56 protein-coding genes, 1 tRNA gene and 1 pseudogene (2 of these 58 cut by a window edge) are annotated in these 55,793 nt (G+C 69.5%); 42 read left to right on the top strand and 16 right to left on the bottom strand.

What is annotated here, in order from left to right; genetic code table 11:
* From ACZ7HT_RS21725 to ACZ7HT_RS21685, 9 genes are all read left to right on the top strand, one after another.
* Nucleotides 1-211 carry the 3' end of an SIMPL domain-containing protein gene (locus ACZ7HT_RS21725; RefSeq protein WP_471168199.1) on the top strand. The gene continues 557 nt to the left of window position 1, outside the view, so 211 of the gene's 768 nt are visible here — the last part of the coding sequence; the start codon falls outside the window, past its left edge; its stop codon occupies nt 209-211.
* A gap of 257 nt (nt 212-468) precedes the next feature.
* On the top strand, nt 469-1,671 hold the full coding sequence (locus ACZ7HT_RS21720) for an MBL fold metallo-hydrolase (protein WP_471168197.1): 1,203 nt from the start codon (nt 469-471) through the stop codon (nt 1,669-1,671).
* 518 nt (nt 1,672-2,189) lie between these two features.
* Nucleotides 2,190-2,684: a hypothetical protein gene (locus ACZ7HT_RS21715; protein ID WP_471168195.1), complete on the top strand. Its 495-nt coding sequence runs from the start codon at nt 2,190-2,192 to the stop codon at nt 2,682-2,684.
* 355 nt (nt 2,685-3,039) lie between these two features.
* Nucleotides 3,040-4,884: a serine/threonine-protein kinase gene (locus tag ACZ7HT_RS21710; protein WP_471168312.1), complete on the top strand. Its 1,845-nt coding sequence runs from the start codon at nt 3,040-3,042 to the stop codon at nt 4,882-4,884.
* Between the two features lie 546 nt (nt 4,885-5,430).
* Complete coding sequence (locus ACZ7HT_RS21705; RefSeq protein ID WP_471168193.1) at nt 5,431-7,491, top strand: sensor histidine kinase; 2,061 nt, start codon at nt 5,431-5,433, stop codon at nt 7,489-7,491.
* Nucleotides 7,492-7,497: 6 nt separating this feature from the next.
* On the top strand, nt 7,498-7,932 hold the full coding sequence (locus ACZ7HT_RS21700; RefSeq protein WP_116157900.1) for a roadblock/LC7 domain-containing protein: 435 nt from the start codon (nt 7,498-7,500) through the stop codon (nt 7,930-7,932).
* Nucleotides 7,933-7,934: 2 nt separating this feature from the next.
* Entirely contained in the window at nt 7,935-8,306 is a 372-nt protein-coding gene (locus tag ACZ7HT_RS21695) for a DUF742 domain-containing protein (protein WP_041132186.1), read from the top strand.
* The gene (locus ACZ7HT_RS21690) at nt 8,284-8,907 is read left to right on the top strand and encodes a GTP-binding protein (RefSeq protein ID WP_471168190.1); all 624 of its coding nucleotides are present in this window, start codon (nt 8,284-8,286) and stop codon (nt 8,905-8,907) included. Before ACZ7HT_RS21695 ends, ACZ7HT_RS21690 begins: the two co-directional genes overlap by 23 nt.
* A complete protein-coding gene (locus tag ACZ7HT_RS21685; RefSeq protein ID WP_359519990.1) occupies nt 8,904-9,473 on the top strand; it encodes a GAF domain-containing protein in 570 nt (189 codons plus the stop codon). The genes ACZ7HT_RS21690 and ACZ7HT_RS21685 overlap by 4 nt, the downstream gene beginning before the upstream one ends.
* Nucleotides 9,474-9,552: 79 nt before the next feature.
* Here ACZ7HT_RS21685 and ACZ7HT_RS21680 read toward each other — a convergent pair whose 3' ends face one another.
* Entirely contained in the window at nt 9,553-10,761 is a 1,209-nt protein-coding gene (locus ACZ7HT_RS21680) for an acyl-CoA dehydrogenase family protein (protein ID WP_471168187.1), read from the bottom strand.
* 584 nt (nt 10,762-11,345) lie between these two features.
* Between ACZ7HT_RS21680 and ACZ7HT_RS21675 the strand changes: the two genes are divergently transcribed.
* Nucleotides 11,346-11,419: transfer RNA gene (locus ACZ7HT_RS21675), tRNA-Pro, on the top strand.
* A gap of 119 nt (nt 11,420-11,538) precedes the next feature.
* Here the strand turns inward: ACZ7HT_RS21675 and ACZ7HT_RS21670 are convergent.
* From ACZ7HT_RS21670 to ACZ7HT_RS21645, 6 genes are all read right to left on the bottom strand, one after another.
* On the bottom strand, nt 11,539-12,147 hold the full coding sequence (locus ACZ7HT_RS21670; RefSeq protein ID WP_471168184.1) for a tyrosine-type recombinase/integrase: 609 nt from the start codon (nt 12,145-12,147) through the stop codon (nt 11,539-11,541).
* Between the two features lie 181 nt (nt 12,148-12,328).
* Nucleotides 12,329-13,231, bottom strand: coding sequence for a JmjC domain-containing protein (locus ACZ7HT_RS21665; RefSeq protein WP_471168182.1), 903 nt, complete (start codon nt 13,229-13,231; stop codon nt 12,329-12,331).
* Between the two features lie 15 nt (nt 13,232-13,246).
* Complete coding sequence (locus tag ACZ7HT_RS21660; RefSeq protein ID WP_471168180.1) at nt 13,247-13,732, bottom strand: hypothetical protein; 486 nt, start codon at nt 13,730-13,732, stop codon at nt 13,247-13,249.
* Nucleotides 13,733-13,814: 82 nt separating this feature from the next.
* Entirely contained in the window at nt 13,815-14,057 is a 243-nt protein-coding gene (locus tag ACZ7HT_RS21655; protein WP_471168178.1) for a DUF397 domain-containing protein, read from the bottom strand.
* A gap of 166 nt (nt 14,058-14,223) precedes the next feature.
* Nucleotides 14,224-14,490, bottom strand: coding sequence for a hypothetical protein (locus ACZ7HT_RS21650; protein WP_471168176.1), 267 nt, complete (start codon nt 14,488-14,490; stop codon nt 14,224-14,226).
* Complete coding sequence (locus ACZ7HT_RS21645; protein ID WP_471168173.1) at nt 14,490-14,744, bottom strand: hypothetical protein; 255 nt, start codon at nt 14,742-14,744, stop codon at nt 14,490-14,492. Before ACZ7HT_RS21645 ends, ACZ7HT_RS21650 begins: the two co-directional genes overlap by 1 nt.
* 182 nt (nt 14,745-14,926) lie before the next feature.
* Here ACZ7HT_RS21645 and ACZ7HT_RS21640 point away from each other — a divergent pair, with 182 nt between their 5' ends.
* From ACZ7HT_RS21640 to ACZ7HT_RS21610, 7 genes are all read left to right on the top strand, one after another.
* A complete protein-coding gene (locus ACZ7HT_RS21640) occupies nt 14,927-15,346 on the top strand; it encodes a hypothetical protein (protein WP_471168171.1) in 420 nt (139 codons plus the stop codon).
* On the top strand, nt 15,306-15,827 hold the full coding sequence (locus ACZ7HT_RS21635; RefSeq protein WP_471168168.1) for a DUF6879 family protein: 522 nt from the start codon (nt 15,306-15,308) through the stop codon (nt 15,825-15,827). The genes ACZ7HT_RS21640 and ACZ7HT_RS21635 overlap by 41 nt, the downstream gene beginning before the upstream one ends.
* A gap of 7 nt (nt 15,828-15,834) precedes the next feature.
* On the top strand, nt 15,835-16,677 hold the full coding sequence (locus tag ACZ7HT_RS21630) for a helix-turn-helix domain-containing protein (RefSeq protein ID WP_471168165.1): 843 nt from the start codon (nt 15,835-15,837) through the stop codon (nt 16,675-16,677).
* Between the two features lie 10 nt (nt 16,678-16,687).
* Entirely contained in the window at nt 16,688-16,909 is a 222-nt protein-coding gene (locus tag ACZ7HT_RS21625) for a DUF397 domain-containing protein (RefSeq protein ID WP_471168163.1), read from the top strand.
* A gap of 455 nt (nt 16,910-17,364) precedes the next feature.
* Nucleotides 17,365-18,213 (top strand): hypothetical protein, encoded by an 849-nt coding sequence (locus ACZ7HT_RS21620; RefSeq protein ID WP_471168160.1) that lies wholly within the window; start codon nt 17,365-17,367, stop codon nt 18,211-18,213.
* Nucleotides 18,214-18,458: 245 nt separating this feature from the next.
* Nucleotides 18,459-18,587, top strand: a complete 129-nt coding sequence (locus ACZ7HT_RS21615; protein ID WP_471168158.1) for a hypothetical protein — start codon at nt 18,459-18,461, stop codon at nt 18,585-18,587.
* Between the two features lie 141 nt (nt 18,588-18,728).
* Nucleotides 18,729-19,151 carry an ATP-binding protein gene (locus ACZ7HT_RS21610; protein WP_471168155.1) on the top strand — a complete coding sequence of 141 codons (423 nt, stop codon included), beginning with the start codon at nt 18,729-18,731 and terminating at the stop codon, nt 19,149-19,151.
* Between the two features lie 376 nt (nt 19,152-19,527).
* On the opposite strand, the pseudogene ACZ7HT_RS21605 reads toward ACZ7HT_RS21610, so the two are convergent.
* A pseudogene (locus tag ACZ7HT_RS21605) lies at nt 19,528-19,878 on the bottom strand (tyrosine-type recombinase/integrase); the annotation flags it as partial.
* A 224-nt stretch (nt 19,879-20,102) separates the two neighbouring features.
* On the opposite strand from ACZ7HT_RS21605, the gene ACZ7HT_RS21600 reads away from it, so the two are divergent.
* The 3 genes from ACZ7HT_RS21600 to ACZ7HT_RS21590 are packed head-to-tail and all read left to right on the top strand — an operon-like array spanning nt 20,103 to nt 23,545.
* The gene (locus ACZ7HT_RS21600) at nt 20,103-21,053 is read left to right on the top strand and encodes a phosphate ABC transporter substrate-binding protein (RefSeq protein ID WP_471168153.1); all 951 of its coding nucleotides are present in this window, start codon (nt 20,103-20,105) and stop codon (nt 21,051-21,053) included.
* Between the two features lie 3 nt (nt 21,054-21,056).
* A complete protein-coding gene (gene pstC / locus ACZ7HT_RS21595; RefSeq protein ID WP_471168151.1) occupies nt 21,057-22,868 on the top strand; it encodes a phosphate ABC transporter permease subunit PstC in 1,812 nt (603 codons plus the stop codon).
* Nucleotides 22,856-23,545 (top strand): ATP-binding cassette domain-containing protein, encoded by a 690-nt coding sequence (locus ACZ7HT_RS21590; RefSeq protein ID WP_471168148.1) that lies wholly within the window; start codon nt 22,856-22,858, stop codon nt 23,543-23,545. The genes pstC and ACZ7HT_RS21590 overlap by 13 nt, the downstream gene beginning before the upstream one ends.
* Nucleotides 23,546-23,619: 74 nt before the next feature.
* Here ACZ7HT_RS21590 and arsB read toward each other — a convergent pair whose 3' ends face one another.
* Together arsB and ACZ7HT_RS21580 are read right to left on the bottom strand one after the other, a co-directional pair.
* Nucleotides 23,620-24,696 (bottom strand): ACR3 family arsenite efflux transporter, encoded by a 1,077-nt coding sequence (gene arsB, locus ACZ7HT_RS21585; RefSeq protein WP_471168146.1) that lies wholly within the window; start codon nt 24,694-24,696, stop codon nt 23,620-23,622.
* A gap of 127 nt (nt 24,697-24,823) precedes the next feature.
* Nucleotides 24,824-25,135: an ArsR/SmtB family transcription factor gene (locus ACZ7HT_RS21580; RefSeq protein ID WP_471168143.1), complete on the bottom strand. Its 312-nt coding sequence runs from the start codon at nt 25,133-25,135 to the stop codon at nt 24,824-24,826.
* 128 nt (nt 25,136-25,263) lie between these two features.
* Here ACZ7HT_RS21580 and ACZ7HT_RS21575 point away from each other — a divergent pair, with 128 nt between their 5' ends.
* The gene (locus ACZ7HT_RS21575) at nt 25,264-25,719 is read left to right on the top strand and encodes an arsenate reductase ArsC (RefSeq protein ID WP_471168141.1); all 456 of its coding nucleotides are present in this window, start codon (nt 25,264-25,266) and stop codon (nt 25,717-25,719) included.
* On the opposite strand, the gene ACZ7HT_RS21570 is transcribed toward ACZ7HT_RS21575, so the two are convergent.
* The 3 genes from ACZ7HT_RS21570 to ACZ7HT_RS21560 all read right to left on the bottom strand — a co-directional run bounded on the left by ACZ7HT_RS21570 (nt 25,688) and on the right by ACZ7HT_RS21560 (nt 28,696).
* The gene (locus ACZ7HT_RS21570; RefSeq protein ID WP_471168139.1) at nt 25,688-27,367 is read right to left on the bottom strand and encodes a copper resistance CopC/CopD family protein; all 1,680 of its coding nucleotides are present in this window, start codon (nt 27,365-27,367) and stop codon (nt 25,688-25,690) included. The two genes, ACZ7HT_RS21575 and ACZ7HT_RS21570, sit on opposite strands and share 32 nt — an antisense overlap.
* Before the next feature lie 15 nt (nt 27,368-27,382).
* Nucleotides 27,383-28,123: a YcnI family copper-binding membrane protein gene (locus tag ACZ7HT_RS21565; RefSeq protein ID WP_471168136.1), complete on the bottom strand. Its 741-nt coding sequence runs from the start codon at nt 28,121-28,123 to the stop codon at nt 27,383-27,385.
* A gap of 120 nt (nt 28,124-28,243) precedes the next feature.
* Entirely contained in the window at nt 28,244-28,696 is a 453-nt protein-coding gene (locus tag ACZ7HT_RS21560; protein ID WP_471168133.1) for a hypothetical protein, read from the bottom strand.
* Between the two features lie 390 nt (nt 28,697-29,086).
* On the opposite strand from ACZ7HT_RS21560, the gene ACZ7HT_RS21555 reads away from it, so the two are divergent.
* A complete protein-coding gene (locus ACZ7HT_RS21555) occupies nt 29,087-31,603 on the top strand; it encodes a molybdopterin-containing oxidoreductase family protein (RefSeq protein ID WP_471168131.1) in 2,517 nt (838 codons plus the stop codon).
* A 189-nt stretch (nt 31,604-31,792) separates the two neighbouring features.
* Entirely contained in the window at nt 31,793-32,167 is a 375-nt protein-coding gene (locus tag ACZ7HT_RS21550; RefSeq protein ID WP_467458333.1) for an ArsR/SmtB family transcription factor, read from the top strand.
* Nucleotides 32,168-32,196: 29 nt separating this feature from the next.
* On the opposite strand, the gene ACZ7HT_RS21545 is transcribed toward ACZ7HT_RS21550, so the two are convergent.
* Nucleotides 32,197-33,279, bottom strand: coding sequence for a helix-turn-helix transcriptional regulator (locus ACZ7HT_RS21545; RefSeq protein WP_471168127.1), 1,083 nt, complete (start codon nt 33,277-33,279; stop codon nt 32,197-32,199).
* Between the two features lie 250 nt (nt 33,280-33,529).
* Here ACZ7HT_RS21545 and aroA point away from each other — a divergent pair, with 250 nt between their 5' ends.
* The 18 genes from aroA (at nt 33,530) to ACZ7HT_RS21455 (ending at nt 53,480) form a co-directional block, all read left to right on the top strand.
* A complete protein-coding gene (gene aroA, locus ACZ7HT_RS21540) occupies nt 33,530-34,831 on the top strand; it encodes a 3-phosphoshikimate 1-carboxyvinyltransferase (protein WP_471168310.1) in 1,302 nt (433 codons plus the stop codon).
* A complete protein-coding gene (gpmI, locus tag ACZ7HT_RS21535; RefSeq protein ID WP_471168125.1) occupies nt 34,828-36,348 on the top strand; it encodes a 2,3-bisphosphoglycerate-independent phosphoglycerate mutase in 1,521 nt (506 codons plus the stop codon). Before aroA ends, gpmI begins: the two co-directional genes overlap by 4 nt.
* 70 nt (nt 36,349-36,418) lie before the next feature.
* A complete protein-coding gene (locus ACZ7HT_RS21530; RefSeq protein ID WP_471168122.1) occupies nt 36,419-37,111 on the top strand; it encodes a CTP synthase C-terminal region-related (seleno)protein in 693 nt (230 codons plus the stop codon).
* 75 nt (nt 37,112-37,186) lie between these two features.
* On the top strand, nt 37,187-37,366 hold the full coding sequence (locus ACZ7HT_RS21525; protein WP_467458323.1) for a hypothetical protein: 180 nt from the start codon (nt 37,187-37,189) through the stop codon (nt 37,364-37,366).
* A 14-nt stretch (nt 37,367-37,380) separates the two neighbouring features.
* The gene (locus ACZ7HT_RS21520; RefSeq protein ID WP_471168120.1) at nt 37,381-38,607 is read left to right on the top strand and encodes a M28 family metallopeptidase; all 1,227 of its coding nucleotides are present in this window, start codon (nt 37,381-37,383) and stop codon (nt 38,605-38,607) included.
* A gap of 37 nt (nt 38,608-38,644) precedes the next feature.
* On the top strand, nt 38,645-38,995 hold the full coding sequence (locus tag ACZ7HT_RS21515) for a carboxymuconolactone decarboxylase family protein (protein ID WP_467458319.1): 351 nt from the start codon (nt 38,645-38,647) through the stop codon (nt 38,993-38,995).
* Nucleotides 38,996-39,040: 45 nt separating this feature from the next.
* On the top strand, nt 39,041-40,315 hold the full coding sequence (locus ACZ7HT_RS21510; protein WP_471168117.1) for an ATP-grasp domain-containing protein: 1,275 nt from the start codon (nt 39,041-39,043) through the stop codon (nt 40,313-40,315).
* Between the two features lie 10 nt (nt 40,316-40,325).
* Complete coding sequence (locus tag ACZ7HT_RS21505) at nt 40,326-41,453, top strand: GNAT family N-acetyltransferase (protein ID WP_471168114.1); 1,128 nt, start codon at nt 40,326-40,328, stop codon at nt 41,451-41,453.
* The gene (locus tag ACZ7HT_RS21500) at nt 41,453-42,667 is read left to right on the top strand and encodes an ATP-grasp domain-containing protein (protein WP_471168307.1); all 1,215 of its coding nucleotides are present in this window, start codon (nt 41,453-41,455) and stop codon (nt 42,665-42,667) included. The genes ACZ7HT_RS21505 and ACZ7HT_RS21500 overlap by 1 nt, the downstream gene beginning before the upstream one ends.
* Entirely contained in the window at nt 42,664-43,911 is a 1,248-nt protein-coding gene (locus tag ACZ7HT_RS21495; protein WP_471168111.1) for an ATP-grasp domain-containing protein, read from the top strand. The genes ACZ7HT_RS21500 and ACZ7HT_RS21495 overlap by 4 nt, the downstream gene beginning before the upstream one ends.
* A 290-nt stretch (nt 43,912-44,201) precedes the next feature.
* Nucleotides 44,202-45,893, top strand: coding sequence for an ABC transporter ATP-binding protein (locus ACZ7HT_RS21490; RefSeq protein WP_471168109.1), 1,692 nt, complete (start codon nt 44,202-44,204; stop codon nt 45,891-45,893).
* The gene (locus tag ACZ7HT_RS21485) at nt 45,890-47,830 is read left to right on the top strand and encodes an ABC transporter ATP-binding protein (RefSeq protein ID WP_471168106.1); all 1,941 of its coding nucleotides are present in this window, start codon (nt 45,890-45,892) and stop codon (nt 47,828-47,830) included. The genes ACZ7HT_RS21490 and ACZ7HT_RS21485 overlap by 4 nt, the downstream gene beginning before the upstream one ends.
* On the top strand, nt 47,823-48,131 hold the full coding sequence (locus tag ACZ7HT_RS21480; protein ID WP_471168104.1) for a hypothetical protein: 309 nt from the start codon (nt 47,823-47,825) through the stop codon (nt 48,129-48,131). Before ACZ7HT_RS21485 ends, ACZ7HT_RS21480 begins: the two co-directional genes overlap by 8 nt.
* Nucleotides 48,132-48,162: 31 nt before the next feature.
* Nucleotides 48,163-48,651 (top strand): FixH family protein, encoded by a 489-nt coding sequence (locus ACZ7HT_RS21475; RefSeq protein WP_471168101.1) that lies wholly within the window; start codon nt 48,163-48,165, stop codon nt 48,649-48,651.
* A gap of 5 nt (nt 48,652-48,656) precedes the next feature.
* Entirely contained in the window at nt 48,657-49,865 is a 1,209-nt protein-coding gene (locus ACZ7HT_RS21470) for a pyridoxal phosphate-dependent aminotransferase (protein WP_471168099.1), read from the top strand.
* A complete protein-coding gene (locus ACZ7HT_RS21465; protein WP_471168097.1) occupies nt 49,862-50,089 on the top strand; it encodes a heavy-metal-associated domain-containing protein in 228 nt (75 codons plus the stop codon). The genes ACZ7HT_RS21470 and ACZ7HT_RS21465 overlap by 4 nt, the downstream gene beginning before the upstream one ends.
* A 125-nt stretch (nt 50,090-50,214) precedes the next feature.
* Nucleotides 50,215-52,548, top strand: coding sequence for a heavy metal translocating P-type ATPase (locus ACZ7HT_RS21460; RefSeq protein ID WP_471168095.1), 2,334 nt, complete (start codon nt 50,215-50,217; stop codon nt 52,546-52,548).
* Between the two features lie 11 nt (nt 52,549-52,559).
* A complete protein-coding gene (locus tag ACZ7HT_RS21455) occupies nt 52,560-53,480 on the top strand; it encodes a GNAT family N-acetyltransferase (protein ID WP_471168092.1) in 921 nt (306 codons plus the stop codon).
* Nucleotides 53,481-53,543: 63 nt separating this feature from the next.
* Here ACZ7HT_RS21455 and ACZ7HT_RS21450 read toward each other — a convergent pair whose 3' ends face one another.
* Together ACZ7HT_RS21450 and ACZ7HT_RS21445 are read right to left on the bottom strand one after the other, a co-directional pair.
* Nucleotides 53,544-53,915, bottom strand: coding sequence for an ArsR/SmtB family transcription factor (locus ACZ7HT_RS21450; protein ID WP_471168089.1), 372 nt, complete (start codon nt 53,913-53,915; stop codon nt 53,544-53,546).
* A gap of 71 nt (nt 53,916-53,986) precedes the next feature.
* Nucleotides 53,987-54,343, bottom strand: coding sequence for an ArsR/SmtB family transcription factor (locus tag ACZ7HT_RS21445; RefSeq protein ID WP_471168086.1), 357 nt, complete (start codon nt 54,341-54,343; stop codon nt 53,987-53,989).
* Between the two features lie 110 nt (nt 54,344-54,453).
* Here ACZ7HT_RS21445 and ACZ7HT_RS21440 point away from each other — a divergent pair, with 110 nt between their 5' ends.
* Nucleotides 54,454-55,793, top strand: partial view of an NAD(P)-binding domain-containing protein gene (locus ACZ7HT_RS21440; RefSeq protein ID WP_471168084.1) — the 5' portion only. The gene runs 31 nt beyond the window's last position; the window shows 1,340 of its 1,371 coding nt (coding positions 1-1,340); the start codon lies at nt 54,454-54,456; its stop codon lies off the right edge, out of view.

The following is a 55,793-nucleotide window of genomic DNA, read 5'->3' as shown; positions in this document are numbered from 1 at the left end:
CGCGTACAAGGACGCCTACGACAAGGCCTCGCAGCACGCCCAGCTCAGCGGCCACCGGCTCGGCCGGCTCGTCTCCCTGAGCGAGGGCGAGTCCGTGCGCCCCGGCCCCGGAGCGTCCCCCGCCGCCTCCACGGAGGAACCGGGCGTCCCGCTGGCACCGGGCGAGATCGAGGAGCAGGTGACGGTCTCGGCGGTCTACGAGCTGGTCTGAGGGAGCCCGAGGGGCACCGAAGGCTCCGGCGTGCGACCGGCCCGGCACCATCCGTAGCGCCCCGGGATCACCGGCAGCCGCTCGTCCACCAGCCCGTGCGCCCAGGCGTACGGGCTGGCGGCGTCCGTCACCGCCCGGTCGAGCGTCCCGCCGACGCGCGCCCGTACCGGACGCCCGCCCGGTACGGGCGGCCCGCCCCGGACCGTTCCGGCGCGGGCCGCCCATAATGGAACGACCCCCAGAGATCAGGAGGTCCTGTGACCGGAACCGGCTCCGACCGTTCGCCGCGGGCGCGGCTGCGCGCCCTGCGCCCCGAAGCTTTCGGCGCGGACCCCACGGGCGCCCGTCTCGCCCGGATCCGCCGCTCGCCGAATTTCGCGGACGGGATCTTCCAGAACCCCGAACCGGCGCGACGCGGCCCCTCCGGGTCCAGCCTCGAGTTCGCCAAGATCTACTTCGAGAAGGAGGGACGCGCGCGCCGAGCCCCCACCGGCACGATCCCCGTCCACCCCACCACCCTTGCCGACCTGGCCAAACCCCCGGCCACCGGTCTTCGCCTGACCTGGATGGGGCACTCCGGCGTCCTCGCCGAGATCGACGGCCACCGGGTCCTCTTCGACCCGGTCTGGGGCGACCGCTGCTCCCCGTTCCCCTTCGCCGGCCCCAAGCGCCTCCACCCGGTGCCCGTACCGCTCGCCGCGCTCGGCCCGGTCGACGTGGTCGTGATCTCGCACGACCACTACGACCACCTCGACCTGCCGACGATCAAGGCCCTGGCCGGCACCGACACGGTCTTCGCGGTGCCGCTCGGCGTCGGCGCGCACCTGGAGCGCTGGGGCGTGGCGGCCTCCCGCCTGCGCGAGCTGGACTGGAACGAGTCCACCGAGGTCGGCGAGCTGCGGCTGACGGCCACCCCGGCCCGGCACTTCTGCGGCCGGGGCCTGCGGAACACCCAGCACACGCTCTGGGCGTCCTGGGTGGTGCGGGGGCCCGCCCACCGGATCTTCCACAGCGGCGACACGGGCTACTTCTCCGGCTTCAAGGACATCGGCGCCGCCCACGGCCCCTTCGACGCCACCATGATCCAGATCGGCGCCTACTCGGAGTTCTGGACCGACATCCACATGACCCCCGCCGAGGGGATGCGCGCTCACCTGGACCTCCAGGGCGGCGGTCCCGCCGGCGTCCTGCTGCCGATCCACTGGGGAACCTTCAACCTCGCCCCGCACCCGTGGGCGGAGCCGGGCGAGTGGACGAAGGACGCGGCCGAGGAGGCCGGCCAGGCGGTGGCGTTCCCACGACCGGGCGAGCCGTTCGAGCCCGGGGGGAAGCTGCCCGGGGAGTCGTGGTGGCGGGAGGTCTCCCACCCGATCGAGCGCCCGTGGCACCGCTCCCGGAGCGTCGAGGTTCCGGCCGAGGAGACGCGCAGCGGTGATCTCGACCTCGCGGGCGAGCTGTGATGTCGGCCGGGGAGGATCTCGCCGAGGTGGTGCGGATGCTGGGGCGTCTCCCGGCTGAAGGCCGTGACCGTGTGCTCAACCCATTGGACGGGGCGCCCCGCGAAGAGCCTTCAGCCGTCGCTGAGCAGTTCAGGCCGCTGCCGGCTGCGAGGGGATCGTCGCGGGTTGTGGTCCGGACACGCATCGTGGACGGCTGGACTGCGGCTCTGAGCATGGACTTGGCCGCGCGCTGATTTCGGTGCGCTACCGGCGGGACCTGGCTCACCCGGCAACTGTCCGGGCGTGAGTCAGGCCCGTCCGCGACCGTGAGGTGGTGGCGGAGCTCGTCGGCCACTTGTGCGGCGTCGCCGTTGGCAGGCAGGCGCCAGTCCGTCTCGATTTCCCGTCCCACGGCCGGCTCGCTGCCGAAGCGGACGAGGTCGGGGGCGGGCAGGTAGGTGTCCCGCAGCCAGAGGAGGAACGAGGCTGCCTCGGCCGCTGTGGTGTCGGTCAGTATCAAGCATCAGAAAGGCCCCCTCGTGCGGTTCGTCCTCGACCCGCCCCGCGGCGTGGCTCCCGTCCGGCTGGGCGTGACGCTCGACGAAACGGTCGCCGCGGTGTCGGCCTGGGGCGCCTCGCGCGTGTATCCGGCCGACGCGGTGCGCGACTTCGACCTGGTGTCCACCGAGTACGACGGCATCGGCTTCCAGGCAGCCCTTGAACGCGACCACCAGGTCACCGCCGTCACCATCTGGGGACCCGACGAGGACGAGGACCCCGGCGTCCAGGTCCTGCTGGACGGCCTTGACGTCTTCCGCACCCCCGCTGACGAGATCCTCGCCCACGCCGCCCGGAAGGGCTGGCGCGTCAACGATGACGACCCACGGGCCCCGTACATTCCCGGGGTCACTCTGGCCTTCACCCGGGACACCTCCCAGGAGGTACCGCGGGACGGAAACGGTATGCCGATCCACTTCACTTCGGTGCTCGTGGCCGACGAGTCGAGATCGGGAGCAGTGACCGAGGTCGGGTAGTGGCATCACTCGCCGGTGCCGAGGCGGACCTTCGTGCGCTGACTGGCCGTCCATGTGGCGCCGCCCACGTGGCGGGGCCGCTGCGTCTTCCGGATGCGGCAAGGGTCTGTGTGTCCTGATCTCGGGTGAGATGTCTTGCGTGACCAGGCTGTTGGCGGCGCGGCCCCGGCGCCGAGGCCTGGGCGGTGTGCACTCGCACACACGTGAACCCCCTAACCTGGTGCCCGCCATGTGGCCGATTTCGAACAGTGCGACGAACGGGATGTGACAGGTGACGGGGGCGAACGGCGCGGATCTGGTCGGCGAGGTTCTGGGCGGGCGGTACCGCGTGACCGCGACCATCGGCCGCGGTGGCATGGGCGTGGTCGCCCGGGCGGTGGACCAGCTGCTGAACCGCGAGGTCGCCGTCAAGGTCCTGCGGGCCTACACGGACGCCGCCCCGGCCGAACTGGCCGATCTGCGGGTCCGGATGCAGAGGGAGGCGCAGGCCGCCGCCCGTATCCGGCACAGCGGCGTGGTCACCGTCCACGACGTGGTCGAGGAGCGGGGGCTTCCGGTCATCGTCATGGAGCTGGTCGACGGGCCCTCCCTCGACGACGTCCTGACGGAACGCGGCTCACTCGACCCGCGCGAAGCGGCCGCGATCGGCGCCAAGCTGATGGACGCGCTCGACGCGGCACACCGGGCCGGGGTCCTGCACCGGGACGTCAAGCCCGGCAACGTACTCCTGGAGCGCGGAGGCCGGGTCGTGCTCACCGACTTCGGCATCGCCAGCATGGACACCTCCGGCGACGAGGCCCTGGCCAAGCTGACCCAGAGCGGTCAGATCGTCGGCTCGCTCGACTATCTGCCGCCGGAGCGCGCACAGGGCCAGGTCCCGGGCGCCGCATCCGACATCTGGGCGCTCGGCATGACGCTGTACGCGGCGGTGGAGGGCGCTTTCCCCTTCCGCCGCACGTCGGTGTGGTCCACCCTCGCGGCCATCGTCGGCGAACCGCTGCCGGAGCCCCGGAGCGCCGGACCGCTCACCCCGGTGCTGCGGGCGCTGATGGCCAAGGACCCGCTGCAGCGGCCCGATGCCGCGCAGGCGCGCGAGATGCTGGAGGCGGTCGCCGGCGGCAGGACCGTGGACCTCACGGCCGCACCGACGCCCCAGCCCGCCACTCAGCCGGGCTTCGGCCCCGCCGTAGCCGAGCAGCCTTTCCAGCCTCTCGCTCAGTCGGCCTTCGGCCCCGCCGTCGCCGAGCAGTCTTCCCAGCTCCACGCGCAGCCGGGCTTCGGCCCCGCGTTCGCCGAGCAGTCTTCCCAGCCCCTCGCGCAGCCGGGTTTCGGCCCCGCCGTCGCCGTGCCGCCCTCCCAGCCCCACGCTCAGCCGGGCTTCGAAGCCGCCGCGGCCGCGCCGCTCCCGCCGGCCGGCGCGTTCGCCGCCCCTCCGGCTCAGGGAGCCCCGCAGCCGCACATGACGCCCGGCACGCCGGCCGGCGGCCACGACAGCCGTGCCGAGACCCGTGCCACGGCGGTCCAGGCCCGGCGCCGTCGCAGCCGCACCATCGTCGCGGTGGCGGCCGCCACCGTTCTCACCTGCGGCGGAGTCGCGTACGCGCTGATGAACGCGCGGGACGGCGAGGGCGGCGGCGCGTCGAACACGGCGCTTCCCACGCCGAGCACCTCCACCGACCATGACGTGCCGGGCGCGGGCCCGACGGCCGGCGGCCCGACCGCCCCGGGGGACCTGACCTCCAGCAACCCCGGCGAGCTGTCCACCACCCCGGGCGAGACGCCGTCAGGCACCCCCTCGACGAAGGCCGAGGACCCGGAGACGAGTCCCACGTCGGCGCCCGGCGCCGGAGGCGACAAGCCGACCGGGAAGCCGTCGGCCTCCCCGAAGCCGACGTCCAGCGCCACGGTGAAGGAACCTACCCCGGTGTCCACGGCGTGCACCGGGTGGGCGCACCAGAACCGCAGCGACGGCGCCGGCCGCGCGGCCCAGAACACCCACCTCTACACGGGGCCATACGCGAAGTGCTCCTACGTGACCGCGATCAGCTCCGGCACGAAGGTCTACTACCACTGCTACGTCACCAACGCAGAGGCCCACAAGTGGATCTACGCCCGCATCGCGGGCACGGAGACCGAAGGCTGGATCTTCGGCGACAAGTCCACCCTGGACAGCGGCACACTCGCCCGCTGTCAGGGCTGAGCCGCAACGCGCCGCGGGCGCCCCGCAGATGACCGGCGGCCTTCCGCTCTCACCGACCGTCACCGCGCGCCGGGATCCGGCCCCCCGGGGCCGTCGTGGATCCGGGACCCGTGTGGCGGTGGGGGTGTCCGGCGGGGACGCCGGGGCGGGGGCCGGCGGAGATCGTTCCGGCCACTGAGGGGTGCGGCGGGTGCGGGGAGCCGTAGCTTCTGCGAGGGATTCCGGTTAGGGGACGATTTCCGCAGATTGAGGGGGTGTGGGGGCACTCCGCCCTCTTCCGTTCCCGCTCGCCGGAGCCCCCGTCAGGGCCCGATGTCGACTTTCGGCCGATCATTCTCGGCCTGTCACCCTGGGGGTGATACCAGACCGGGCCGGTCTACCGGTAAGTTTGTCAACTGCGCACCGCACATGAACGGTTGACGACTACAGTGTGTGGCTGATGATCATCGGTAGGCTCGTCGAACGTCTGTAGAACACCTCCCCCGTAGACCCCCTGCAGAACACCCCCGCAGTACGCCGAATCCTGGGCACGTACCAAGGACACTCATGTCTCAACTTCGCGCACCCGCCTCGCGGCCCGACCGACGCGAGGGCGGGCGGCACGGCCGGCCAGGCGCCCGCTCCGCCACCGGTACCCACAGCAACCCCCCGGCGCAGACCCCCGCACCGCTTCCCGCCGAAGCCCGCATACGCCCCCAACTCCTGCGTACCTCCGTGCTTCCCGCCGTCGCGGTGGCCCTCGGCGGCGCGGCCGCCGTCATCTTCACCATCCGTTCCACGGGAGCGAGCCCGAGCGCCGGCCTCTGGGCCGCGCTCACCGGCGCCGCCGCCCTGACCGTCGCCTCCGTGACCGCCGCCGCGCTCGGCGCGGACCGGGCCGCCAAGGCCGTCCTCGACCGCTGCAACTCCCTGCGCCGCACCAGCGCCCGCGGCCAGAGCGAACTCCGGGCGGTCGTCGAGCAGCTGCGCAGGGGAGAAGGCCCCCCGCCCCGGCCCGAGCAGCCGGCCACGCCCGTATCGGGCGACGAATTCGATCTGCTCTCGCACGAGTTGACGCGCTCTCACGAGGCCGCCGTGGCCGCCGTCGTACAGGCGTCCCGGCTCTCCAGCAGCGTCGGAAACGAACAGAAGGTCGAGGTCTTCGTCAACCTCGCCCGGCGCCTGCAGTCCCTGGTCCACCGCGAGATCCAGCTCCTCGACGAGCTGGAGAACGAGGTCGAGGACCCGGAGCTGCTCAAGGGCCTGTTCCACGTCGACCACCTGGCCACCCGCATCCGCCGCCACGCCGAGAACCTCGCCGTGCTCGGCGGCGCCATCTCCCGCCGCCAGTGGTCGAACCCGGTCACCATGACCGAGGTGCTGCGTTCCTCCATCGCCGAGGTCGAGCAGTACCCGCGCGTGAAGCTCGTACCCCCGATCGACGGCACGCTCCGGGGCCATGCCGTGGCCGACGTCATCCACCTCCTCGCCGAACTCGTCGAGAACGCGACGCTGTTCTCCGCGCCGAACACCACCGTGCTGCTGCGCGCCCAGTACGTCACGGCGGGCCTCGCGATCGAGGTCGAGGACCGGGGCCTCGGCATGCCCGTCACCGAGCAGAAAAAGATGAACGCCCTGCTCGCCGACCCCGACCAGGTCAACGTCGCGCACCTGCTCCAGGACGGCCGCATCGGACTCTTCGTCGTCTCGGCGCTCGCCCGCCGGCACGGCATCGCGGTGCGCCTCCAGTCCAACATCTACGGCGGTGTCCAGGCCGTCCTCGTCCTCCCGCAGGGCCTCCTCGGCTCCGACCCCGAGGGCCTCGCCCAGCACGAGCGCCAGACCGCCGCGACCGCCGGCTCCGCGGCGATCCCGCCCGGCCAGGTGCAGATGCAGCCGCAGGCCACGACTGAGGCCGCCGCCCCGACGACGGCCCCGGCCCCGGCCTCCGCGCCGGGCCACGCCCCGGTCCAGGCTCCGGCCTCCGTGCCCGGTCAGGCGCCCGCCCCCGTCGCGGCGCAGGTCGCGAGCCACACGCCGGCGCATGGCACGGACCAGGCATCGGCTTACGGCACCGGCCACGCACCGGCTCACGGCACCGGCCAGGCGCCGGCGCACAGCGCGGTTCACGCACCGGCGTACGGCACCGGCCACGGCTCCGGCCGCGCCCAGGTTCCCGCGCCGGCCGGCACCGCTCCCGTACCGCAGTCCGTACCCTCGCCCTCCCCGGAGCGGGCCGCCGCCCGTCACGAGGAGGCCCCCGTGCCCGGCTCCCACCCGTACCTCCGTACGAACGAGGGGCCGAGCGGATACGGGGACTCCGGTCCCGCCCCCGCGATACCGGCCCAGGCGTCCGGCGCCGGCCACGCCGGCCCGCCGGACCACCTGCTCTCGCCGCTCCCCCCGGCCCCCCGTGCCGAGGACGGCGGCAGGCCCCTGCTCCCCAAGAGGCGCGCACAGGAGCACATCGTCCCGCAGCTGAGGGACGAGCCCGTGGCCCGCAAGACGGAGGAGCACGCCCTGCACGACCCGGGTCTGATGGCCGCGTTCCAGCGCGGCATCGGCCTCGCCGAATCCCAGCCCGCCCCCCACGAATCGCTGCGTCTTGGCGACGCGCACAAGGAGTAGATCACCATGGCGAGCAATGCGCCCACCGGCCATTCCTCGGATCTCGACTGGCTGCTCAGCGGGCTGGTCCAGCGGGTCCCGTACACCCGCAACGCCGTCCTGCTCTCCTCCGACGGCCTCGTGAAATCCGTGCACGGTCTCGACCCCGACGCCGCCGACCACATGGCGGCCCTCGCCTCCGGGCTCTACTCGCTCGGTCGCAGCGCGGGCGCCCGGTTCGGCGACGGCGGCGAGGTCCGCCAGGTGGTCGTGGAGCTCGACTCCACCCTCCTGTTCGTCTCCACCGCCGGCTCCGGCACGTGCCTGGCCGTCCTCGCCGGGCGCGAGGCGGACGCCGCCGTCCTCGGCTACGAGATGGCGATGCTCGTCAAGAGCGTCCGGCCGTACCTGGTCACCCCCGCCCGCCAGGCCGCGGGCGCGGTGGGCGGGCGCGGGCAGTAGACGTGACGTCGCATCAGGAAGGACCCTGGCTCGACGACGCGGCCGGGCGGCTGATCCGCCCGTACACCGTGAGCGGCGGCCGGACCAAGCCGACCACCGCCCTGGACCTGCTGTCCCTGGTGATGGCGACCGGCTCGATGCCGCAGGCGCACATGGGTCCCGAGCACAGCCTGGCCCTCGGGCTGTGCGACGGGCCCACCTCGGTGGCCGAGATCGCGGCGCACTTAAGGCTGCCGGCCGTCGTCACCAAGGTCCTGCTCTCCGACCTCGTGGACTGCGGGGCGCTCACCGCCCGGGCGCCCCGCTTCCACGCCAACCCAACCGACCGTTCCTTGCTGGAGGCAGTGCTCGATGGCCTACGACAACGGCTCTGAGCGCCACGACAGTTTCGCGGCCGACCCCTTCCCCACCGCGCTCAAGATCCTGGTGGCGGGCGGATTCGGCGTCGGCAAGACGACCCTCGTGGGCGCGGTCAGCGAGATCGAACCCCTGAGCACCGAGGAACTGCTCACCTCGGTCAGCGCGGCCACCGACAGCCTGGAGGGCGTGGAGTCGAAGACCACGACCACCGTCGCGATGGATTTCGGCCGGATCACGCTCGACGACCGCCACGTCCTGTACCTCTTCGGCACCCCGGGCCAGGAGCGCTTCTGGTTCATGTGGGACGAGCTCTCCGAGGGCGCGCTGGGAGCGGTCGTCCTGGCCGACACCCGCAGGCTCCAGGAGTGCTTCTCCGCCGTGGACTTCTTCGAGCGGCGGGGCATCCAGTTCATCGTGGCGGTCAACGAGTTCGACGGCGCCTACCGCTACGAACCCGACGAGGTACGGGCCGCCCTCGACCTCAAGCCGGAGGTGCCGGTCGTCACCTGCGACGCCCGGATCTCCAGCTCCGGCATCCGCACCCTGCTGACCCTCGTCCAGCATCTGCTCACCACCATCCCGGACACCGTGCCGAGCTACGGAGCCACGCCATGACCTACGACCCGACCGGTCACCTCCTGCTGACCCCCATCGACAAGGAGGCGCCCGCCCGCGTGCAGCGGCTGCGCGAACTCGGTCTCGGGGAGCGACCGGACCCGGCGTTCGACGACTTCGCCCACCGGCTCGCCGAGGTGACCGGCGCCCCGTTCTCGATGGTGAACTTCATCGACGAGAACCGGCAGTTCTTCGCGGGGCTGCACACCCCCGAGGGCACCCACTCGGGCAGCGACCTGGGCGCGGCCGCCGCGGGCGGCGGCGTCGGCCGGTTCATGGCGCGTGACCACGGCTACTGCCCGCACGTGGTGGTGCGGCGCAAGGCGCTCGTCCTGGAGGACGTCTGCGACTACCCGCGCTTCGCGGGGAACCCGGTCGTGGACGAGATCGGCATCCGCTCCTACATGGGGGCGCCGCTGATCGACCGTACCGGCGTCGCGCTCGGCACCATCTGCGTGGTCGACACCGACGTACGGCCGTGGGGCCGTGCCGGCCTGGAGACGATCAAGGCGATGGCGGCGGAGCTCATGGAGCAGATCCACCGCCGCGAGGACGGCGTGTTCTGACCGTCACCGTCCGACGACAGCCGGGAGCCCCGGTACGGCAGCGGCCGTACCGGGGCTCCCGGCCCGTGGGGGTGGGGGATCAGGCGAGCACCGGCTCCAGGTCCGGGGTGCGGACCAGCTCGGACAGCCGCTCCGACCAGCTGCCCTTGTCCTGACCGAGGGCGACCTCGGCCAGCCGCAGGAGCTGGATGTCGGAGGTGCCGGCGGGGGCGAAGATGTGGTGCGCGTCCCGGAGGTACCGCTCGATGGCCCGGTCCGTGTAGAGGCCGGCGGCGGCGTGGATCTCCATGGCGTTGCGGCCGGAGTCGATCGCCGACTCGACGTTGACGAGCTTGGCGTTCATCAGCTCGGTGTCGCAGGAGAGACCCTGGTCGAGCAGGTGCACGGCGTGGTACGCGGCCAGCCGGGCGGTCATCAGCCGGGACTGCATCTGCCCCAGCTTCAGCTTCACCGTGGGCAGGTCGTGGAGCGGCTTTCCGTAGCGGATGCGCTCGGAGGCGAAGCGCGTGGTCTCCTCCAGGATCGCCTGGTGGATGCCGAGGGAGACGGCGGTGAGGTTGGCCCGTCCGTACAGCACGCTGGAGGAGTACGCGACGGCGAGGCCGTCGCCCTCGTCGCCGAGCCGGTTCGCGGCCGGCACCCGGCAGTTCTCGAAGATCAGCTCACCGAAGCTGAAACCGTGCAGGCCCATCGCGGGCTGCTGCGGACCGGTCCGGAACCCCGGGCGATCGGCTTCGACCAGGAAGGCGGTGAGTCCCTTCGATCCGGGACCGGTCCTGACCACGACACCGTGCAGATCGCCCACGTGGCTGTTGCCGACGTAGACCTTCTGGCCGTTGAGGATGTAGTCGTCGCCGTCCCGGACCGCGTTCGCCTGCATGCCGAGGACGTGCCCGCCGGACTCGTACTCGGTGACCGCGATGGTCGGCAGGCACGCGCCGGCGGCGACCTCCGGGAGCCAGGTCTTGCGCTGCTCGTCGCTGCCGAAGTGGACGATCTTGGCGGTGCCGAGCTGGGAGGCCTGGACCATGGCGCCCATGGCGCCGCTGACCCGGGAGAGCTCCTCGATGATGATCGTCTTGGCCAGATGGCCGGCGCCCATGCCGCCGTACTCCTGGCTGATAGTCGCACCCAGCCAGCCCTGCTCGGCGATCTTGCGGGACAGCTCGTGGTGGACGGTCCGGGACGCCTCCATCTCGGCTATCCGGGGCCGAACCTCACGCTCCGCGAAGTCACGGACCGTCGCCCTGAGCTCACGATGCAGTCGACTGCTGAAATAGCTGTCCATCCGGTCCATCCGAGTCCTCACCTGCGAAACGCCTGCTCGGCGAGTTGTCCGAGCAGGTGGAGCATCGGCAGTGGTCCCGTCCCGAACAGGCCGACCCCATTCATGGTGTTGATCTTTCCGGAACCGATCAATATCGCCACAGACTTTGTCCGAAACAGGAGCGGTTGACGATCGAGTCTGACTGTGTTTCGCATGGTCTTGGCGTTCTCGACCAAGTCCGGAGCCCCGTCCTCAGGGTCGAATTTCCGCCACGTACCAATGGATACTTCTTTGCCGCTATACGCCAAGGAATCGCCTGATATCGGCACATGACCCACTTCCATCCGAGAAGCGAGGCATTCCGGAAGCTCCCCCTCCCCTCTTCCCGCCCACGCGACCCCGCCCGGCGCCCGCTTCCGCCCCGCCGCGCCGGGCGCGTGGACGTACGAGGGGGCGCGAAGCGCATCACGGAGAGTGAGCGCCCCCACGCCCGCCGCGCCGGGCCCGCGCAGGGGCGCCAGGAAACGTGTGCGTGACCACCGGGGAAAGTGCGGTATTGTTCTCATGCGCGCTCGGCCAGGGGAAACCCCAGGTCAGACGGGCATCGGGACGTGGCGCAGCTTGGTAGCGCACTTGACTGGGGGTCAAGGGGTCGCAGGTTCAAATCCTGTCGTCCCGACTAGAGGTTCGCCTCGTAGTCGCAGATCAGAGCCCTGTCTCACTTCGGTGAGGCAGGGCTCTTGTTCGTTCTCTGGGGCAGTCGTGTCACATTTCGTCACAGGACTTGGTGGATCTTCCTCAGCCGGCGAGCAGCTCCCCGAGCTTGTCCGAACCCGCCTTGAGGCTCTGCGGGTCAGGGTGCACGTAGACCCGCTTGGTGAAGGACAGGTCGCTGTGACCCGCCCAAGCGGAGACGACAGTGTCGGGAACGCCATTGTTGGCCATCCAGGAGAGGCACGCGTGGCGGGCGTCGTAGAGACGCACCTTCCGCACGCCGGCCTGTGCCATCAGCCTGTGGGTCTCGCGACGGAGCTTGTCCGTCTTGAGCAGGAAGGCCTCGAAGTTGCCCAGAGAGGCAGCGTAGGAACGCTCGGTCTTTACGTCGAAGCTCTCCATGACCAAACGGAGAAAGGCGTTGCTGCTCTTGAGATTGGGCGAGATGAGCAACTTGACGTTGAAGCGTTCGTCCTGACTCAGTTTCTCGTGGAGCCTGCGAACGAGAGAGGTCTTCCCCGAGCCGATCGGGCCGTACATGTAGATGGGGCCGATCCGATCACGTGCCATGAATTCACACTTAGCCAGCGCTTCGCGGACCTGGGCGGAGAAGTACAGGAACCGCGGATCGGGGCTCGTGATGAACGGGTGTTCAGTCAGGCCGAAATGTTTAACAATTGCGTTAATGTCCATATCGAGCAACTATCACTGAATATGGCAAAGTTCGCGCAATTTGTCAAGATATCAATAAAGTTGACGCATCTTTTTGTGAAGCCTGCTGTTGAAGCCACGGCCGAGCTCACGTAAAGACGCGCTGAGCCCCCTCGGCGACGACCGAGAGGGCTCTTCTCAACGCTTGATTCACTGACTGCGGTCAGGTGGAGTACTCCAACTCCGTCAGGGTCGCCTCACGCACGCCCACCGCCGTCTCCGACAGGTCGAGCCCCTGGAGGTGGCGGATCAGCGCGTCACGCGTCTCGGAGAGCTGGTGGCTCAACTCGACCCCGTCCAACTGGCCGGGACGCAGGATGCGGCGGAAGTCGGGGTTGTCGATCGCGGTGGCCACCAGCTTCTCGGCCAGCCACAGGGGAGTGCGCTCGCGGATCGCGAACGTCAGGTGGATGCTGTGTTCGTCGGAGTCCAGGACGTGAGGGTTATGAACCCACCCACGTGGAAGCAGGAGAGACTGGCCGACCTTCAGGTCGACCTCGACGTCCGGTCCCGCAGCCTCCCACTTCGGGATGTAGTCCTCCTGCCAGACCCGCCAGCTCTCGTTGTACTCCCGCATGGGGGCCTCCACCGGGGGCCGCCAGAGCTGCCACCGCTTCGTGCCGGAGATCTGGACGATCACGGCCATCTGCTGATCCCAGTGGTGACGAAGCCCCTGGTGCCCCGGCGGGGTCAGGAACGCGTGGATGTAGTTCGAGTAGCCCGTCTCAGTCTGGATGTCCTGGGAGATCTGAGCCAAGGCCGGGATGACGCGCTGGAGGTTACCGAGACGAATGGTGTGCCCGCTCTCGTAGAGCCGGGCGAGTTTCGCGCGGTCTGTCCGTCCGTCCGTTGTATATGCCTTCTGGCTCATCGACGGGTTGGGGGCCTTGACGACTGCGATCTCGTCAGCCGGGACACACCCCCTATACACGTAACCTCGGATGGCTTCCGCGGTGACCGTCTCGTCGAGCGGCGCCCTGCCGCGCTTGAACACACGCGGCTCGTCGGGCCACGAGCGCATCAGTTCGGCTACACCGTCCTCGGGCAATAACAAGCGCAGTGACATGGCTCGTCCTTCGGCTCAGGAGGAAGGGAGTGGGCAGGGGATGTCCGGATGAAAGTGGTTCGGGCAACACACAACGGAGAGCGACACCATGCTCTGTGAATGGGTGTAGTGCACCCAGCTCACGTCGACGCCGTGAGGGAGCACGTCCGCGGCGTACTCCAGCTTCTGGTCAAGGGTGCAGTAGGCCACCTTGCCGTCCTCGCGGTCGAACGGCGGGCTCTCCTGGTAGCGCTTCGTCAGCCATGCGAGAGCAACATCTACGTTGGTCCACGTACGGTCCTCGGTGCTGTGGTTGCGCTTGAGGAGCCAGTGGCCGGTCATCAGAGGCGGCAGGTCAGAGGTCAAGAACTCATTCGCAGCGTCCCGATATCGGACCTTCTCCTCCTCCTTGGCCTCGGGCGGAGGAGGAACCGGGTACGGAGGCCGGCGGTTGCCCTCCCGCGCGTAGTTGACCGGAGTACCTGCCCACCCGTATCCATGCCAATGACCGTGCCAGCTCAAAGAGTGCCCTTCCTACAATCTGACGTGGGGGGCCACCCCAGTTCGGATGGGGTGGCCCCTTTACGGAGACTCGAACCGTCGGCTAGCTGAGGGAGAGGCCCCTCATCTTGGCGTAGCCGAGGACGAAGTCGTCCATCTCGGCGGTCGTGGCGCGCAGCTCGTGGCCGGCGCCCTCGGGCTTGGTGTCACGGAGGGCGTAGCCGTCCTCGACACCGGGAATGGTCGCCAGGTCGATGCAGGACTCGTGCTCGCCACCGAGGTTCCCACCGCAGAAGTTCTGGAACGTGGCCCCCTCGATCGGGACCGCGTAGAGGTTCTGAGCCATGAAGTGAAACTCCTTCGTGTGCCAGATTTCGGAGAGTCGGTCTCCGGGCCGGCTTGCCCTGATGACCCTCCCCCGGACGGTCTTGCCGGACATCACCGGGGACGGGACCTTGCCCGACCCAGCAGGCAGTACGGGGGAGCTGCGTTGCTGGGCCGATGTTTTGGGGTTACACAAGGGGGCGGCTGTAGACCATCTCGCCCAGGACCGGGGTGTACTCGATCTTCCGGAACACCAGCAGGGGGCCACTGACTGTGATGGGCTCCCGGTCTCGGAAATAAAGGACCTTCTGGACCGTCCCGCCCGCCATGTCGGTGATCTCGAAGAACACGCCGTCGAACCCGACCATGTCACCGATCTTGATCTGGCCGGCGCTGACGACATGGCCCTGCGTGCCAAGCGGCCCGCGAGGCGGCCTCGCTGTCTGCTGAGACATCAGCCTGCCTGCTTCATGGCGGCGTGGAGGTCGTGCTCGTCCTCCGTGGCGTGGGTGCGCGTCCAACGGGCGAATTCGTACGCGTCCCCAGACCGCATGACGAGGCAGACCGTGCCGTGCCCGTCGATGACCTCACCGATGTCGACCTCCGCCGGGAGGCTCATAAGGGCCAGGGCTTCGCGCACCTCGGGGATCGCGTTCCTCGCGATGGTCTGCGCCGTCTCGATCGGGGTTCTGCTGGTCGTAGCCGTCATAGGTGACCCCCAGTCATTCGTTCCTGCCGTCGCTTGGGTTCGAGAGGAACGTAGAGCGGCGACTGACCAACCCCCAAGAAGATTGCGCGAGTTTGCAGCAAGTCGTTTGACGGGCCCGAACACCGGGTCGACTATCGGTGTGTCGCGCAAACTGATGCAAGGCAGCAGACAGGAGAACGACCATGAAGCTACGGTTCCTTGGTAAGAACTCCAACATCGGGGACTGCCCCACGCTCTACGCAACCGACCGGGACACATACCTCGTGCAGGGATGGAGGATCTACGCGAACGACCTCCTCATGCAGCTGGACATCCCCGAGGGAGACACGGCTGTGGAGGTACCGACGGAGCTGTTCGAGCACCTGACGAAGGACGGCTTGCCGGCCGGGGAGATCCGACGCTTGGAGGACCCGATCATGATCCTCACGCCTGGCGGTACGTTCGTCGTCCAGGGGCGGGAGGTGACCGACGCCGAGGCCCTGTCCCAGATGGAGATCCCGGACTACGAGACCGTGGTCGAGGTACCCAAGGCCGCGATCACCGCCCTACTGGAGGAACCGCGTGGAGCTGATCTCCAGCGCCGAGCGCAACCGGCTCTTTGAGAGCTTCAAGAGCGATGCCTTCCACCTAGAGCTGAGGGACGACTACTCCGTCCCCGACGAGGACGGCCCGTACGCAAGCTGGCTCCGGGGTGAGCCGGTGGACAACTCGTACATGGAGCCGTGGCTCGCGATGGTGAGGCGGGTGACCGGGGAGGGAAGGACCGTACGTCGAGTACGCGTCGTGACCGAGCCGCACAGTCCGTACATCCAGTGGGAGTACGCCACCACTCCGATCAACGTGAAGGCCGGCGAGCAGATCCGCTGGATCTCCCGAGCCACGTTGCCTCACCACACGCTTCCCGTCGGATGCAACGACTGGTGGCTCTTCGACAACAAGATCCTTGCCGTGGGCCACTTCGACAAGGATGGTCGAATCCTGGGGTCGGAAGTGATCGACGACCCGTCGACCGTGGCGCGGTGCGTCTCCATCCGGAATGTTCTCTGGAGCGCTGCCACCCCGCACAGCGAGTACAAGCCCTGACAGACCGGTGAGCAATCAAGCACAAGAGGTACGCGAGGCACTGGGTGCCCGACTGCGTGCGTTCCGGAAAGATGCCGGATTCACGAGCGGCCGGGCGCTGGCCTACGCACTCGGCTGGCCAGAGTCGAAGATCTCTCGGCTTGAGCACGGAAAGCAGAACGCCAGCGAGCAAGACATCAAGGACTGGTGCGAGAAGACCGGCCAGCAAGAGCACATCCCGGACCTGGTCGCCACGGTTCGACACATCGACGAGCTGTGGCTGGACTGGCGGCGGCAGCTCAAGACAGGAGCCGAGGCCCGACAGAAGAAGGCCCTGCCTGTCTATGACAGGACCAAGGTCTTCCGGATCTGGCAGCCCAACATGATCTGGGGCACGTTCCAGACCGCCGACTACGCCGCGGCCGTGTTCGACCAGGCTGTCAGCTTCTACGAGTTCCCCAACGACTCGGCGGCTGCGGTCGCGAGGAGACTGGAGCGACAGCGGTACCTCTACGAGGGGAATCGGGTCTACAACGTGCTGCTCGGCGAGCAGGCCCTGTACTCCAACGTCGGGGGAGGGGAGGTCATGAGGTCTCAGCTCGACCGTCTGACGGCAGTGATGGGTCTGGCGCGGGTGAGCCTGGGCATCGTGCCCAAGGCCGCATCCACGAGAGTCTGGCTGGGGCACTCGTTCTCGATGTTTGACGACAAGCTCGTGCTGGTGGAGACGTTCTCCGCGGAGATGTCAGTGACCCAACCTCGGGAAATCGACCTCTACACGAAGGCGTTCGCCCTGCTGAAGCAATCAGCCGTCTACGGCGAGCCGGCCAGGGCACTCATAAGGTCGGCTCACGCACATTTTGATCACTAGGAGGGAAAGCATGACTGGCAAGCCGAATTGGCGTACGAGCTCCTATACCGGTACGGAAAACTGCGTTGAGGTTGCAGACAACGACCCTGCGATGGTCCAGGTCCGAGACTCGAAGGCCAAGGGCCGCGGAAGGATGAAGCTCCGGCCGGCTGCCTGGGCTGTGTTCGTGGAATTCAGCAAGGAAATCGTCCCGGCCGACACAAGGACGGATTATAGGCAGGACAGCCACTGAGAGATGTAAGGTGATTGCAAAAGGCTAGGTAACGGTCTGCCCTCGGTTGGTGTGCAGCCACCTTCGCGTGAATATCAAGGCACGCCTACGAAGAAAGCTCCGAGGTAACTCTGAAGCCTTACGGCTTTCCGCGGAAACGGCGGCAGAGTCAATTTGTGCTTCTGTGGCTAGCTCGCAATCTGAGGACAGATTCGAGCTTCGAAAATGAAGCTCATGGTCTAACACGGAGGCCACATAAGACAACGGGTGCTCGACAATGTCATGATAGTGTCGATACTCCTCCTCGGTGAGCCAGTCAGGCTTATTGAATAACGGGCCTCGTTCGTTGTTCATGATTTCTTATAGAGAATCATGGCCTGGGTTGTCAATAGGGAACTTGTGTTTATCTCGCCCTCTCGGACCTTCGCTCGCGTGGCCCGTTAGAACGTGGTGAAGTACGGGTAAACATCAAGGTCATGAACAAGTTCTGGAAACGGGTACTGTTCTGGAAGCAGTGGGAGCCTTGGGAGAAGTTTACGGGCCTGGCTGTACTCCTAACGGCCATTGGGATCGGCCTTACAACCTTCGCCGCTGAACAGGTGTCAGGGTGGCTTCACGGTGTCATCGGTGTCATCCAGGCTGCTTCATTGTGTACTGCTGCATGGCTTCCTGTAAAGGAGGAGCGAAAGCAGGCGGCAAAGGTTCGGGAAATCGAAGAGGCAGGTAGGGCTAGAGCGGCAGCGCTGGAAGCGAGTATTAACCCCCGCTCGCTGGAGCTCCTTCGTGAACTCCTTTTGAGCTCATTCCTACCTCTATACGATTACCTCCACTACCTAGGATCCATTCCGGCGAGTGATCGTGCAGAGCAAAAGATCGGATTGAAGCATAGGGTCACCGAAACGTCGCTGCGAGTGGCCGGGCAGGATCACTTTCGAGCCTTTTTCTACGAGTATTCGGGGACGGGGATTGAAGCTTTGAAGTGCGAGGGGGTGTTGTACGGGCGTACGGGTAATCCATCTACCCCGCCGGCCATCGTTCGGGGCTCGCGGTTTGGAAATCGCGTTGTACCGAAGGTGGAAAAGGGGGAAGCAGTACATCTGGAGCGCGGTAAAGGTGGGGCATGGCACAACGGTCTGGGGTGCGAAGCAATCCTATTTCAGCCCGTAACTGCAGGGGCGAGAGTGTTTGGAGTCATCTCGATCGACACCGACAACCCCGACAAGCTCACCAAAGAGCATCATGGACTTCTACTGGCGATTCTCGCTGAACTCCTGGCCGGAGGACTTCTTCTGTGCAGTGAAGCCGACGCAAGGACTCCCCCATAAGTTCGCACACATTCCGCATCAGACTCTAGGCCTGAATAAGCCTGCCTGTGGCCTGTAGTGCTCGGGATGAGAGCCCCGAACCGACCTTCTGTCGACGTCGTCAGCGGGCGTCCCAGGGTTGGAACCCGGCTCCTCGCAACGCCAGCTGGCTGCCCTGAGGGTTTGGCCGGTGGCCTGCGTCGTGTTGGGAGCAGGGAGACCGCACGGCCTGTCAGCTGTACTGCCTGTGGATCCTCCACGCAGCGATGCTCGCCTTCAACGAGGTGCTCACCGGAAAGCCGTGGACGGTCGAGTTGGAGAAGGTCGCCAAGGACTTCGGGTTCATGACCACGCTGCCGCAGTGGCAGGGCCCCGGAGACCTGCACGCGCGATGACGGACCCGCGGGCCTCACTGAACACGTTGACTCCACCCTCAAACCGGGATCATGCTTGAAGGCACACTCGCCTGAGAGACGCGTGCCATGGCAAGAAACTCTGAACCCCGCTCAGTACGCGCGACCTACGCTGCTCCGACGATGGTCGCGGAGCTAAAGGCGCACGAGCTCACTGCCGAAGCACTGACGGGGTGGGGCCTCATCCACCTCCTCGACGACGCCCAGCTCATCGTGACGGAGCTGATCCATGGCGCAAACCTGGGTCTTACGCTCCGCGAAGAGTCTCCTGCCGAGATACGTCTCCAACTCGGAACAGTCGGTCACAACGTCGTGATTGAGGTTGAGGACACTCTCATCGAGTGGATACCCGAGGTGTACTCAAACAACGGTGTCAACCTCGTCGAGAAGATCAGTGACCTCTGGGGTATCCGGCGATCCACGATGGGCAAGGCCATCTGGGCTCTGCTCTGGGACGACGATCAAGAGCCGCCCCGCTACCTCTCGGGGGAACCCTGGCCGGCGTCGGGGAAGCCGTGGCGTCAACGAACCCGAGGATCGGGCTGACGCGCCGTGTAGTTCCACTGTGCAGGCGTTCTGCGCTGGATGATCAAGTAATCAAGCGGCGCCCGCGCCGGGCTTCCTTGAGCCTCAGGTGCCCTCACAGGGCACCCCTACGGCGCCCTACCCGTGTCACCGATGTGTCACAGACATCAGGAAGCCGTGCCGAGCGCAGGTCTCTGACCTGGACGTTTGCCGGACTGTATGGACTGGACGGACGGAGAAGACTGGGCGTCAGATTCTGGGGGTCAAGGGGTCGCAGGTTCAAATCCTGTCGTCCCGACTCGAAAGAGTCGTAGGTCAGGGGCCGTTTCAGAGCAATCTGAAACGGCCCCTTGGCCGTTTTCGGGGACCACTTGGGGACCAACCCGCCTTGACCGGGTCAGCGGGCGGCCACGATCGCCGTGGGCAGGGACCGGGGTGCGCGAAGCCCGCTGGGATGGGCGGTCAGCGCGGCGCCGGCGGCGGTGATCTGGCGGACGTCAGGGTGCAGGTATCGCTGGGTGGTCGTCAGTGAGCCGTGACCGGCGATCTTGCGCAGGACGTGCACCGGGACGCCGGCGTCGGCGAACCAGGTGAGTCCGGTGTGGCGGAGGTCGTGGCGGCGCAGGTGCTCGTAGCCGAGCTTGGTGATGACGGTGTCCCAGTGGGTGGCGTCGCGGAGAACCGCAGTCGAGACGCGGCCGCCGCGTGGGCCCGTGAACGGGCGGGCATAGGGATCGGCCCCGGTCGCCCTGGAGCCCTCGTCGAACGGTCCCGTGGTCCCGCCCGCTGGTGACACCTGTCCGCCTTGACGCGCCCCATGTAAAGGGACGATCAAGGAAACGGAAGATGTATCAGAAGTGGGGGCAATGTGAACGGCAGTCGTACAACTGGTCGTTGGTAGAGGCTTTTCAGTCGCCCGCCCGGCTGCTTAGATTCCGTTCGAATCAGAGACCGACTGGGGGAGGACCCTGCATGTCTCGCACTATGGAATCGTCGTCGCAGCCACAGGACTTGACGATGGGGAGCGTTCGCTCCGCAGGTTCGGTCGGTCGGCGGCGGTTCGCCTACCTCGCCTCGGGCGCTGTCCTGATCGCGTCGCTCACGACGGCCTGCGCCGGGGGCGCCGACGCCGCCGGCGGTGCGGGGAAGGCGTTGCAGGCGAGCGGTTCCACCACGGTGGCGCCCGTCGCCGCAGACGCGGCCGAGGCGCTGAAGGCCCAGGGGCTGAACATCACCGTTGCCACGCAGGGTGGTTCGGCCGGCGGTATCTCGCAGCTCGGTGCCGGGCAGATCGACATCGCGCTGAGCTCGAAGCCGGTGTCGGACGAGGACAAGGCCGCCAGCCCCAAGACCGACTACGTCTCGACGCAGATCGGCGCCGACGCCGTGGGCATCATCATCAGCAAGCAGGTCGCCGACGCCGGGGTCAAGAACCTGACCAAGGATCAGGTCAAGGGCCTCTTCGAGGGGAAGATCACGAACTGGAAGCAGGTCGGCGGCCCCGACCTGCCGGTCTTCGTCTACGACAAGGAGCCCGGGCGCGGCACGCGCGAGGTGCTGGACAAGTACCTCTACCACGGTGAGAAGCCCCCGCCGCCGCCGAACTCCAACAACTTCGCCATCGTCGGCGGCAACCTGGAGACGCGCAACAAGCTCGAGTCGACGCCGGGCTCCGTCGGCCCGCTCTCGACCGGCTTCGTCGAGGGGCGCGACAAGCTCGCTGTCGTTACTCTCGACGGAATCGCCCCCTCTTCCGAGAACGTCGAGAGCGGCAAGTACCCCATGAGCCGTCCGCTCTACGTGATCACCAACGGGCCGGCGAAGGACGACGCGAAGAAGTTCATCGACTACATCCTTTCCGACAAGGGGCAGCCGCTCCTGACCAAGCACGGCTACCTCACCCTCAAGCAAATCGGGAAGTAGCAGGTGACAGTGAAGACGCCGGTGCGGCAGCCTGCCGCACCGGACACATCACCTCGCCCACACCCCTCGCGGTGGGTGTGGGCCTGGGTGGGCGCCGGCGCGGTCTCCGTCGCCGGCGTCATGCTGGTGCTCGTCGGTTACCTCGGCGTCGGCGTGCTCAGCGGTACGGTCGACTGGATCGACCTCCTGGCGGAGCCGATGTGGAGTCCGACCGACTCCGTCTTCGGCGGACTGGCCATGATCTACGGCTCGGCCGTCGTGTGCCTGGTCTCGCTCGTGCTCGCCGTCCCGGTCGGGTGGGCGGCGGCCATCGCGCTCTCGGAGTACCTGCCGCCCCGGTTCGCCCGGCCCCTGCGGATGAGCGTGGAGCTCCTCGCGGCCGTCCCGTCCATCGTGTACGGGCTCATCGGCATCATGGCGGTGCGTCCCTTCATCGCGTGGATCGGTGATGTGCCGGGCGGTGACAGCCTCCTGGCGGGCGGCATCGTCCTTGCGGTGATGATCATGCCGACCATCGTGGCCGTGAGCGTGGACGCCCTGTCCGCCGTACCGGACCGGTACCGCGAGGCTGCCTACTCCTTGGGACTCACGCGGCGCGAAGTCGTCCGGTCGGCGGTGTTGCCGCAGGCCCGTCAGGGGATGAGAGCCGGCGTGCTCCTGGGCCTCGCCCGGGCGCTCGGTGAGGCGATCGCCGTGTTCCTGGTCGTGGGAAGGGCCGACGGAAGGCTGCCCACGTCATTCGGCGAGCTGCTCGACTCGCTCGTTCATCCCGGGCAGACGCTCACCACGAAGCTGGCCGGACCGGAGCCGGTCCTGGCAGGCACCTCGGGCCCGTACTTCGCCGCGATCTGCGGCCTTGGCCTGATCCTCCTCGCTCTGGTCGCCGCCGCGACCGTGTGGGGCATCCGGCGCACGTCGGGCTCCGGTTCCGCGATGCGGGGCAACCGGAAGCGGCAGTCGTCGAGGATGCGCGGGGAGATCGACAAGGCCGTGGGGCTGCTGCGTGTGGGGGCGCTCCTTCTGCCCGGCGCGCTGCTCGTGGCCATGCTCGCCATCCTCGCGACGCGGGGGAGCGTGGCTTTCTCGCCATCGTTCTGGTTCACGTCCGCGGCCGGTTCGGCCGGCGGTGGGGTGAGCGACCAGATCCTCGGCACCCTCCTTCTCGTCGTGACCACGGGGCTCATCTCGCTGCCCCTGGGATTCGGGGCGGGCATCCTGCTCGGTGTCAACGCCTCCGGCCGCGCCTCCCGCGTCCTGCAGACGGTGACCGTGGTGGTGGGCGGGACGCCGACGATCCTCCTCGGTCTTGCCGGGTTCGTGATCATCTGCAGCGCCATGGGCTGGGGCCGGTCGTGGCTGGCGGGTGCCATCGTGCTCGTGCCGGTGGTCGTACCCGTGGTCGCGATCACGACCGCCGGGCGGGTCAGCGGCATGCCGACGGAGATGACCGAGAGTGCCCTGGCGCTCGGCCTTTCGCGCGCTCAGTACATCCGGTCCGTCGTCGTTCCGTACGCCTGGCCGGCCACGGTCACCGGGCTCCTGCTCGGACTGGCTCGTGCAGCGGGGGAGACCGCGCCACTCCTGTTCACCGCCACGGTGGTCTTCGGTGCGCCCGCGTTGCCCAGCGGGATCGTGAACGCCCCCGTGCAGTCTCTGCCCACCCACATCTTCAACTTGTCCCAGGACTCGGGCGACCCGCAGGCGGTCTCGCAGGCGTGGGGCAGCGCACTGGTCCTGGTGCTCATCACGGCTGTACTGCTGGGCGTGGCGGTCGCGCTGCGCAACCGCTTCGAGGGGGAGCGATGGACCACGTAATCGCTGTACGAGAACTCCGGGTGCGGGACCGGGAGAAGACCCTCGTCGGGCCCGTCTCCTTCGGCCTGGAGCAGGGGTCGACCACCGGCCTCTGCGGGCCGTCGGGCGCCGGCAAGTCCACGGTGCTGCGCGCGCTCGTCGACCTGCTTCCCGCCGGGCTCACCCGGGACGGGCACCTTGAGGTCCTGGGGCGTCCGATCGCGCCCCGGAAGGGCGACGCCGACCTCAGGACCAAGGTCGTGCTCGTGCCCCAGACGCCGGTGGTCTTCGGCGGCAGCATCCTCGACAACGCCCTCTTCGGGATCCGGCACGTCATGCGGGCCTCCCGGGAGACCCTGCGTGACCGGGCCGAGCAGGCCTTGAACGAGGCAGGCCTGTGGAAGGAGGTCTGCGACCGGCTCGACTCTCCGGCCCAGAACCTGTCCGCCGGCCAGCGTCAGCGACTCTGTCTCGCGCGCGCCCTGGCCCTGGAACCGGCTGCGCTGCTCCTCGACGAGCCGACGAGCGCTCTGGACGAACGGAGTCGGGACACGGTCGAGGAGTCCGTGGCAGCTCTGCGCGGCCGCCGGACCGTCCTGCTCGTGTCGCACGACCCTTCCCAGGTGGCGCGACTCTGCGACAGAACGGTGCAGTTGGATCCGCCGGTGGCGGTGCCGAGCCCCGCTCCTGTGGGTTGAGCGGTTGGAGCGGTAGCTCTTTCGGTGGGTGGTCGGTGCCTTGCTCCGACCACCCTCCGTTTCCGCGCAGGAGGTCACGTCCGCTCGAAGCGCCTCCTGAGGGAGAGCGAGACGTAGACCAGACCGATGAGCACGGGTACTTCGATCAGCGGGCCGACGACGCCGGACAGCGCCTGCCCCGAAGTGAGGCCGAACGTGGCGATCGCGACGGCGATGGCGAGCTCGAAGTTGTTGCCGGCGGCGGTGAAGGCGAGGGTCGCGGTGCGGTCGTACGGCAGCCCCACCGCCTTGCCGAGCGCGAAGGAGCCGAAGAACATCACGGCGAAGTAGACCAGGAGCGGAACGGCGATGCGCGCCACGTCGAGCGGCTGCGACGTGACCGTCTTCCCCTGGAGGGCGAACAGCACGACGATCGTGAACAGCAGGCCGTACAGCGCCCACGGCCCGATGCGAGGCAGGAACCCCTGCTCGTACCCGTCCCTGCCCAGCTTGCTCTCGCCGATCCGGCGCGTGAGGAAGCCGGCCAGCAGGGGCACGCCGAGGAAGACGACCACGTTGAGTGCGATCTGCCACGGCGAGACGTCCAGGCCCTGGCCGTCCCCGAGCCCCAGCCACCGCGGCAGCAGGTCGAGGTAGAACCAGCCCAGGAGGCCGAACGCCACGACCTGGAAGAAGGAGTTGAGGACGACGAGGACGGCTGCGGCCTCCCGGTCGCCGCAGGCGAGGTCGTTCCAGATGATCACCATCGCGATGCAGCGTGCGAGGCCCACGACGATCAACCCGGTGCGGTACTCGGGGAGATCGGGCAGGAAGATCCAGGCGAGGGCGAACATGACCGCCGGGCCGACGATCCAGTTGACGACCAGCGAGGAGACCATGAGTCTCCGGTCGCTCGTGACGGCGTCGAGGCGGTCGTACCGGACCTTCGCGAGCACCGGGTACATCATCACGAGCAGTCCGACGGCGATGGGCAGCGAGATGCCGCCGACCTCGACGGCGGCGAGAGCACCGCTCAGTCCGGGGACGAGCCGCCCCAGGAGGAGACCGCCGGCCATCGCGAGGAGGATCCACACCGCCAGGTAGCGGTCCAGGGTCGACAGGCGACGGGTGAGGGCTGTGGTGGAGGTGGTGTCCGGGTCGGTGAGCGTCACGGGCGCCGCCTCGGGCAGGAGCCGGTCTCCGTGATCGCATCAGCCTCGACTGAGGTGAGCATGTGGGGATGTTCTCACATCACTGTGAACTGACACCATCCTTCGATGATGTCAGTTCCTGTTGATGTCAGCAGCTCCGCTTGCGGTCGTTGTCGGCGGTCTCCTGCGCGGCGGCCGCGAGCCCGGTCAGCTCGCCCGCGAGCGCGGACAGCGCCTCGGGCTTGAGCTTGTAGTACACCCACCGGCCGCAGGGCTCCGTGTCGACGAGGCCCGCCTCGCGGAGCACCTTCAGGTGGTTGGACAGGTTGGTCTGGCGGGCCCCCGTCTCTTCGACCAGGTGGGTCGTGCAGAGGGACTCGCGTGCCAGCAGTGTCACGATCTGAAGTCGCAGGGGGTCGGCCAGCACCTTCAAAATGTCACTGTCGACTGATGTCAGCATGTGCTGATACTCTCACGATCGGGGGTGTCACGGCCACCGCTTTCCCCCAGTCTCCCCCAGGGATTCGATCGGCACGTCGCCACTCCTCACCTGCCAAAAGCACCACACCGCACCACCCGAGGATCGACATGGCTGCCATCCCCCGCGCTTCCGTCCTGTTCGTCTGCGTCCACAACGCCGGCCGCTCGCAGATGGCCGCCGCCTGGCTCCAGCACCTGTCCCAGGGGAACGTCGAAGTCCGCTCCGCCGGCACCCTCCCTGCCGAGCAGATCAACCCGCAGGCCGTGGCCGCCATGTCCGAGGTGGGCATCGACCTTGTCGGACTCACCCCGCGGGTGCTGACCCCGGAGATGGTGAAGAGCAGCGACTACGTGATCACCATGGGCTGCGGCGACACCTGCCCCGTCTTCCCCGGCAAGCAGTACCGCGACTGGGCGCTGCAGGACCCGGCGGGCCAGGGTCTCGACGTCGTGCGCCGGATACGCGACGAGATCAAGGAGCGCGTCGCGGACCTCGTCGCCGAGATCAGCCGGAACACGTACGACGCCGGCGTCAGCGGAGATCGAGCGGACGACGCAGCGTGATCTGATCGACGTCGGAGGTCCGCACCGTCAGTGCCAGCTCCCATGCGCCCGGCGTCGGCACCTGGAAGCCGGAGACGGTCCAGTGGCCTTCCGACGCGCGCCGCAGGGGGACAGGCAAGGGGCCGATCCCGCCGGACGACGTCAGCGTGGCCCGTATCTCGGGCACATCGAGGAGCCTGCCGGACGGGTCCGTCACGGTCACATGGACCGCGTTGGCGCCGACCCGCCCAGGATCCACGACGATGTCGGCCTTCCCCTCCCCCTTGGGGCCCCCGCTGTCGAACGACGCCTCGACGGACACGACGGCGACGGCCGCCGCTGTCGTCGCCGCCTCCTCCGAACGCGCGGGTTCCGTCGTGGTCAGAACAGTGGTGACCACCAGAACGGCGACCCCGAGGACGGCCTCCGTCGCCACCCAGCGCCGGAGTCTGCGTACAGGGACCTGCCCACTGTCCAGACGGGCCGTCCAGCGGCGCGAGACGTAGCCGAGGCAGAGCAACAGGGCCACGCCGACCGACTTGGCGAGCAGCAGCAGCCCGAAGCGGGTCTCGGTCAGGGCGGGCAGCGAACCCACCTGGCGCCACGACTGGTAGAGCCCGGTGGCCACGAGAACACCGACGCTGACCGACGCGACCCGCGAGAATCGCGCCACTGCCTCCGCAGGCACCGAGTCCAGGCGCATCAATGCGGTGGTCAGGACGAACAACCCGCCGATCCATGCGCCGGCCGCCAGCAGATGCACCACGTCGACAGGCACGGCGACAGCGGTCTGCAGTCCCGCCGAGGCGTGCTCGGCGCCCGCCCATGTCCAGGCGAGCGCGGCTCCGAGGAGCGATCCGCCGACGAGTGCGACACGGGTGGCACCCGCCGCGGCAGTCCTCCGCCACCAGATCCACATCACGGCGCCCGCCGCCAGCAGCCCCAGGCGCACCCCGAAGAGCACACCTGCCTTGGTGCCCCACACCTCGCCGAGGCGCGCGGCATCGGCGACCTCTCCGAGATTCCCGGAGCCGGTGTACGCCCCCCGGAGAACGAGCAGAGCGAGCGTGCACGTCAGCAGTACCGCCCACCCCGCTGCCACAGCGCGGCGCAGCAGGTGATGCTCTCGTGCCTGCGGCCAGCACGCCAGCAGGAAGCAGACCGCACCCGTCAGGAGAACCATCCCGACGTACGCGCCGAAGCGCGCCGTCGCGTAGGCCCACCCGACGGTGCCGGAATCCGGATCCCGCACGGCCGGCACCGCGCCGGCCGACGTCGCCGAGGGCGCACCCACGGAGAAGGTGAACGCGCCCGCGACCGGGTGGCTGTCGGCGGACACGACCTGGTACGCCACCGTGTACGTCCCTCGGGGCAACCCGCTCCGCAGACCCACCGCGTACGAGCCGCCGCCCTCCTCCACGGGCCGCGCGTCATCCACGCGCCGGCCGGCGGGATCCAGCACGCGTACGGCGTCGGCGCTGAGTGCGATCTCCTCGGTGAAGGTGAGCACCACCCGGGACGGGGCATCGGCGACCACCGCCCCGCGCGCGGGCGTACTGCCGGTGAGCACGGCGTGCGCGTCGGCCGGAGAGGCCCCGGCGACGAGCAGGGCCAGGCCGGCCAGCAGGACGGCGACCCATCGGTGCGCGCGGGAGACGGTGATCGTCATGGCAGCCCCGCCGGATCAGGCGTTGTTGCGGCGACGGCTGGTGACCAGAGCCGTGACGAGTCCGGCAGCGCCCAGGACGATCCCGGCGATGCCGAGCCACCGCCCGCCATCGTGCTCGCTGTCGTCGTGTGCCTGGGCCTTCTCGTCGTCGTGGTCACCACCGGTCGAGGGCTTCGTGGCGGGCTCGGCCGAGGCCGCCGACCCGCCGTGGTGGTCATCGGTGGCGGCGGAGAGCTTCAGCACGGCGGCCGGGTGCTCCGGCTCCTCCTGGCCCTCCACCGGCGGCTCGATCCAGCGCACGACCTCCTTGTTGTCGTACGTCTGCAGCGCCTTGAGGACGAGCTCGTCCGTGTCCTCGGGGAGCTGGCCGAGGGACAGCGGGAACTTCTGGAAGTAGCCCGGCTGGATGCCCTTGTCGGTGGCGGTCCAGGTGACCTTGCTGACGGCCTCGGTGATGCTCTTGCCGTGCAGCGTCAGCGGCTTGGCGAGCTTCCCCTTGGTCACCTCGATGGTCCACCCCGGCACCGCCTCCGGCATGACCGAGGCCAGCGGGTGATCGGTCGGGAGCGACAGCTCGACCTTGACCGTCGAGGCGTTGGGCCGCTCGTTGGGGACCTTCAGGTTCACGGTGGCGTATCCGCCCCTGGCGGCCGTGCCCTCCGGCTGGACGGACACGTGGGCGAAGGCGGGGGAGGCGAAGGTGAGGCCGGCGACGGCGGTCGCGGCGACGACGCCGAGGCGTGCGAAAGTGCGCATGAGTGTGACTCCAGGGAGATGACGCCCCGCGCGTCGCCTGATGCGGCGTACGCGCTCGTGGGGCGGGACGAGGGATGGCATGGAAGATCCGGCCTCGGTACGGACGCGGCGATGCCGGCGTCAGCCGAGGGCGGCCGTCCAGCGCGGCGGACCGCGTCGCGTCACCTCGTGGACGAGCAGAAGCCGGGGGCCCGGCGGCGCCGCCTGCCACCTGGGCGCGGCTCGGCGAACGAGTGCTGTGAGCGCCTCGCGTGAGCAGCACTGCCCCAGCAGACGACTACGCCATGCGTGGCGTACGAGCCGGACGGCATCGGCCCCGTACAGGCGGGCCAGTTCGAGTACGTGAGCCGTAGCCACGTCGCCGCCACGGAGCAGCCACGCGACCCCGGCCGCAGCCACGAGGTGACCGCACAGCATGGGGACGGTGGGAAGGGCTGCCGTCCAGGGCGAGGGAGCCATGGCCTCGTGCATCGCGCTCATCGAGTGCTGCATCGGGCTCGTTTGCATCGTGGCCGAGAAGAACGCGTGCAGTCCGATCTGGAGCGCGGCAAGAACGCCCGCGTTCGCGAGCACCGTCGGACGACGTCGAGCAAGGGGTGTCACCAACAGGGCTACGGCCGTCGAGCCCATCGTGAGCGCACCCCAGGAGGGCGACGCCCCTGTCGCCACACTGTGACCGCAGGCCGACATCACCACGCTCAGCCAGGTGAGGAGAAAGGTGCGGATGAGGCCCGCTCCGAGCCGCGAGCGCGCACACGGATTCATCCCCACCCCCCTGCGGGTTCGATGTCGACATGCATGGAACAGAGCTGACAGAGCGTCAAAGCAGTGTGGAGACAGGCCAGTCCGCGCAACGGGACGGCGCGCGCCACACTGTAACCCCTTGATTCGATGAATCTCTAGACAGGGGGTGGTGATCACCATAGGCTCTCGACGCCTGCCACACCACAGGGGGAGTCGGACGTGTCCCACAGCAGCAAATCTGTCTCCAGACGGAACGTGGTCCAGAGCGCCGTGCTGACCAGCGCGGCCCTGATGGTCAACGTTCCGACCGCATCCGCGGCCGGGGGAGACCCCGCGAACGTCGCACCATCCACCACCGTCGGCGAGGGCGGTCTGTTGAACTTCACCGAGGGCTCGGCGGCCCTCCACCCCGACCGGACGGTCAAGAGCGCCTGTCAGTTCTGCAACTCGAACTGCGCGATCTCCGTCGGAGTCCGCGCCGACCGTGTCATCAGCGTCCAGGGCGCGTCGGGCGACCCGGTGCAGCAGGGCAACATCTGCGTCAAGGCCCCGATGATGGCCGAGATCACCCACAACCCCCTGCGCCTGACCAAGCCCCTGATCCGTACCGGCGGCAGGAAGGGCGCCAGGGACTCCGCCTTCCGCGAGGCCACGTGGGACGAGGCGCTCGACCTGATCGCACGCCGCCTTCTGGCGCTGCGCGACAGCGGTGAGGTCGCCGCGATCGCGAACCGGACCACCGGCCGTCTTCCCCGGGGCACCGGTTCCTTGGTTGCCCGCCTGTTCACCCTCCTCGGCAGCCCCAACAACACCGACGTCGGCCCGGTCTGCAACGACGCCGGCGGCAACGCCCTCAAGGCCACCTTCGGCCTCGGGAACTTCACCAACGGCTACGGCACGGACGGCGCCACCGGCCAGGACGACCTGGGCTCCGCCGACTACTTCCTCTTCCTCGGGACCAACCAGGCCGAGACCCACCCCGTCACCTTCGACTACCTGCTCCGCGGGCGAGCGCGTACGGGCGCCACGCTCGTCGTCGTCGACCCCCGGCAGACTCCCACGGGCGCGCTCGCCGACGAGTGGATCTCCCCGAAGCCGCACACCGACCTCGCCCTGGCCCTGGGCATCCTCCACCACATCCTCGACGAGCACCTGTACGACAGGGAGTTCGTCGACCGCTGGGTCCTCGGCTTCAAGGAGCTCCAGGCCCACATGGCGGCGTCCGGGTACACGCCGCAGTGGGCCTCCACGGTCACCGGCGTCCCGGCCGAGACCATCCGCCGCATCGCGCGCGACTACGCCCGTGCCGACAAGGCGGCCATCTTCTGCAACGCCGGCATCTCGCACCAGCTCGGCGCCTTCGACACGTACCGCGTTCTCACGTTCCTCGCCGCGGTCACGGGGAACATCGGCCGGCTCGGCACCGGGTGCAACTTCATGCACAACACCTGGCCCGGCGACCTGCACCTGCCCCCGCTCACCGTCCGCACGCCCGACGTGGGCACCGCCCTGCCCGTGGGCCCCGACTACTTCGCCGAGGCCATCCTCACCGGCAAGCCGTATCCCCTGAAGGCGATCATCACCCAGGGCAACCCCCTGATCTCCTCCGCCCACACGGAGAAGGTCAAGGAGGCGTTCCGCAAGCTCGACTTCTACGTCTACACCGGCCTCTTCATGGAGGAGGCGGCCTACTACGCCGACGTCGTCCTCCCCGTCAGCTCGCCGCTGGAGTACGAAGGCGTGTACATGCGGCGCGACGACCGGGCGATCCGCTGGCAGGAGGCCGCGGTCCCGCGCTGCGGCGAGTCCAAGACCGACTACGAGATCTGGATCGACCTCGCCCACGCCTTCGCTCGCCAGGACCGCCGCAAGGGTCACGCCTACTGGGCCGACGCCTTCCCCCTGGCCTGGAAGGACTACTCGACTCTCTGGGCCGAGTTCGTCAAGCACACCCCGGGCGTGGGCGGCATGACGCAGGAGCGGATGCAGAAGCGCACGGAGCCCCTGCGCTGGCCCTGCCCGACGACCGACCACCCCGGCGTCAGCGCGCTCTACCAGGACCACCCCTCCTGGTACGAGGCCGCCGAGTCGCTCGGAGCCAAGAAGGGGCAGCGCTTCCTCACCCCCAGCGGCAGGATCGAGATCTACACCGAGGAGCTGGACCGGCAGCTGGGCACCGCAGGGCACGCGGCACTGCCCAGCTTCTACACCCACCCCGAGGTGACCGGCGCACACCCCACGCTCACGTACGAGAAGCGCTTCATCACCAGCCCGATCAACCCGCAGGCCGTCACGCATCCGGTGCGGCTCGGAGTGAAGGGCGACGGCTCCGTCCACCGCGACTACCCGCTCATGGGCATGACCGGCCGGCCGAGCGTGGTCCACTTCGCCTCCGTCACCCACTGGACGCCCACCGGAGCACGCCTCAACGGGATCCGGCTCCTCCAGATCCACCCCGACACGGCGCGCAGGCTCGGAATCGAGGACCGCGACGACGTGATCGTGGAGAGCCCTCGGGGCAAGGTCACCGCCACGGCCCTGTACTGGGAGGGCATCCGCGAGGACACCGTCTTCCTGCCCAACACGTTCGGCCCCGCCCAGCAGCTCGCGGAGGAGCTGGGAGCCGACCACTACGAGGCGGCGAACACCCTCGTCGACGACCGCTACTACGACAACCTCTCCGGCCAGCAGGCGTACAAGTGCTTCGCCTGCCGGGTCACCAAGGCTCCGGTCTGATCGGAGCGTCAGCCGGCCCGGCGGACCACCCCGCCACACACCCCCCGCCGGGCATCCCGGCCCTGCCTCCGTGCGCCCCCCCGTCGCGCGGAGGCAGGGCCATTTCCCCTGGCAGAAGGGCACATGCGGTGCCTCTCGTCCCGTCAATTGTCAGTTGCGCAAAGATTCGACAACTGTAAAACTAGACAGATGTCCCAGCTTGAGGTGATCGACCCCGTAACCTGCTGCACCCCCGTCATAGCCGCGCCCCTCGACGAGGAACGGGCCGCGGGCACGGCCAAGATGTTCAAGGCCCTGGGTGACCCGATCCGGCTCCGTCTGCTGTCGATGATCGCGAGCGCAACGGGTGAGGGGGAAGTGTGCGTCTGTGACCTGACCGGCCCCTTCGACCTCTCGGCGCCGACGATCTCGTACCACCTCAAGATCCTCCGCGAGGCGAATCTGGTGACGTCCGAGCGCCGTGGCACGTGGGTCTACTACCGCATCCGGCGGGACAACCTGAGCCTGCTCTCCGGTCTGCTCGCCGTCCCGAACATGGGGGAGCTGGCGGTCGCCGAAGCCTGATCTCGTCCGGCGCAACGGCTCCCCAGGGCTCAGACCAGAACGCCGACGCTCAGACCCTCGGTGATCGTGGACGGGATCGCGGCGGCCTTCGTGTCCTTGGCGGCGCGCACGGGCTGATCGCCGCCGCACGCGCAGGGACGCAGCCAGCCGCGCTCGACCGCCTTGGCCCCGGCCTCGAACCTGCTACGGGCGCCCAGGCGCTCCATGATGTCGGCGATCATGCGGCGCGCGGTGCGCAGGCCGACGCCGAGCTTCTTGCACACCGCTTCGTCAGTGAGTCCTTGGCTCATCAGACGAAGCAGTTCCTTCTCCAGCGGTGTGGGCTGGTCTCCCTCGCAAGCGCCCGGCGCGTCCAGCGGCGTCATGCTCTCGCAGAGCCGCTCGAACAGCGCGATCAGCCCGGTGATGTACCCGGCGCCCGACACCTGCACGGCTCCGGCGTCCGGGTTCTTCGGATCGACCGGCAGCAGGGCCGTGGTCCGGTCGTACACGACGAGCCAGAGTGGCAGAGTCGGGGCCGTGCCGACCTTTCCGCCGCTGTGGGCGATCCAGCGGGCGTAGGCGAGGCCGGCCCGGTCGTTGTAGACGCTCTCCAGGTAGACGTTCCAGACCAGGACCCCGCGGTCCATCATGTGCTGGTCCATCGGGCGGCGGGCGTGCATCGCCTCGGCGCTGTTCGCGCCGGCCGGAAGCAGGGAGACGCACTCGGTGGTGGCCCGGCCGGCCAGGCGCTCCATGCGCGCGTGGATCGCGGCCTGGGACTCGAGACGCTCCCACCCGGCGTGCGTACTCCGTGCCTGAGCGTCCTCGTACTCCTCGGAGAGTCGGTCCACCGCGGCCTTGATGTGCACGAACTCCTGCTGTCTGCGGAGGAGTTCGGACTGCTGCCGCTCCAGCATCGTGCACAGGGCGAGCGGAGGCCGGGTCGGTACGAGGGTGCCGGACACCTGGCGCAGCAGGGAGAGCTCCACGAGGCGGTTCACGCTCTGCCGTACGGCGGCCTCAGGCGCGTCAATGCCGAGCAGTAGATCGTCGAGGTGGCACCCTGGCCGGTCGAGTGCGAAGCGGTAGATCGTGTACGCCAGTTCGTCCAATCCCAGTGACTGCAACATCCGCCCCCCAGGCCTGCTGCTGAATTGAATTTCTTCAAGATAGCACGGTGATCGATCGTTTCGATGGTCTTCTCGCGCCGCAATCTGATCAAGACCGGCAGCATGTTGCCCGGCAACTTGCTGCCCCTGGAGGGAACTTCTCATGCGCCCGGCGGCGCCCGCAGTCTCGAACGCGTCACCCCCCGGCGTCACGACGCGACGCCACAACCATCGGGAGAAGGCTTTGAGCTCGTTCGAGACAGATCTGCGGATGAAGGCCGAAAGCGTCACGATCCGACCGCTGCAGACCTTCGACAAGCGGGTGAAGGTCCTCGGCTCCAAGAGCTACTCCAACCGCTACCTCGCGCTCGCCGCTCTGTCCGGTGAGGCCACCACGATCGAGGGTGCCCTCGTCTGCGACGACACGCAGTTCCTCGCGGGCGCGCTGCGCGCCTTCGGTCACGTCGAGGTGGACATCGACGCCGCGAAGGAGCGGATCACCGTCACGCCCACCGGCAGGCCGATGGTGGCCCCGGCCGAGGAGGTGTACGTCGGAGCGGCCGGCACCCCGATCCGGTTCCTGATCTCCATGGCAGGTCATGCCGAGGGGACGACCGTGCTCACCGGTACGAAGCGCATGCAGGAGCGCCCCATGGGCTCCCTCCTCGAAGCGCTGCCCGGCCTCGGCGTGACGGCCGAGGCCGTCCGCGGCAACGGCAGCCCGCCGATCAAGGTCACCGGCCCGAGCTTCCGCGGCGGCTCCACCCGGATCAGCGGAGCGGTCAGCTCCCAGTTCACCTCCAGCCTGCTGGTCAACGCCACGCGCGCGGAGCAGGACACCGAGGTCCACGTCGTCGACGACCTGATCTCCAAGCCGTACGTCGAGATGACGATCGCCGCCCTCGCCGAGATGGGCGTCGTCGTCGAGCGCGACGGCTACACCCGCTTCAAGGTTGCCGCCGGCCAGAAGCTGCGCGGCGGCACGGTCAACGTCGAGCCCGACGCCTCCGGCATGTCGTACTTCCTCGCCGCGGCCGCGGTGCTCGGCGGCACGGTCACCATCCCGGGCATCGGCAGCAACTCCAAGCAGGGCGACGTCGGCCTCGTCGACGCGCTGGTCCGCATGGGCTGCACGGCCGAGATCACCGACGACTCCATCACCCTCACCGGCGGGGAACTCCACGGCATCGACATCGACATGGAGACCATGCCCGACGTCGTCCCGACCCTCGCGGTCGTCGCCGCCTTCGCCCAGGGCACCACGCACATCAGCAACATCGCCAGCCTCCGCATCAAGGAGTGCGACCGCATCGCGGCCGTCACCACCGAGCTGCGCAAGATGGGCATCACCGTCGAGGAGTTCCCCGACGCCATGACCATCACCGGAGGCACGCCGCAGGGCGCGGTCATCGACACCTACGACGACCACCGCATCGCCATGTGCTTCGCCATCGCCGGCCTGCGCACCGAAGGCGTCGTCATCAAGGACCCCGGCTGCGTCGCGAAGTCCTTCCCGGCGTTCTGGAAGACGCTGGACAGCCTGCGCGACGACAACACCACGAGCACCCTGTGAGCGCCGGCACCCCGGGCATTCTGCTGGTGCTCGACGGCTGGGGGCACGCGGAGCCGAGCGAGGCCAACGCCCTGACCGCGGCCTCCACGCCGTACCTCGACGGCCTGCTCGCCACCTGTCCGGCCGTCTTCGCCGACGCCTCCGGCACCGCCGTCGGGCTGCTCCCCGGGACGGTGGGCAACTCGGAGATCGGCCACATGGTCATCGGCGCCGGCCGCCCCGTCCCGTACGACAGCGTGCTCGTCCAGGAGGAGATCTCCAGCGGGCGCATGCGCTCGAACGAGGCCCTGTCCGACGTGCTGACCCGCCTCGCCGCAACCGGCGGGGCCCTGCACCTCATCGGGCTCTGCTCCGACGGCATGATCCACGCCGACGTGCGGCATCTCCGGGAACTGCTGCGTATCGCCGCGCAGTTCGGAGTGCCGCAGGTCCGCATCCACGCGATCACAGACGGACGGGACGTCGCCGACCACACGGCCGCCGCCTATCTCGGGCTCGTCGACACGTTCGTCGCCGAGGCGGGGGTCGGCCAGGTGGCGACGGTCGTCGGACGCGGATACGCGCTCGACAAGAGCGGCAACCTCGAACTGACCGAGAAGGTCTCCCTCGCGATCGTCGACGGCAAGGGCGAAGCGGTCGACGAGCCGCAGGAGGCGCTGGAGTTGTCCCGGCGCGGTGACGAATGGGTGCCGCCCTGCGTCGTCACGGGTGCCGACGGCCGGCCGCTCGGGCTCGTCCAGGACGGCGACGCCATCCTGTTCACGAACTTCCGCAGCGATCGCATCCAGCAGCTCGCGGACGACCTGCACGGCCGGCTCGCCGGGCGTGGGGTCGCCTTTCTCAGCCTCGCCCAGTACGACACCGAGGCGTCCATACCGCCGCTGGTGCACCGGTCGGACGCGGGCGGCGGCCTCGCCACCGCACTCGCCGCGCAGGGCGTGCGCTCCGTGCGCATCGCCGAGGCCGAGAAGTTCGAGCACGTCACCTACTACCTCAACGGCCGGGACGCCACCGTCGTCCCCGTCGAGGAGCACGTCAGGATCACCGGCGATACGGCTGCCGACTACACGGCCCGACCGGCGATGAACATCGACCGGGTCACCGAAGCCGTGACCTCCGCCGCCGGCCGTGACGACGTCCCCCTCGTGGTCGCCAATCTCGCCAACATCGACGTCGTCGGCCACACCGGTCACTTCGACGCGACCCGGCAGGCCGCCGAGTACACCGACCGTGCCGTGGAGGCCATCTGCCGCACCGCGCGGACGACGGGTCGCTGGGTGCTGCTCGTCGGCGACCACGGCAACGCCGAGAAGATGCTCACCGATTCCGTGGAAGGCGGGGGCCGGCCGTACGGCGGCCACACGACCAACCCGGTCCCGGCCGTGCTCGTCCCGGCCGTCGGACAGCAGACGGCCGTGCCCGCGGGACCCGCCACCCTCGCCGACATCGCGCCCAGCGTGCTCGCGCTGCTCGGGCTCGACCCGGCGCCCCGCATGACCGGGCGGCCCTTGTGGTGAGCCGAGCGACGTCCGGCTCCCTCGAAGACAACGCGTCCCCTTTCACCCCCACTGGACCGGAGACATCCCGATGACCTCGCGCCCCCGGCTCGCCCTCGTCGGCGACCGCAGCGACCGCGTACCCGCCCATGCCCGATTCGACGAGATCGTCCCCGCCTTCGGCGTCGACGTCGACTGGCTCCCCAGCAGCACCGTGACCGAGGCCATCGCCGAGTACGACGGGATCTGGGTGGTCCCCGGATCGCCGTACGTCAGCCAGGCGAACGTGCTCCTCGCCATCCGCACCGCCCGCACCCTCGGCATCCCCTACCTCGGTACCTGCGGCGGCTTCCAGCACGCGCTCATCGAGTACGCCCGCAACGTCCTCGGCATCCAGGACGCGGAGGACGTGCAGTACGACGCGGACGCCTCCACCCCGCTGATCGTCCCGCTCTGCTGCTCACTGGTGGGCGAGACGGCGCCGCTCTCCTTCGCGCCGGGCAGCCGGCTCGCCTCCGCCTACCCGGGGCTGACGGAGACCGTGGAGACGTACCACTGCAAGTACGGCCTCAACCCGGACTACGAGGACAAGATCCTCTCCGGTTCCCTGCGCATCAGCGGCTGGGACGTGGAGAAGGCGCCCCGCGCGGTGGAGCTGCCCGACCACCCCTTCTTCGTCGGCAGCCTGTTCCAGCCCGAGTTGTCGTCGACGGCGGACCAACTCCACCCGCTCATCAGGGCGTTCCTGGACGCGGTGGGCGAGCGGGCGCGGCGCGACCATTGACATGGCGATCTCTCTGATTCGATACTTGTTTAAGTAAAGAGAGTTCGAATCAGATGAGCGGGAAGGAAGTGGGTCATGACCACGAACTCGACCGAGGCGGCCGAGCAGGAGCCCGTCGGCGGTTTCGTCACGGACCCGACCGCCACCGCGGGCGCCTCGCAGGGCGGCTGCTGCGGCGAGCCGGCCGACGCCACCGGCTCGGTCGCCGGCGGTCAGGGCGGCGGCTGCTGCGGTGAGCCCGGCGGCGGCTGCTGAGGAAGACGCCTCAGATGAAGGACATAGCCCAGGGCCAGGAGCCCGTCGCGGCGCGGTCGGCGGCGGACGCGTTCGACGCGGACCGCGCCCTGACGACGCTCCGGGCCCTGTGCACACCGGACATGCAGGGGCGCGCGCCAGGCACGGCCGGGCATGACCTGGCCACCGAGTTCCTCGCCGCGGAACTGAAGTCGTACGGCCTTGTGCCCGAGCTCGACAGCTTCGCCATCCGCGAGATCATGCGTCTGGCAGCCCAGCCCACCCTCCGGGCGGAGGGCGCGCGGCTCGACCGCGAGCTCGTCCACCGCGCCGAATTCGCCGAGCACCCGCGCTCGGGACCGATGCCCGGGCCCGTCACCGGCACGGTTGCCGAGGACGCGGGAGCGGGGGAGTGGGCAGCCCTGCCCACGGTCCCCCAGGGAAACGCCTTCGCCGAGCTCGCCGACACCCTGGTGTCGCGCGGCGCGGTGGGCATCCTCACCGCGCAGAACGCGGACGCCTCCGGATTCCTCACCAAGCGGGTCCAGGGCCCGTCGCCGGTCGGACTCCCCGTCGTGGCCGTACGACCGGACCTGCTGGCCGACGCGGTCGGCGGCGTGGTCACCGCCCACGTTCCGCTGATCCGTGTGCCCGCCATGGGCACGAACATCGTCGCCGGTCTGCCGGGCAGCGATCCGGAGGCGAAGCCCATCCTCCTCACCGCGCACTACGACGGTGTCGGGTCGGACCCCGAGCGGCACTTCCCGTGCGCAGGCGACAACGCCAGTGGGACCGCGGTGCTGTGCGAGGTCGCCCGCGTGCTGACCTCGTCCGAGCCGCTGCCCCGTCCCGTCGTCTTCGCCCTGGTCGACGCCGAGGAGATCGGCACGCTCGGCTCCGGGCACCACGCACGCACACTGCGTGCAGCGGGCGTCGAACCCGACGCGCTCAACCTCGACATGGCCGGCAAGTTCAACGGCAAGATCGCGATCGAGCTCGGACCGGCCGACCCCGCTCCCCGGCACATCATCGCCGCACTCGACAGCGCCGGCCGGCGTCTCGGCATCCAGCTGTACGCGGGAACGGTGTCGTCCGACAACCGGCGCTACGCGTCCGCCGGCTTCCCCGCCGCGGGCATCGGAGTCGGGGCGGCGCACTACCACTCGCCGCTCGACAGCCCCGAGCGGATCGAACCCGACGCGCTCGGCAAGGCGGGACGGCTCGTCCTGGAGACGATCCACCACCTCGCCACCCAGAACTGATTCCTTTCACCATCCTTTTCCCTTCAGGAGTATCGCCATGGCCGCGGCCCAGCAGTCCGTCTCCACCCAGCTCATCCAGCTCGCCCCCTCCGTCGGCGAGCACCACGCCGCCTTCTCCAAGAGCTACCAGGAGTTCTTCGGCGCCGTCTTCGACCACGACGCCCTGGACGCCAAGACCCGTGCCGCCGTCGCCCTCTGCGCCGCGCTCATGCAGGACCGCGAGGAGACCGTGCGGTCCTTCCTCGCCGCCGCCAAGAAGCTCGGGCTCAAGAACGAGGAGATAGGCCAGATCGCCGGCATCGTCGAGGCGATGAAGCTCGACGCCCTGCAGCGCCCCGCCGTCCAGGCCGTCGCCGCCGCGGCCAAGAAGGCCAACACCTGCTGCTGACCCCGGCTCGCTTCCATCCGACCTCACCTCGAAGGACCGCAGCACGTGACTGATCCATCCAACAGCGGCGCCGGCTCCGTCGTCGTGCTCGGAGGCCGCAGCGAACGGGAGTTCGCCGTCGTGCGGGACCTCGGGTACCGCGTGGTGCTCGTGGACGAGCAGGTGCCGTGGCACTGCATGCCTTGGGTCGACGCCCACCTGGACGTCGCGCTCGACGACTGGGACGCGGTGGCCGACGCCCTTCGCTCCGAGCTCGGCGACGAGGCCCCGGTGGCCGTGCTCACCCACACGGAACCGCGACTGCCGCTCATGGCTTACTTGGGCTCGCTCCTCGTCGACACCCCCCGGGGCCTCGACGAGACCGCGGCGGCGAACTGTCGTGACAAGTGGCGCACCCGGACCGTGCTGAGCGAGGCGGGTCTGCCCGTGCCCCGCTTCGCGCTCGCCACCACCGTGGAGGAGGCGATCGCGGTAGCCGAGGACATCGGCTACCCCGCGGTCGTCAAGCCCCGGGACGGGGCAGGCGCGTTCGGGGTGCGGTGCTGCCAGGACGAGCGCGAGCTGCGCGCAGCCGTCGGAGCCCTGTTCGACTCTCCGGCCGGCTCCCTGACCGGGGCCCTGATCGAGGAGTACGTCGACGGCCCCGAGTACGCCGTCCAGACCCTCACCCAGGACTCCGAGACCAGCGTCCTCAGCGTCTTCGGGCAGCGCATGACACCGCCGCCGGTCTTCGTCGAGCTGGGATACGAGCACCCCAGCGGCCTGTCGCCGGACGAGCGCGCCGAACTGGACGGCCTCATGCAGGATGTCCTCGCCGCTCTGGGCGTGCGGGACTGGATCAGCCACACCCAGATCCGGCGCGGTCCGGACGGCTTCCGCGTCATCGAGGTCAACGCGCGGCGCCCCGGTGGTCGGCTCGTCGAGATGACCACCGCCGTCAGCGGCGTCGACATGACCGAGGCGGTCACGCGTCAGGCCCTGGGGCTCCCGCAGCCCGACGCGAAGGCCACCGTGCCGTACGCGCGCTACGCGAGCATCGTCTTCGACACCGCGGGCACGCTCCTGTACGACGAAGTCGACGCGGAGACCGGGCCGTTCAGCCCCATCGTCGAGGTCGAGGTCGAACCCGGCGAGACCGTCCGGCCCAAGGAGCATCCGAACGGCGGTGTCTACGGCCGCATCGTGGTCTACGGCGAGACGGCCGAGGAGCTCGACCGGGCGGAGCAGGAGGTCCGCAAGGCCCTGAGCCTGCAGGTGCTGTTCGGAGACGGCCTCGGTCCGGCGGAGACCGACAGCCGCGAGTTCAAGTCGTGCTGCTGAGGTGGCGCGGATGACCCTCACCGAACCCGCACCGAAGATCTCGGGGTCGCACCGGATCGAGGTACGGACCTCCATCCAGACGGTCGACGCCGAGCAGTGGAACCGCGTCGTCGCCCGGGCCGGCGGGACCGTCTTCCACACGTGGGAGTGGCTCGCCGCCTTCGAGGACGCCCCGCCGGGCCGCTTCGAGCCCCGCCATCTGATGGCGTACCGCGGAGACGACCTCGTGGGTGTGTGCCCGGCGTACGTGGTGCACGACTGCCCCCGGCTCTCGTATCTGACGGACCTCGCCCAGGTCGACCTGGGCGGCCCCGTACTCCTGGCCCACAGCCTCGCGGCGCTCGACGGCGGACCGCTCGCCGTGCCCGGCCACGAGGACGCGCTCGCCTCGCTGCTCGGCGCCCTGGAAGCGACCGCGGGCGACGACGGCATACGGACCTGGGGCGTGGCGAACGCCCCCGCCGGCGACCTCGGCGGACTGCTGCTGCGGCACGGCTACGCCACCGCCCACATCACCACCTCGTACCGCTGCTCCACCGATGTGCCCTCCGTCGCGGACTACTGGGGCTTCGCCCCCGGCCGTCTGCGCCGCAAGCTGGAGAAGGAACGCCGCGTCTCCGGCCGCGAGTACACCGTGGCGGAGGCGCCGGCGGACGCCGACACCCTCGTACGCCTCCTGCACTCCATCCTTGAGAACCGTGGGACACCCACGGACGTGCTGCCCGAGGCGTTCCTCCACGCCGTCAAGGCCCGCCTCGCTCCGTACGAGCGCATGGTGACCGCCGTCGACGCCGACCAGCAGACCGTGGCGGTCTTCGCCGGCTGGCAGTTCGCCCAGAAGTGGTCGATGTGGCTGGCAGGGCTCGACACCGAGCGGCTCTCGCACTTCGTGCCGTACCGGGCCATGGCCGCCCGGCTCATCCAGGGCGCCGTCGCGACCGACGTCGGCTCCATCGACCTCGGCCGGTCCAACGGCGCGGAGAAGCGCAAGCTCGGCGCCCATCCCGTCCCGCTCTACCTCGCCCTCAACACCACCGATCGTGCCGAACGGGCCGCCCTGCACGCGGCCTGCCGACGTCTCGAAGAGCGGTGTCAGGGTGCGGACGAGCAACTCGACATAGTCAAGCGGTGCTGCTGATGAACACCGACTCCCTCGCCGACACGCGACCGAGCGTGGCGTGCATCTCGGGACGCCGCGTCGTCGACGTCCTCCACCATCTCGACGTACGGTCCGTCCTGCTCGACAACCCCACGCCGCTCGATCTCGCCTGCAAGGTCGACGTCCCCCTGGACATCGACCTGGACGACTGGGACGCCGCCGAGGCGGTGCTGCGCTGGCTCCACGCCGGCCGCCCGCTCGACGCGGTCTTCACCGTCTACGACGCGCACCTGCCGCTGGCCAGCTATCTGGCCGCGCGGCTCGGCACCCGCGGACTCGACCTCCAGGCCGCGCTCGCCTGCCACGACAAGATCCGCATGCGGATGGTGCTCGCCAGCGGGGGAGTACGCGTCCCCGACCACCTGCCGGCCTCCGACCCGGCCGATGCGGCGGCCGCCGCGCAGCGCCTCGGCCTGCCCGCCGTGCCCGTCGTCGTCAAGAAGGCGACCGGTTCCGGCGGGCGGGGCAGCATGCTCTGCCACAGCCCCGAGGACGTGGCCCGCGCAGTCGAGATTCTCGGACCTACCGCACTCCTCGTGGAGCGCGCGGTCGAAGGACCCGAGTACGCCGTGCAGAGCATCACCAGCGACGGCAGGACCGAGGTCGTCGGCATCCTCGCCCAGCACGTCGGCCCCGGCCCCCGGCAGGCCGAGACCGGGTACGACTTCCCGAGCGGACTCAGCCCGGAGCGGGAGTCCGAGGTGGCGTCCTTCGTCACCCGCGCCCTGGCCGTTCTCGGCTTCGACCACGCCGTCTCCCACACGCAGGTACGGCTCGCGGAGGACGGTCCCGTCCTCATCAACGTCGCCGCCCGACCGCCCGGCGGGCAGCTGTGCGCCGCCACCGAGCGCATCAGCGGCATCGACCTCACACGCGCAGCCGCCGAGATCGCCCTCGGGATCCCCGTCACGCGCGGGACGCCCACCGCGACCCGGGTCCTGTACCGGTGCGTCACCTCCGACAGCCCCGGCACGGCCTGGTACGACCTCGACGGCATCGACGCACCCGCCGTCACGCTCGACGTCGAGCCCGGCGACAGCGTGCGCAGCGTCGACGACCCGCACGGCGGCAGCTACGGCCGCATCGTGGTCTACGGCGACGACCCCGCGGAGCTGGAGAGCCGGTACCGCGCCATCTTCGAATCGCTCCGACTCCATGTCGAGCCCGACAACCAGCAGGTGATGCTCCCTTGACCCCTCGCATCCTCGTCCTCGGCGGCCGGCGCACGGTGCAGCAGCTGAAGGAACACACCGACTACGACGTCGTGTTCGCCGAGGAGAACATGACGATCGAGCAGCTGATGCTCGCCGACTACCCGCTGGAGGTCGACTTCGGCGACTGGGACGACACGATCGCCCTGGTCGCCGCGGCCCACGCCGACCAGCCCATCGACGCCGTCGTCACCGGAGTCGAGCGCCTGGTCCCTCTGGCCGGACGCCTGCGCGCCGAGCTGCAGCTCGACCACGGCATCACGGAACAGGCCGCCCGCGACTGCATCGACAAGGCGGCGACCCATCGGCTCCTCGCGGAGGCGGGCGTCCCCGTGCCCCGTAACCGCGTGGTCGCCGGAACCGGAGAGGGAGCCGAGGCCGCCGAGGAGCTCGGTCTCCCCGTGGTCGTCAAACCGCGTGACGCCTCCAGCGCCGCCGGCCTCAAGTACTGCGAGAGCCGCGAGGAGGTGGAACAGGCGGTCGGCGACATCCTGAAGGGGGGCCGGGACACGGCGCTCATCGAGGAGTACGTGACCGGGCCCGAGATAGGCGTCTTCGCCTCCAGGGTCGGTGGGCGGACCCAGGTCGTGTGGGTCGTCGAGGGGGAGGTCGGACCGCCTCCGACCTTCGTCAAGGTCGGAGGGTTCTTCCCGAGCCGCCTCGACGAGGAGCAGCTCGCCGAGCTCGAAGGCCTCGCGGACCGCGTCCTCGCGGCTGTCGGCCTCGACGACTGGGTCGCGGCCCTCCAGTTCACCCTCACGTCGGACGGCTGGCGGGCCGGCGAGGTCAATCCCCGTGTGCCCGGCGGGCAGGCGGTCGAGATGATCTGGTCGACCACCGGCTACGAGCCGAGCCTGATCGCCACCGAGGCCGCCCTGGGGCGGCACGCGGAACCCGAGGCCCCCAAGGCGCCCTTCGGGCTCTACCGCAGCGTCGTCTTCGACGGGAGCGGGCGCATCGACTACGACGCGCAGGCCGTCGGATCGCTGAGCGGGCTCGAGTCGCCGGTGCCGCCGTTCGTCGAGTTCGACGTCAAGCCCGGCGACGCCGTGCTCCCCGTCGAGCACCCCAAGGGCGGCGCGTTCGGCCGCATCGTGCTCGCCGGCGAGAGCCTGGAGCAGCTGGAGCGCGACTACGCGAAGGTCCGGGAGCAGCTCGCGATCCGGCTGGTCGACGACGCGGCAGCCGATGCCGCCGTGGACCGTGCGCACACCAGCTGCTGCTGACAACTTCTGCTTGATGAAGATCTGTTGACGGTCAACCAGACCACGTGATTCGATACTTTTGAAATCATCGAATCAACACCTTGGGAGGAGGAAGCATGGCTGACGACATGGTCGGTTCGGGCTGCTGCGAGACCAGCGGCGCCGAGGACGTCGCCGAGGACGGCCAGGAGTGCGGGTGCGCCTGCGCCTGCTGCGACTGATCCCGTACCGGGACGCTACGGCGGGCCGCACCCGACGGGTGCGGCCCGCTGACAACCACCAACCCACAAGACTCCAGAGGGGGCTCGACGTTGAACGACTCGCTTCGCGCGCTGCGCTTCATCTATGGCTACCCGCTGCGCTACCGCCGCGAGATCGTCACCGCCACGGTGATCATGTTCATCGGCCTCCTGGGCAACATCGCAGTGCCGCTCCTGACCCGCTACGCCATCGACATCGGCGTCCTGGGCGGGAAGTCGAGCAGCCTGCTGATCACCTCGGTCGGTGTGCTGGTCGCCGGTGCCGCGACCACGGCCCTGCTGCACTACGGCAAGCGCATGCGGTTCACCGTCGCCAGCAAGGCCGTCAACGACCTGCGTGAGGACCTGGTGCGCAAGATGATGCGCCTCGGTCCCGCCGATGTCGCCGAGGCGTCCGGTGGCCGCGCGCTCACCCGGCTCATCTCCGACGCCGTCTCGGTCCGCGGCCTCACCAACGGCGGCCTGCTCGAACTGCTCAACCAGCTGCTCGTCATGCTCGCCATGCTCGTCACGGCGCTCGTCATCGACCCGCGCACGACCCTGCTGGCCTGTATTCCGATGGTCTTCGTCATCGTCGGGAACTTCACCGTGCAGCTCCGCCTGCAGCGGGCGTTCATCGAGCTCAAGAGCCAGTTCACCAAGCTCCTCGCCGGTGTCGGCGAATCGCTCGCCAACATCAACGTGGTCAAGTCGTACGGCCGCGAGGCGGAAGCCTCCGAACGACTGAACAAGGTCAACGAGGCCCACACGGCCCGCGACGGCCAGATGAAGCGCACGTACAGCCGCTGGGAAGCCATCCTGAACGTCATCGGTGGCCTGCCCACGCCGATCGCCCTGTGGGTCGGCGGCAACGCGGTCCTGGACGGCACCAGCACGGTCGGTGACCTCGTCGCTGTCGTCGCTCTCGTGATGATGTTCCAGATGAGCGTCCACATGCTCGCCATGCACGTGAACGGTGCCTTCCGCAGCGTCGTCACCGCCCAGCGTCTGCTCCGCGTCATGGACGCCCGCTCCGTGCTCGCCACCGGAGAGGGAAGCACCGACATCCCGACCGTGGGAGGGATCCACGCCTCCGGCATCGACGTCGACGTCGCCGGCCGCCGGATCCTGGACAAGGCCGAGTTCCGCGTCGAGCCCGGCGAGGCCGTCCTGCTGACCGGCCCCACCGGCAGCGGCAAGTCCACCCTGCTCCACGTGCTGGCCCGACTGCGCGACCCCGAGGCCGGCAGCGTCACGTACGACGGCGTGGACGCCCGTACCTACGAGTCCGAGGCACTGCGCCGCCGGATCGTCTGCCTGCCCCAGCGCCAGTGGATCTTCGAGGGCACCCTGGAGGACAACGTCCGCTTCGCCCGCCCCGAAGCCACCCGCCAGGAGACAGCCGACGCCGTCGAGGCCGCCGGACTCTCCCACATCCCGCTGGACCGGCGCTTCGGCGCCACCACCCTGGACCTCTCCGCGGGCGAGCGTCAGCGCATCGGCCTGGCCCGTGTCCTGCTCGTGGACCCCGACATCCTGCTGCTCGACAACCCCACGGCGAACCTGGACGCCGAGACCGAGGCCGCGCTCCTGGAGACGGTCCTCCGGGTCCGCAGGGGCCGCACCCTGGTCATCGCCTCCCAGCAGCCGGCCGTCGCCGGCTATGTCGACCGCACCATCAGCCTCGCCTCCCCGGAGTCATCCGAGGACGCCACGGCCACCCTCGCGGGCGCGACCAGCGCGGACGGAGGAAGGGAAGCATGACCACCACGTCCATTCAGACGGCCGAGGCACTCCCGAGCGAGCGCGAGGCACGCCGTACGCTCCTCCGCGCCGTACGCCGCTTCCTCCCCTACCTGCGCCCCCACTGGGGCTGGCTGACGATCGCCACGTCCATGGCCGTCGCCAACACGATCGTGACGATCGCGGTGATGTACACGGTGATGGCCGGCATCGGCCACATCGTCATCGGCGACATGGAGGCCGTCCGGTCGACGGCACTCAACTTCGTCCTGCTGACCGTCCTCGACAACATCATCCGCATCACCTACAACTCGGCGATGATCCGGGTCAACGAGCGCCTGACGGTCACCATCCGCAACGACCTCGTGGCCCGCCTGCACAACGTCCAGCTCTCCCGGCACGTCGCCCAGGAGAGCGGCGCGTGGGTCACGCGCGTGCTGTTCGAGGCCAATCGTTTCCGCGGCTTCCTGACCAAGACACTGATGGAGATCACCAACAGCGCCATCTGGTTCATCGCCTTCGCCGTCTTCCTGCTCGCCCTCAGCCCCATGGTCGCCCTGCCCACGCTCTTCACGATCCCGCTGATGGTGTGGATCGCGGTGAAGTGGACGGCGCGCCTGCGACCCGACACCCGTGCGCAGCGCGAGGGCTGGGACCACATGGTCGGCTACCTCAACCAGCGGATCGACGGCCTCGCGGACATCCGCGCCTTCGGCCAGGAGGAGGCGGTCCTCGCCGAGCTCCGTCAGCGCTCGGAGGAGTACAGCGAGGTCCACAACCGGCTCTCCCGCAAGCGCCTGTGGCTCAGCTCGCACCTCGGCTTCAGCGTCTTCCTGGCCCTGTCCCTGCTGATCTTCTTCGGCGGCCTCCAGATCATCAACGGGCACCAGCTGGGATCCGGGTTCTTCTTCGACATGGCCTCCGGCATGATGCCGATGACCTGGATGCTCATGGGCACCGACACGATGATGGCGTCCATGGGCATGGCCTCCGGCACCGCGCTGGCGGCCGGCACCCTCGCCGCCTTCGCGCTCTTCGTCAAGCGCATGCTCAACCCCGTCCGCGACCTCGCCAACCAGCTGGGCCAGACGTCCGACATCGCCGCCTCCGCGCAGCGCATCCTCGACGTGCTCGATCTGGAGGAGGAGCAGAGCGGCTCCGGCACCCTGCCGCCCGTCGAGGGAGCCGTCGACGTCGACGACGTCACCTTCGCGTACGGCGAGGGGCCCGACGTCCTCCACGGCATCAGCCTGCACGCCGAGCCGGGCCGGCACATCGGCATCGTCGGCACCAGCGGCGCCGGCAAGAGCACCCTGATGCAGCTGCTCGTCCGCCTGTACACGCCGACGAGCGGCGCCGTCCGCATCGACGGCCACGACCTCGCCGACATCAGCAGCGCCTCGGTCCGCTCCCAGGTGCTCCTGGTCACCCAGGAGGCCCAGCTCTTCGACGGCACGGTCACCGAGAACATCCTGTTCGGCCGGCCCGACGCCACCGAAGAGCAGGTCGTCGAGGCGGCCAAGGCCGTCGGTGCCCACGAGGTGATCTCCGGCCTGCGCGACGGCTACAGGACCCGGGTCGGCGAGAGAGGTTCGCGCCTGTCCGTCGGCGAGCGCCAGATCATCGCCCTCGCGCGGGCCATGCTCGTCGACCCGCGCATCATCGTCCTCGACGAGGCCATCTCCAGCGTCGACCCCGACCGCCAGCGCCTGGTCTTCGGCGCGATCCGGCGCCTCCTCGAAGGCCGTACGGCGATCGTCGTCGCCCACTGGCTGACCCTCATCGAGGACCTCGACCAGGTCTTCGTCCTGGAGGACGGCCGCATCGTCGAGTCCGGCCGCCCCGTCGAACTGCTCACCGCGGGTGGGCGTCTCACCGAGCTCTGCCAGGCCCACGAGGGCCGCACCGGCAAGAACACCACCGGAAGCACCAACGGAAAGGACAACGCTCATGTCTGACACCAACCTCGGGAACATGTTCTGGGACGCCGCCCAGGGGAACGCGGCCCCGACGGTCGAGGCGCCGAAGGCGTCGTCGTGCTGCGGCCCGAAGCCGGCCGCTGAGGCCGCCGCGCCCGCCGCCCCCGCCGAGGCGGAGAAGGCCGAGCAGGCCGCCGCCCCGAAGAAGTCGTCCTGCTGCGGCCCGAAGCCCGCCGCCGACGCCGCCGAGGCCCCCAAGAAGTCCTCGTGCTGCGGCCCGAAGCCGGCCGCCGAGACGACCGAGGCCGCCGCCCCGAAGAAGTCCTCCTGCTGCGGCTGACCCGCACCCGCCCACCATTCAAGGAGCACAGATGACCCGGCGCACGGCCGTCACCCGGCCCGCCGTACGCGGCACGAAGGCGGTGCGCCTGGCCGCCGTGACGAGCGCGGCTCTGGCCGCGGTCCTCCTCAGCGGATGCAGTACGACCTCGGCCTCGGCCGGCGGCAGCACCGGCGGTACCCCCCTCGACGCGAACTGCCACGGCACGAAGACCGACGCGGGCCTGGAGATCACCCTCGCGGTCAGCCCCTGCCCGGCCAAGGGCGGCGGCGCGGCGGCCACGGCGACCGTCACCGTCAAGGACGCGGCGGGCAAGGCCGTGGAGGGCGCGAAGGTCGAGATCACCCCGGAGATGCCCAACATGAAGATGAAGGGCGGCCATCAGGAGGCGAGCGCCCAGGGCGACGGCTACGAGACGAAGCTCGTCATGGGCATGCCCGGTGAGTGGCTGGTCTCGGTCGTCGTCACGCCGGCCTCCGGCAAGGCGTCCACCGCCACGTTCGACGTGAAGGCGGAGTAGGGCCCGTGCTCAGTACCCGCGCGCGGACCCTGCCCGCCTCCAGCACCGCCGCCCTGGACGCGCACGTCAAAGCCCTGCTTGCGGACGGCGCCGACATCATCAACCTCACCGGCGGCGAGCTCGACTTCCCCACACCCGAGCAGGCGGCGGACGGGGCACGCCGGGCGATCGCCGAGGGTCACACCCGGTACACGCCCGTCGCCGGTATCGGACCCCTGCGCGAGGCGATCGCCCAGCGGCTCGCCACCCACTGGGGCTGCTCTTACGAGGCGAACCAGATCGTCACCACGAACGGCGCCAAGCAGGCCCTCGCCCAGATCTTCACCGTGCTCTGCGAGCCCGGCGACGAGGTGATCCTCCCGGCCCCGTACTGGGTGAGCTTCCCGCACATGATCGCCCTCGCCGGGGCCGTACCCGTCGTCGTCGACACCGCCGGCACCGGCTTCAAGCTCACCCCCGAGGCGCTCAGGGAGCGGATCACCCCGAAGACCAGGGTCCTCCTCCTCAACAGCCCCTCGAACCCGACCGGCGTCGTCCACGAGCGCTCGGAACTCCAGGCGCTGACGGCCGTCGCCGTCGAGCACGACCTCGTCATCGTCAGCGACGAGATCTACGGAGACCTGGTCCACGAGGGAGCCACCTTCACGAGCGTGGCCTCCCTCGGCCCGGATGTCGCCGAACGGACGGTCACCATCGGCGGCTTCTCCAAGACGTACGCGATGACCGGCTGGCGCATCGGCTTCGCCGCCGCTCCCGCGCCCGTCGCCGCAGCCCTCTCGGCCGTACAGGGACACACCAGTTCCGCCCCCTCCTCCATCTCCCAGTACGCCGCGCTCGCCGCCCTGACCGGCGACACGGACACGGAGCTCGCCCGCCGCGCGGCGGAGCTCGACGCCAGGCGGACGCTGATGAGGGACGGTCTCGCCGGCCTGCCGCCTCTGCGGCTGACCGGCCGACCCCAGGGCGGATTCTTCGCCTTCGTCGACGTCCGGGGTCTCTACACCGGGCCCGGCGACGACGCGGTCACGGTCGCCCGCGACCTCCTCGAACACGCGGGTGTCGCGGTCATGCCCGGGCGGGACTTCGCCGCCCCCGACCACGTGCGCCTCTCGTACGCGGTCAGCGCCGACGACATCGCTCAGGCGCTGCACCGCATCGGCACCTACCTGAAGACCACCGACCTGAAGACCACCAACGAACGGAGCACCTCATGAGCGACACCGCCACCACCGTCTTCGACGTCCGCGGCATGACCTGCGGTGGCTGTGCCAAGCGCATCCGTACCGCCATCGAGACGGACCTCGGCGACGGCGCCGAGGTGGTCGTCGACCACAAGGCCGGCCGGGTCACCGTCACCGCGCCCGGGGGCGTCAACGCCGAGTCGGTCCAGGCCGCCGTCGAGCGCACGGGATACGAGTTCGCCGGAACGGCCGCGTGAACCCGTCCGCCAAGCTCGCCCTCTTCGCCGTCGGCCTCGTCGCCTGCTTCGGCATCTCGTACCTGCTCGGCAGCGCGCTGCCGCCTCTGTAACCCCCAGTCCACCGTCTTAAGGAGTACGCAGTCATGGCAGGCACTGCCACGACGGCACCAGCCGTGGTCACGCTCGACATCGGCGGCATGACCTGCGGTGCCTGCTCGGCTCGGATCGAGAAGAAGCTCAACCGCCTCGAGGGTGTGACCGCCGAGGTCAACTTCGCCCTCGAACGGGCCCACGTGAGCTTCGACGAGCGGCACTCGGTCGACGACCTCATCGACACCGTCGTGAAGATGGGCTACACCGCCGAGCTTCCGCCGCCCCCCGAGGCGGCGGCCTCCGCGTCGAACAACGCGGAGACGGCCGAGGAGGCCGCGGACCGCGAACTGGCGGCCATGCGCCGGCGCATCCTCATCTGCCTCGCGCTCACCGTGCCGGTCATCGCGATGGCCATGGTGACGCCGCTCCAGTTCGACAACTGGCAGTGGCTGTCGCTCACCCTCGCCGCCCCGGTCGCGATCTGGGGCGCCTGGCCTTTCCACACAGCGGCCTGGAAGAACCTCAAGCAGGCCGGCGGGACGATGGACACGCTGGTGTCCGTCGGCGTCCTCGCCTCCTTCGGCTGGTCCCTGTACGCCCTGTTCTTCGGCTACGCCGGCATCACCGGCATGCAGATGCCGTTCCTGATGACCCCCACCCCGGGCCAGGGCCTGCACCACATCTACCTGGAGGTCGCCACCTCCCTCACGCTCTTCGTCCTGGTCGGCCGCTACGCGGAACACCGCGCCAAGCGTCGGGCGGGCAGCGCGGTACGCGCCCTGCTCGAACTCGGAGCCAAGGACGTCACCGCCGTGCGTGCGGGCCAGGAGGTCACCATCCCGATCGGCGAACTCCGCGTCGGCGACCAGTTCGTGGTCCGCCCCGGGGAGAAGATCGCCACCGACGGCGTGGTCGTGGAAGGCACCTCCGCGGTCGACGCGTCGATGCTGACGGGGGAGAGCGTCCCGCAGGAGGTGACCGTCGGCGACAGTGTCGTCGGTGCCACCGTGAACACCAGCGGCCGTCTGACGGTCCGGGCCGAGCGAGTCGGTGCGGACACCCAGCTCGCCCACATCAGCCGGCTCGTCTCCGAAGCCCAGGCGGGCAAGGCGCCCGTGCAGCGGCTCGCCGACCGGATCGCCGCCATCTTCGTCCCCGTGGTCGTCGCCATCGCCTTCTGCGTGGGCGGGTTCTGGATCGGCAACGGCGGGGACGCGGCCGTCGCGCTCACCGCGGCCGTGGCCGTCCTCGTCGTCGCCTGCCCGTGCTCCCTCGGGCTCGCCACCCCGACCGCCCTCCTCGTCGGCACCGGGCGCGGCGCCCAGCTCGGCATCGTGATCCGCGGACCCCAGGTCCTGGAATCCACCCGCCGCATCGACACCGTCCTCCTCGACAAGACCGGCACGGTCACCACCGGCAAGATGCGGCTCGTCGAGACCGTCTGTGCCGAGGGCACCACCCGCGACGAACTGCTGACCCTCGCAGGCGCGTTGGAGCACTCCTCCGAGCACCCCATCGCCACCGCGGTCACGACCGCTGCCAGGGACGTGACCCCGGACCTGCCCACGGTCGCCGACTTCCAGGCCAGCGCCGGCTTCGGCGTGGTGGGCACGGTCGACGGCCGCGAGATCATCGTCGGCCGACCGGGCTGGGTCGGTGAACGGATGAGCACGCCGGACAGCCTCCGGAGCCGCCTCGCCGAGATCGAAGGCAGCGGCCACACTCCCGTGGCCGTCGGCTGGGACGGGCGCCTGCGCGGACTCCTCCTCGTCGCCGACGAGGCCAAGCCCACCAGCCGCCGTGCCATCGACGAGATGCGCGGCCTGGGCCTCAACCCCATCCTGCTGACCGGCGACAGCAAGGGCGCTGCCCGCCGTATCGCCGACGAGATGGGCATCACCGAAGTCGAGGCGGAGGTCCTGCCCCAGGACAAGGCCGCCGTGGTGCGCCGCCTGCAGGATGCAGGCCGCAACGTGGCCATGGTCGGCGACGGCATCAACGACGCCGCCGCGCTGGCCCAGGCCGACCTCGGCATCGCGATCGGCGGCGGCACCGACGCCGCCATCGAGGCGAGCGACATCACCCTCGTACGCGGAGACCTGCGCGATGCCGCCGACGCGGTCCGCCTTTCGCGGCGCACGCTCGGGACGATCAAGGGCAACCTGTTCTGGGCGTTCGTCTACAACCTCGCCGGCATCCCCCTCGCGGCGTCCGGTGTTCTCAACCCGATGATCGCGGGTGCGGCGATGGCGCTCTCCAGCATCTTCGTCGTGACCAACAGCCTCAGACTGCGCGGGTTCAAGTCGTCCTCCCGGGGCGACGACGCGAAGGCCGAGGCCGAGATCCTGGCCCCCGCGCGCCCCAGCCCGGCGGCGGTCTCGTGATCGTCAGCTCCATGGGCCTGCCGATGGCCCTCGTCGACGTCGACCAGGCGCTGAGCGGCGGCTGGCGGGCGTACGAGGACAAGGTGGACCTCATCAGGGTCCAGGACCCGCCCGCGGAGTCCTGGACCCGGCTGAGGGAGGCCGGGTTCCTGCCCAAGCCGCAGGTGGTCGCCTGGCGGGCCGAGGTCCTGGACTCCGAGGAGCAGTACCTCGGGACGCTTCCCCGGAAGGATCGCTACGACATCCGGACGGCCTATCGCAGGGCCGCCGAGGGCGATCTGCAGGTCCGTTCGGAGCCGCTGACGGCCGGCCTGCTGGACGAGTTCCTGGAGCTGTACGAGCGCCAGGTCGCGGCCATGCGTCACGGGTGGGCCATCGCTGTCGAACAGCGGGGGAACATCCTCGCCGAGGCCGAGACCTACCGCGCGGTCACGATTCGTTCGCACGGCACGCTCGTGGCTGCCTGCCTGAACCAGGACGTCCCGGCCAAGGACGAGATCCGCGCGCGCTTCTCGGCCGTGAGCTCGGACCGGCGGCATGACAGCCTGGCCCGACTTCTGTACTGGGAGATGCTGCGCGAGGCGCGCGCCAGGAAGCGGCGCTGGGCCTCGCTCGGCCGGGACATCAACCTCTACGGCCATGTGGTCAAACCAGGACTGTTCAGCTTCAAGTCGCGGCTCGGCTTCACCGCCGTACCGGGACAGCTGCTGGAGCCGGGAAGCGGATCGCACCAGGCCGACCGGGTGGTTCGCTTCTCGGAACTCACCGACCCGACGCTGCTGTTGTCCTACGCGCCGGTGGACGGGGAAGCGGCGGCCGTGGCGGCCCCGCTGCATCTGAACCTCTTCACCCCGTCGGAGGGGCTGGACGCGGGCCCCTATCGAGGCGTCGGTCTCGCCGACACCACGGTGCACACCGTACAACCCACCTGAGACCGCGGGCGGGCATCGCGATCATCCCCCGTACGCGATGCCCGTCCGCTTCGCGTCTGTGTGTCAGACGCGGGCGGGCATGGCGAGAACGGACGCCAGGGCGGCGAAGACGTCCGGGTCCACTCGGTAGTAGACCCAGCTGCGCCGACGCTGGGAGCTGAGCAGCCCGGCCTCGCGCAGCTTCTTCAGGTGATGGGAGACCGTCGGCTGCGAGACGCCCACGTCCGCGATGTCGCAGACGCACGCCTCGCCGGCGGGGTGGGAGGCCACGCGCGACAGCAGCCTCAGCCGGACCGGGTCGGCCAGTGCCTTGAAGAGGTTGGCCAGTCGCTCGGCATCCAACGCCGAGAGCTCCGCCGAGATGAGCGGAGAGCAACAGGGGACCGCCCCTTGCGGCGGAAGGGTGACCTCGGGAGCCGCACTCAGGTTCGACATTCTTCTATTTTTGCATGTGTCGAATTACGGCCGCAATGGGTTGCCCGATCCGGGTGCGCGGTGACTGGACGTCAACTACCCAGCGCGAGAAGGGCGGACATGGTCGCCACGGGCTGCGGTGCGACCCGGTAGTAGATCCAGGTGCCGCGCCGTTCGGAGGTCAGGAGTCCGGCCTCGCGCAGCTTCTTCAGGTGATGGGAGACGGTCGGCTGTGAGACGCCGACGTCCGAGATGTCGCACACGCATGCTTCCCCGGCGGGGTGTGAGGCGACGCGCGAGAACAGGCGCAGGCGAACGGGGTCGGCGAGCGCCTTGAACAGCGTCGCCGCGTACTCGGCGTCGCCCTCGGAGAGGGCGCCGGAGTCGAGCGGCTCGCAGCAGGCCGTCGATGCCGCCTCGATGGTGGCCGCGGGACGTTTATTCGACATTCTTCTATGTTGACACTTGTCGATGTGTGCGGCAAGCTGGCCTCAGATTAGATACTCGTCTAATCAGTGGAGCGGGGATCCTCCCGCCGACAGCGAAGGACAGAGCCCCGATGACCACCATCGATGCCGCTGAACTCCCCGTCGTCGTCATCGGCGCGGGCCCCATTGGCCTCGCAGCCGCAGCCCACCTCGTGGACCGGGGCCTGAACCCCCTGGTGCTCGAAGCGGGGGACGCCGCCGGAGCCGCCGTGCGCGGCTGGTCCCACGTGCGGCTGTTCTCCACCTGGGACGAGGTCATCGACCCGGCCGCCGAGAAGCTCCTCGCGGCGAACGGGTGGCAGCGGCCCGACGGCGCCTCCTACCCGACCGGCGGCGACTGGGCCGACTCGTACCTCCGCCCCCTTGCCGACGCACTCGGCGACCGCGTCCGCCTGGGAACGACCGTCACCGGCGTCTCCCGCGCCGGCCGCGACCGCGTCGTGGACGCCGACCGAGACGAGCAGCCGTTCACCGTGCAGGCCGTCGCCGCCGACGGATCCGAGCTCCGTCTCCTCGCCCGCGCCGTCATCGACGCCTCCGGCACCTGGGCCAAGCCCGGCCCGGCCGGCGGCAACGGCCTGCACGCCGTGGGCGAGCGCGCCCACGCGGAGCACATCGCTTACCGGGTGCCCGACCTCCGCGACACCGAGACCCGCGCCCGGTACGCCGGCAAGCGCACCGCGGTCGTGGGCAGCGGCGCCTCCGCCTTCACCGCGCTCGTCTCCCTCGCCGACCTCGCCGCGTCCACGCCGGGCACGCGCGCCCTGTGGGTCCTGCGCCGCGGCGTCACCTCCTCCACGTACGGAGGCGGCTCGTCCGACCAGCTCCCGGCCCGCGGCGCCCTCGGTCTCGCGGCCAAGGCCGCGGTCGACGCCGGCCACGCCGACGCCGTGACCGGCTTCCGCATCGCCGAGATCGAGGCGAACGCCGACGGCACGCTCACGCTCGTCGCGGAGGACGGCACGCGCACCGAGCCCGTCGACGAGGTCATCACCCTCACCGGTTTCCGCCCCGACCTCTCCTTCCTCGACGAGCTCCGCCTCGACCTGGACGCACGGCTCCAGGCCCCCGTCGACCTAGCGCCGCTGATCGACCCCAACGTCCACTCGTGCGGCACCGTCTACCCCCACGGGGCCAAGGAGCTCTCGCACGGCGAGAAGGACGTGTACCTCGTCGGCATGAAGTCCTACGGCCGCGCGCCCACCTTCCTGGCCATGACCGGCTACGAGCAGGTCCGCTCGATCGCGGCGGCCCTCGCGGGTGACCACGAGGCCGCCGAGCGCGTCGAGCTGACGCTGCCGGAGACCGGCGTGTGCGGCGGCTCCGGCCTCTTCGACGCCCCTGCCGAAGAGGAGGAGGGCGGCAGCTGCTGCGGCGCCCCCGCCCCGGAGATCCTCCAGATCGGGACCAT

It is taken from the genome of Streptomyces sp. NPDC037410 (assembly GCF_055602235.1).
The sequence above is the reverse complement of the archived record's forward strand: the minus strand, read 5'-3'. Positions and strand labels throughout refer to the sequence as shown.

What these genes read in the sequence shown, in the direction of transcription:
- ACZ7HT_RS21665 (WP_471168182.1), bottom strand. Translation starts at nt 13,231, where the DNA reads ATGTCACTGCGCTTGTTATTGCCCGAGGACGGTGTAGCCGAACTGATG.
- ACZ7HT_RS21590 (WP_471168148.1), top strand. Translation starts at nt 22,856, where the DNA reads ATGGACCACGTAATCGCTGTACGAGAACTCCGGGTGCGGGACCGGGAG.
- ACZ7HT_RS21645 (WP_471168173.1), bottom strand. Translation starts at nt 14,744, where the DNA reads ATGACGGCTACGACCAGCAGAACCCCGATCGAGACGGCGCAGACCATC.
- ACZ7HT_RS21505 (WP_471168114.1), top strand. Translation starts at nt 40,326, where the DNA reads ATGACCCTCACCGAACCCGCACCGAAGATCTCGGGGTCGCACCGGATC.
- ACZ7HT_RS21480 (WP_471168104.1), top strand. Translation starts at nt 47,823, where the DNA reads ATGTCTGACACCAACCTCGGGAACATGTTCTGGGACGCCGCCCAGGGG.
- ACZ7HT_RS21700 (WP_116157900.1), top strand. Translation starts at nt 7,498, where the DNA reads ATGGCGAGCAATGCGCCCACCGGCCATTCCTCGGATCTCGACTGGCTG.
- ACZ7HT_RS21460 (WP_471168095.1), top strand. Translation starts at nt 50,215, where the DNA reads ATGGCAGGCACTGCCACGACGGCACCAGCCGTGGTCACGCTCGACATC.
- ACZ7HT_RS21655 (WP_471168178.1), bottom strand. Translation starts at nt 14,057, where the DNA reads ATGGCTCAGAACCTCTACGCGGTCCCGATCGAGGGGGCCACGTTCCAG.
- ACZ7HT_RS21615 (WP_471168158.1), top strand. Translation starts at nt 18,459, where the DNA reads ATGCTCGCCTTCAACGAGGTGCTCACCGGAAAGCCGTGGACGGTCGAG.
- ACZ7HT_RS21465 (WP_471168097.1), top strand. Translation starts at nt 49,862, where the DNA reads ATGAGCGACACCGCCACCACCGTCTTCGACGTCCGCGGCATGACCTGC.
- ACZ7HT_RS21690 (WP_471168190.1), top strand. Translation starts at nt 8,284, where the DNA reads ATGGCCTACGACAACGGCTCTGAGCGCCACGACAGTTTCGCGGCCGAC.
- ACZ7HT_RS21670 (WP_471168184.1), bottom strand. Translation starts at nt 12,147, where the DNA reads ATGGACATTAACGCAATTGTTAAACATTTCGGCCTGACTGAACACCCG.
- ACZ7HT_RS21600 (WP_471168153.1), top strand. Translation starts at nt 20,103, where the DNA reads ATGTCTCGCACTATGGAATCGTCGTCGCAGCCACAGGACTTGACGATG.
- ACZ7HT_RS21545 (WP_471168127.1), bottom strand. Translation starts at nt 33,279, where the DNA reads ATGTTGCAGTCACTGGGATTGGACGAACTGGCGTACACGATCTACCGC.
- ACZ7HT_RS21525 (WP_467458323.1), top strand. Translation starts at nt 37,187, where the DNA reads ATGACCACGAACTCGACCGAGGCGGCCGAGCAGGAGCCCGTCGGCGGT.
- ACZ7HT_RS21705 (WP_471168193.1), top strand. Translation starts at nt 5,431, where the DNA reads ATGTCTCAACTTCGCGCACCCGCCTCGCGGCCCGACCGACGCGAGGGC.
- ACZ7HT_RS21570 (WP_471168139.1), bottom strand. Translation starts at nt 27,367, where the DNA reads ATGACGATCACCGTCTCCCGCGCGCACCGATGGGTCGCCGTCCTGCTG.
- ACZ7HT_RS21515 (WP_467458319.1), top strand. Translation starts at nt 38,645, where the DNA reads ATGGCCGCGGCCCAGCAGTCCGTCTCCACCCAGCTCATCCAGCTCGCC.
- ACZ7HT_RS21625 (WP_471168163.1), top strand. Translation starts at nt 16,688, where the DNA reads ATGACTGGCAAGCCGAATTGGCGTACGAGCTCCTATACCGGTACGGAA.
- ACZ7HT_RS21520 (WP_471168120.1), top strand. Translation starts at nt 37,381, where the DNA reads ATGAAGGACATAGCCCAGGGCCAGGAGCCCGTCGCGGCGCGGTCGGCG.
- ACZ7HT_RS21485 (WP_471168106.1), top strand. Translation starts at nt 45,890, where the DNA reads ATGACCACCACGTCCATTCAGACGGCCGAGGCACTCCCGAGCGAGCGC.
- ACZ7HT_RS21640 (WP_471168171.1), top strand. Translation starts at nt 14,927, where the DNA reads ATGAAGCTACGGTTCCTTGGTAAGAACTCCAACATCGGGGACTGCCCC.
- ACZ7HT_RS21710 (WP_471168312.1), top strand. Translation starts at nt 3,040, where the DNA reads ATGGGCGTGGTCGCCCGGGCGGTGGACCAGCTGCTGAACCGCGAGGTC.
- ACZ7HT_RS21500 (WP_471168307.1), top strand. Translation starts at nt 41,453, where the DNA reads ATGAACACCGACTCCCTCGCCGACACGCGACCGAGCGTGGCGTGCATC.
- ACZ7HT_RS21575 (WP_471168141.1), top strand. Translation starts at nt 25,264, where the DNA reads ATGGCTGCCATCCCCCGCGCTTCCGTCCTGTTCGTCTGCGTCCACAAC.
- ACZ7HT_RS21530 (WP_471168122.1), top strand. Translation starts at nt 36,419, where the DNA reads ATGACCTCGCGCCCCCGGCTCGCCCTCGTCGGCGACCGCAGCGACCGC.
- aroA (WP_471168310.1), top strand. Translation starts at nt 33,530, where the DNA reads ATGAAGGCCGAAAGCGTCACGATCCGACCGCTGCAGACCTTCGACAAG.
- ACZ7HT_RS21565 (WP_471168136.1), bottom strand. Translation starts at nt 28,123, where the DNA reads ATGCGCACTTTCGCACGCCTCGGCGTCGTCGCCGCGACCGCCGTCGCC.
- ACZ7HT_RS21650 (WP_471168176.1), bottom strand. Translation starts at nt 14,490, where the DNA reads ATGTCTCAGCAGACAGCGAGGCCGCCTCGCGGGCCGCTTGGCACGCAG.
- ACZ7HT_RS21450 (WP_471168089.1), bottom strand. Translation starts at nt 53,915, where the DNA reads ATGTCGAACCTGAGTGCGGCTCCCGAGGTCACCCTTCCGCCGCAAGGG.
- ACZ7HT_RS21475 (WP_471168101.1), top strand. Translation starts at nt 48,163, where the DNA reads ATGACCCGGCGCACGGCCGTCACCCGGCCCGCCGTACGCGGCACGAAG.
- ACZ7HT_RS21620 (WP_471168160.1), top strand. Translation starts at nt 17,365, where the DNA reads ATGAACAAGTTCTGGAAACGGGTACTGTTCTGGAAGCAGTGGGAGCCT.
- ACZ7HT_RS21550 (WP_467458333.1), top strand. Translation starts at nt 31,793, where the DNA reads ATGTCCCAGCTTGAGGTGATCGACCCCGTAACCTGCTGCACCCCCGTC.
- ACZ7HT_RS21445 (WP_471168086.1), bottom strand. Translation starts at nt 54,343, where the DNA reads ATGTCGAATAAACGTCCCGCGGCCACCATCGAGGCGGCATCGACGGCC.
- ACZ7HT_RS21455 (WP_471168092.1), top strand. Translation starts at nt 52,560, where the DNA reads ATGGGCCTGCCGATGGCCCTCGTCGACGTCGACCAGGCGCTGAGCGGC.
- ACZ7HT_RS21685 (WP_359519990.1), top strand. Translation starts at nt 8,904, where the DNA reads ATGACCTACGACCCGACCGGTCACCTCCTGCTGACCCCCATCGACAAG.
- ACZ7HT_RS21610 (WP_471168155.1), top strand. Translation starts at nt 18,729, where the DNA reads ATGGTCGCGGAGCTAAAGGCGCACGAGCTCACTGCCGAAGCACTGACG.
- ACZ7HT_RS21580 (WP_471168143.1), bottom strand. Translation starts at nt 25,135, where the DNA reads ATGCTGACATCAGTCGACAGTGACATTTTGAAGGTGCTGGCCGACCCC.
- ACZ7HT_RS21680 (WP_471168187.1), bottom strand. Translation starts at nt 10,761, where the DNA reads ATGGACAGCTATTTCAGCAGTCGACTGCATCGTGAGCTCAGGGCGACG.